The sequence below is a fragment of the Sphingobium cupriresistens LL01 genome (assembly GCF_001046645.1).
Lineage (GTDB): Bacteria > Pseudomonadota > Alphaproteobacteria > Sphingomonadales > Sphingomonadaceae > Sphingobium > Sphingobium cupriresistens.
Window position 1 is genome coordinate 2,352,882 of record NZ_KQ130434.1, and the last position, 55,896, is coordinate 2,408,777.

Here is a 55,896-nt window from a genome sequence, read left to right on the forward strand (position 1 = left end):
GCGATCAACCTGGGCGTCGACCCGCGTCACGCCGACCAGATGGTCCGTGGCGTCGTCACCCTGCCCGCCGGCACCGGCAAGGACGTTCGCGTCGCCGTGTTCGCCCGCAACGACAAGGCCCAGCAGGCGCTCGACGCCGGCGCCGACATCGTGGGCGCCGAAGACCTGCTGGAATCGATCCAGGCCGGCAACATCGATTTCCAGCGCGTCATCGCGACGCCGGACATGATGGGCCTGGTCGGTCGCCTGGGTAAGGTGCTTGGCCCCAAGGGCCTGATGCCGAACCCGAAGCTGGGCACCGTGACGCCCAACGTCGCCGAAGCCGTGAAGGCCGCCAAGGGTGGCCAGATCGAATTCCGCGTCGAAAAGGCCGGCATCATCCATGCGGGCCTGGGCAAGTCGAGCTTCACCGCCGAAGACCTTCGCAAGAATTTCGACGCTTTCGTCGATGCGATCGTCAAGGCCAAGCCGTCGGGTTCGAAGGGCAAATATGTTCGCAAGATCGCCCTGTCGTCCTCGATGGGTCCGGGCGTGAAGGTCGATGTGGCGGAAGTCGCCTCGGTCTGATTTTTACGCTATATAGTTAAGGCAAGCCTCCTTCCGCGGGAATGCGGGAAGGAGGCTTTCTTATTTGGGGAAGCCGTCAATCGGCGCTTCCCCAACGGAGGTTGGTTTCCAACCTAGAATCGGGGTGTGTGACCTTGCACCCCGGACATCCGTATTGCGGATGGAAGGCACAGGTCTTGTTGTATCCGTCGGAAGAAGGCGGGTCGCTTTTTATCCGATGGAAAAACAAGAATATGGCATTTGATACTCTCCACCCCCTGCTCGCCCAGGCGCTGACCACCAAGGGCTATGAAGCGCTGACCCCGGTTCAGGCCGAAGTCACGCAGGACGAAGCGGTCGGCCGCGACCTGATCGTGTCGGCGCAGACCGGTTCGGGCAAGACCGTCGCCTTTGGTCTGGCCATGGCGAACGAATTGCTGGGCGACGCCGATCGCCTGCCCCCGCCCGCCTGGCCGCTGGCGCTGGTGATCGCGCCGACGCGCGAACTGGCGTTGCAGGTCAGCCGCGAGCTGGAATGGCTCTATGCCGGCGCCCGCGCCCGCATTGCCACCTGCGTCGGCGGCATGGACGCCGCCAAGGAACGCCGCGCCCTGGCGCAGGGCGCGCATATCGTGGTCGGCACGCCTGGCCGCCTGCGCGACCATCTGGAGCGCGGCGCGCTCGACCTGTCGGCGCTCAAGACCGCGGTGCTGGACGAAGCCGACGAGATGCTCGACATGGGTTTCCGCGAGGATCTGGAAGGCATTCTCGACGCCACGCCCGATGGCCGCCGCACCTTGCTGTTTTCGGCGACCATGCCCAAGCCGATCGTGGCGCTGGCCCGCCGTTACCAGAAGGACGCATTCCAGATCACCTCGGCCGCCGGTGAGCGCGGCCATGGCGACATCAGCTATCAGGCGATGACCGTGGCCCCCGCCGACATCGAAAATGCGGTGGTGAACCTGCTGCGCTATCATGAGGCGGAGACGGCGATCCTGTTCTGCGCCACGCGCGACAATGTCCGCCACCTGCACGCCAGCCTGACCGAGCGCGGCTTCGCCGTGGTGGCGCTGTCGGGCGAGCATAGCCAGAATGAACGCAACCATGCATTGCAGGCGCTGCGCGACAAGCGGGCGCGGGTGTGCGTGGCGACCGACGTCGCCGCACGCGGCATCGATCTGCCCTCGCTGACCTTGGTGGTGCATGTCGAGCTGCCGCGCGACGCCGAGACGATGCAGCATCGGTCGGGCCGCACCGGCCGCGCGGGCAAGAAGGGGACGGCCGTGCTGATCGTGCCCTATCCGCGTCGCCGCCGCGTCGAATCGATGCTGAAGGGCGCGAAAATCCCGGTCGAATGGACGACCGCGCCGAGCAAGGAAGCCATCGCCCAGCAGGATGCCGAACGTCTGCGCGCGCAGTTGCTGGCCCCGGTGGAACTGGACGAGTCAGACTGGGCGCTGGGCACCGAGCTGCTGGAAGCCAAGAGCGCCAAGGAAATCGCCGCGATGCTGGTGAAGAGCGCCCGATCCGCCATGCCCGCGCCCGAAGAGCTGCTGGACGCCAGCGAAGCGCCGGCGCGCCGGGACGGACCGCGTCCGGGCTTTGAGGACACCCAGTGGTTCCGCATGAACATCGGCCGGAACCAGAATGCCGATCCGCGCTGGATCCTGCCGCTGATCTGCCGTCGTGGCCATGTGTCGCGCGGCGATATCGGCGCGATCCGCATCACCACCAGCGAAACGATGTTCGAAATCCCCAAGGCGATTTCGGCCAAATTCCTGGCGGCCGTCCGCCGTTCCGGCGAGGCGGGTGACGAAGGCGCGGACGTGATGTTCGATCCCGTCGACGGCGCCCCACGCCAAGAAGCGCGGGAAAACCGCCGCCAACTGCGCCCGTCCAACGACGCACGGCCCAACCGCAGCGGTCCGCCCCGTGGCGGTCCGGGCGCCGGTTCGCGCGGCGGCTCTGCCCCGCACAGCCCGCGCCCGTTCAAGGGTGCCGGCGCCGGTGGCCCGCGCAAGGGGCCGCCGCGTAGTCGCGGCTGACATCCTTTCGGACAGCTAGGCACTTTCGGGGCCGTCAGTCATTCACATGGGCATGACTGACGGCCCTGTTCTTATTCCCATATTGGGCGACCAGCTCGCCCCCGACATCGCCGCGCTACGGGATGCGGACAAGGCGCGCAGCGTCGTGCTGATGATGGAGGTGGCGGACGAAACCACCTATGTCCGCCATCACAAGGCCAAGATCGCCTTCATCCTGTCCGCCATGCGGCATCATGCCGATCGGTTGCGGGCGTTGGGATGGACGGTTGATTATGTAAAGCTAGACGATACCGCCAATAGCGGCAGCTTCACCGGCGAAGTCGCACGGGCCGTTGAACGCCACAAACCAGTCGCCATCCATGTCACCGAGGCCGGGGAATGGCGGGTGCAGGCGATGCTCGACGGCTGGGCGCTCCGCTTTGGCCTGCCGGTCACGGTGCATGAGGATGATCGCTTCCTCTGTTCCCATGGCGCGTTCGACACATGGGCGGCGGCGCGCACCCGGTTGCGGATGGAATATTTCTATCGCGACATGCGGCGCAAGACTGGCCTGCTGATGACGGCGGAAGGGAAGCCCGAAGGCGGCGAATGGAATTATGACGCGGACAATCGCAAGCCCCCGCCGCAGCGCGACCTGCTGATGCCGCAGCCGATCCGCTTTCGTCCCGATGCGATCACGCGCGATGTGCTGGGAATCGTCGCGGATCGCTTCGCCGATCATATCGGCAGCCTGGACCATTTCCATTTCGCGGTGACGCATGAGGACGCGATGCGGCAACAGCGGCGCTTCCTGGATGAGGCGCTGCCGCATTTTGGCGACTATCAGGACGCGATGCTGACCGATGAGCCGTTCCTGTGGCACGCGATCCTGTCGCCCTATATCAATGCCGGATTGCTCGATCCGCTGGCGCTGTGCCGCGCGGTCGAAGCGCGCTATCGGGCGGGCAAGGCGCCGCTCAATTGCGCCGAGGGATTCATCCGCCAGATCATCGGCTGGCGCGAATATGTGCGCGGCGTCTATTGGCATGAGGGACCGGACTATGCGCGGCGCAACGCGCTGGGCGCCACACGGCCCCTGCCCGGCTTCTACTGGACCGGCGAGACGGACATGCACTGCATGGCACAGGCGATCGGACAGACGATCGACCATGCCTATGCCCATCATATCCAGCGGCTGATGATCACCGGCAATTTCGCGCTGCTGGCGGGGATCGACCCGCATCAGGTGCATGTCTGGTATCTGGAAGTCTATGCCGACGCCTATGAATGGGTCGAGCTGCCCAATACGATCGGCATGAGCCAGTTTGCCGACGGCGGCCTGCTGGGATCGAAGCCCTATGCGGCGGGCGGCGCGTATATCAACAGGATGTCGGATTATTGCGGCACATGCCGCTATGACGTGAAGCAGCGGATTGGCGAAGATGCCTGTCCGTTCAATGCGCTCTACTGGGATTTCCTGGCGCGTAACGAGAGTGCGCTGGGACGCAATGTCCGGCTCGCCATGCCATACCGCAACTGGGCGCGGATGGACGAGCAGGTCCGCGCCGCCACGCGGGCGCAGGCGGCGCGGTTCCTGGCTTCACTGGATTAGGCCGCGCCGCACAGCGCCAGCATCCGGTTGGCCAGTTCACGTTCGCCCATCACGACATGGGGGACGCCCAGCCCCTGAAGATAGTCGACCTCCGCATCGCTGTGCGCGCGGGCGACGACATCCAGATCAGGATTGAGGTGGCGGGCATGTTCGTGGATCGCCCCGCCCTCAAAGCCTTCGGGCACCGCGATCAGCAGGCGGCGCGCCTTGGTCACGCCGGCGGCGTTGAGATGGCGGTCCTCCAGCGCATTGCCGCGCACAACGGACAGGCCGGCCTCCTGCGCCTCATCCGCCTTCTCCGGGTCATCCTCTATCACGATGAAGGGGATGTCGCGCCGGGTGAGGCCAAGCGCGATCAGCTTGCCCACACGGCCATAGCCGATGAGTATGATATGGCCGACCGCGGGCCGGGCCGCAGCGACCCGTGCGGCTTCATCGTCCACCTCCTCCTGCTTGCGGTCGCGCACGACCAGCGAGAAGAGGATGGGATTGAGGAAGATCGACACGATCGCGCCGGCCAGGATCAGGTCGCGCGCGTCGGCCGGGAGGACGCCAAGCCCGGTGCCGAGCGAGGCGAGGATGAAGGAAAATTCGCCGATCTGCGCCAGGCTGACCGCGATGGTGAGCGCTGTGTCGTTGGGATAGCGGAACAGGCGGACGATGGCATAGGCGGCGATCGATTTGCCCACGACGATGATCGCGACGGTGGCCAGCAGCGGCAGCGGCTGTTCCCACAGGACGGCGGGATTGAACAACATGCCCACCGACACGAAGAACAGCACGGCGAAGGCGTCGCGCAGGGGGAGCGTTTCCTCCGTCGCGCGGCGGCTCAGGGGCGTTTCGCCCAGGATCATGCCGGCGAAGAAGGCGCCCAGCGCGAACGACACGTCGAACGCATAGGCCGCGCCGAACGCCACGCCCAGCGCGATCGCCAGGACCGCGAGGCGGAACAGTTCGCGCGATCCGGTGTGGACGACCCAGTGCAGCGCCCAGGGGATGACGCGGCGGCCCACCACCAGCATCAGCGCGACGAAGCCCGCGACCTTGAGCAGGGTGCCGACCAGCGGCGCGATCAATGCCCCCGCGCCCCCGCCCGCGTCGGCGCTGTTGATGACGTTGGCGAGCGCGGGCAGCAGGACGAGCGCCAGGACCATCACCAGATCCTCCACGATCAGCCAGCCGACCGCGACGCGGCCGCGCCGCGTTTCGACCAGGTCGCCGCCCTGGAGGGCGCGCAGCAGGACGACGGTGCTGGCGACCGAGAGCGCAAGGCCAAAGACGATCCCGCCCATCAGCGGCCAGCCCATGAGGTGAGAGAGGCCCATGCCGAGCAGGGTCGCCACCGCGATCTGCACCAGCGCGCCGGGCACCGCGATATTCTTGACCGAAAGAAGATCCTTGAGCGAAAAATGCAGGCCGACGCCGAACATCAGCAGGATGACGCCGATTTCGGCCAGTTCGTTGGCGAGGCCCGCATCGGCGACGAAGCCGGGGGTGAAGGGGCCGACCATGATGCCGGCGACGAGGTAGCCGACCAGCGGCGAGAGTTTGAGGCGATGGGCGATAGCGCCCATGATGAAGGCGACGACGAGACCGGCGACGATAGTGCCGATCAGGGGCGTGTGATGGGGCATGGGTGGCTTTCGATATGCGGCTGCCGACGGCGCGCTATGGGCCGCGCCGTCGTACAGTCTAACATGATTATTCTAGGACGGTCATCATCACCGCGGACAGACCTGCGGCGGCGACGGCCAGACCGGACATGACGGCGGGCATGAACCACCAGGGCGGGCGGCGACGGGTGCGCCGTGCTTTCCTGCGAGCCATGGGATGCTCCTTCTTCCGACGAATGCCCGCAAGGTGCGGGCGAAGACGCGAATCGTCAGGAAGCGGCAGGCGGCGCACGGGCGCGACGGGTGCGCGCCGGGGCGAAGGAACGGGGATTTTGGGAAGGACGAGCGGCGGAAGCGATCCGCCTAACGTGAAGGCCGGCCAGCAGGATGATCGCGAGGGCGAGAGCGAGAATCAGGGGCGGCGCGCCGTCGCCATCGGGGCGCGGCGCAGCGACTAACTGCGCGGCGGCCTGGGCGCGCGCCTTGAGCACGACGTCAGTGGTGGCGGGATTGAAAGCCGATCCCGTGGCGCGGCTGAGCGGTGGCCCCAGCGGCGCCAGCGCGGACAATAAAGTCACCAGAATCAGCGTCCACAAGGCGATCAGGACAGGCAGGCGCAGGATCGCGACCTTCCCATTCCATCCCTGCCCCATGGCGTGCCGCATATATAGTCGCTATCCCTTGTTCGCCGCCAAGATAGGCCTGGTGACGCGGTAAAACCACCCCCATCCTGCGCCGCCATCGGTTGACAGGTGCGAGTCATTCCACTAACGGGCCACATTCCCGCGCGGGTCGGCTAAGGCGTCATGTCTTTGGTGAGCTGCGTAAAGCAGATTTGAACGAGAAGAGACAAGCCATGTTCGCTATCGTGCGCACAGGCGGCAAGCAGTATCGCGTCGCCGCCGGAGACAAGATCGTCGTTGAAAAGATGGCTGGCGAAGCCGGCGACCAGGTGACGCTGGGCGATGTCCTGCTGGCCGGCGAAGGCGGCGACCTGAAGGACGTAGCCAAGTTGACCGTTGCGGCGGAAATCATCGCGCAGGCGAAGGGCGAGAAGGTCATCGTCTTCAAGAAGCGTCGCCGTCACAATTATCGCCGCAAGAACGGCCATCGCCAGAATCACACGATCCTGCGCATCCTGTCGATCGGCGGCGAAAGCAAGAAGGCCGACAAGGCCGCCGCCAAGACCCAAGACGCAGCGCCGGCTGCTGCCGAAGCCTGATCGCTTCCGGCCAGATATTCCAGGAGTTTAGACAATGGCACATAAAAAAGCTGGCGGTTCGTCGCGCAACGGTCGCGATTCTGAGTCGAAGCGCCTTGGCGTGAAGAAGTTCGGCGGTCAGGAAGTGATCGGCGGCAACATCATCATTCGCCAGCGCGGCACGCGCGTCTATCCGGGCCGCAATGTCGGCATCGGCAAGGACCACACGCTGTTCGCGCTGAACGAAGGCCGCGTGGTATTCCACACCGGCAAGCTCGGCCGCAAATATGTGTCGGTCGATGCACTGGCCCAGGCGGCCGAATAACGGACGATCGATGACGGATCGTCCCCCGCAATAGGGGCGATCCTTCCGGTAGGGCTTTGACAGCAACTGCCGGTTTTCGAGGGAAACAAGGGGCGCTCCTTTCATGGGAGCGCCCCTTTTCCGTTGCCCGTTCCTTGCCGGAACGATGCTGACAGACAAGGGTGCATTTCTCTTCCGATTTCCCTCCAAGCCTCTGGAACTCCACGTCTTCTCGCGCGTCTTGCGGGCGGGGATTCATCCAGAACCGCGCGTCGCGAAGTCGTCATGATTGGCGGCTAAGGGCGCAGACAAGAGGAGAGACGAGAATGTTTGCCCGTACCCCCCGCCTGCTCCTGCGTCCGGGCTGGATGGAAGATGCCGCCACGCTGGCCCAGACGATCAACGACCCGGCGATCCTGCGCAACCTGTCGCGCGCGCCCAGCCCCTATGGACTGGACGATGCGCAGGCGTTTCTGGCCCTGCCGCAGCATCCGCACCTGCCCCGCCTGCTGGCCTTCACCCGCACCCAGGGCGCGCCGCGCATGGTCGGCGGCTGCGGCGTCCATCTGGACGAGGATGGCGCACCCGAACTCGGCTATTGGATCGCCCGTCCCTATTGGGGCCTGGGCTTCGCGACCGAGGCCGCGCGCGCCGTGCTGGGCATGGCGCGGGCCAATGGCGTACGCGACATCCGCGCCGGTCATTTCGCCGACAATCGCGCGTCGGGCAACGTCCTGCGCAAGTTGGGCTTCCGCTTCAGCGGACGGACCGCGCAACGCTACAGCCTGGGCCGCGACGCTCTGGTCGATTGTCTGTTGTTCGAGGAAGGCGATGCCGGACGGCAGAGCAACGACCCGGCGATAGACCTGTATCGCGATGCGGTCGTGCCGATGGCGGCCTGATTGGGCGCCTCCCTTTACAGGGGAGGCGCTTTCGGTCGATCGAACACCCGCGTCGGCTTCCCGCCCAGTTCGGTGTCGGTCAGCATCTGGAAACCCAGTTTCTCGGCGACCTTGATCGAGGCTATATTGCACGGATCGATGATGCAGCGGAGCGATGGCGCTTCGAGATAGGCGTCGCTCCAATTCAGTATCGCCTGCATCGCTTCGGTGGCGATCCCCCTGCCCCAGGCTTGCGGACCGAGCACCCAGCCGGCTTCCGGCACGCCCTCCAGTTCGGCAAGACCCCGCTGCGCGCTGAGCAGTCCGGCTTCACCCAGGAAAGCGCCGCTGTCGCGCTCCTCGATCACCCACATGCCATAGCCGAGCAGCGACCACATGCCGGCATAGCGCAGGATGCGGAACCAGACCGCCTGGCTGTCGAGCGGGACGCCGCCAATGTGGCGCACGACGGCCGGGTCGGCCCAGAGCGCGCGGCAGGCGTCATAATCCTCGACCCTGTGGGGGCGGAGGATCAGGCGGGTGGCTTCGAGTGCGGGGGCATCGGTCATGCGCCGATAAGAGCCCCCTGCCCGCATCCGGTCAAGCGGTCGAAGGCAATGCGCCGTCCGGCTGCGCATTGGCGTAGGGGCTGTCGGCGAGAGCGATGAGCGCGCGGTCGTCGATCGCCCACGGATGGAAGCCGGGCAGGAAATAGCCCAGCCACGGCCGCACGACCCGGCGCACGATACCGGGCCGCACCAGCGCATAGCGCAGCAGCCCGCCCCAAGCGCGTCGCCCGGTAATGCCGTCCTGCCGCAACAGGTCCATCATCCCGCGAGCGCGGTGGTGGAGGAAATGCCTGGTCACGACCAGCATCATCGCCGTCTTGACCCACCAGCGTTTGACGCGGCTCCAGTCGCGCGTGGCATGGACCCAGGTGTCGTGCGCCACGCCCTTATGCTCGATCTCCTCGATCGCGTGCCAGCGCCACAGCGCCGCGCTCTCCGGGTCGGCGCCGTCGAGATGGCGCGGGTCGCGAAGCAGTTCATGGGCGAGGATGGCGGTGAAATGCTCCAGCGCCATGGTCGCGGCCAGGCTGGCGATCGGCGGGCGCTGTTTGGCCAAGTCCAGCACCATCGTCACATCGGCGTCGAGGCGGGATACGTCATAGCCATGGTCGGTCACCTGCCGGTTGAAGGCGATATGTTCGCGGCTGTGGACGACTTCCTGCTTGGTGAAGGCGGCGATCTCGCCCGCCAGCCGGTCCGGCGCGCCGTCGCGGAAAGCGCGGACGCTTTCGATGAAAAAGGCTTCGCCGCGCGGGAAGGTGATCGACAGCGCATTGAAGAAAGCCGTGGCGATCGGGTCGCCGTTCAGCCAATGTCGCGCTGTTGCACGGTCTCGCCCGAAACGGCGGTCGCGCGGCGTGATGGTGAGGTCGGTCGGGGTCATGGGGATGTCTCCGGTCGTTACTTACATTGATGTAAATAAGAGTTGCTTACAATCATGTCAATAAAACGCGCGCGCCTCAGCCCGGATGAAAGCCGCCTCATCGCCGTGGAGGCGGCCCGCGACCTGCTGATCGAGGCGGGTCCGCAGGCGGTGACGCTGAAGGCCGTGGCGGGGCGGGTCGGACGGACGCACGCCAATCTGCTGCACCATTTCGGATCGGCGGCGGGATTGCAGAAGGCGCTGGCGGCGCATCTGGCCGACACGATCACCGCCAAGATCGGCGAGGCGGTGGACGCGGCGCGGCGCGGCGAGGTCAGCCCGCGCACGATCGTCGACATGACCTTCGATGCGTTCGATCGGGAAGGCGCAGGCGCGCTGGCGAGCTGGATGCTGGCGTCAGGAAATGAGGATGCGCTGGACCCGGTGGTGGAGGCGATCCACCGGCTGGTCGACAAGCTGGCGGCGAGCGCGCTGACCCCGCATCTGGCCGAACTGATCCGGGACAATACGCTGATGCTGGTGCTGCTGGCGCTGGGCGATTCGCAGCTGGGCGGCGCGATGGCCGCCGCGCTTGCCCTGCCGCGCGAAAAAGCGCGCGAAATCGCCACGCGCAGCCTGACTTTCGCGCTGATGCAGGAGGCTGCTGCCATAGCGGCGCAGGCCAAGGTTTAACTTTTCCCCTTTTGCGGTTATGGGCCGCCCATGCATTTTCTCGATCAAGCCAAAATCTATATCAAATCCGGCTGGGGCGGCCCCGGCGCGGTCAGTTTTCGCCGCGAAAAATATGAGGAATATGGCGGTCCCGACGGCGGCAATGGCGGCAAGGGCGGCGACATCATCTTCGAAGCGGTGCAGGGCCTCAATACCCTGATCGACTTCCGCTATACCCAGCATTTCAAGGCGCAGCGCGGCACGCCCGGCATGGGCAAGAACCGCTATGGCGCAGGCGGCAAGGATCTGATCATCAAGGTGCCGGTCGGCACCCAGATATTGTCCGACCCCAAGCCGATCGAAGGCAGCGAGGACGAGGACGGCAATTGCGACTATGAGGACCAGGACGTCCTGGCCGACTTCACCGAGGTCGGGCAGCGCGTCACCTTCCTGCGTGGCGGCGACGGCGGCCGGGGCAACATGTCCTACAAGACCAGCACCAATCGCGCGCCGCGCCAGCATGGCACGGGCTGGCCGGGGCAGGAAATGTGGGTGTGGCTGCGGCTGAAGCTGCTGGCCGATGTCGGGCTGGTGGGGATGCCGAATGCGGGCAAGTCTACGCTCATCAATCAGGTGACCAACACCAAGGCGAAGGTCGGCGCCTATGCTTTCACCACCACCAAGCCGCAACTGGGCGTGGTGTTGCACCGCGACCGCGAGTTCGTGCTGGCGGATATTCCCGGCCTGATCGCCGGCGCAGCCGAGGGCGTGGGCATCGGCGATCGCTTCCTGGGGCATATCGAGCGGTGCCGCGTGCTGCTGCACCTGATCGACGCGACCACCGACGATCCGATCGAGGCCTTTCATATCGTCACCGAGGAATTGGCCGCTTATGGCGAGGGGCTGGACGAGAAGCCGCAGATCGTCGTGCTCAACAAGGGCGACCTGCTGGGGCAGGAGCTGATGGAGGATATTGCCGGCCAACTGCGTGACGAGGCGGGCGTCGAGGACGTGTTCATCATCTCCGGCGCGACCGGCGAGGGCGTGGGCGCGCTGCTCGACGCGGTGCTGCTGGTAATGGACGAGGATGCGCGCGACGCGGAAAGCGAGGGCGCGGACGAGGGCGACGGGACATGGTCGCCGATCTGACGGCGCCATAGCCCTACCTCCCTTTGGTTCGAGCCTGTCGAGAACCATGCGCGAGGGTTCTCGACAAGCTCGAACCGAACGGATGTTGTTTTAGACCGCCATGAACGCCTTCTCCGGTTTCCCCCCTGCCCTCGTCCGCCGCCTGGTCGTCAAGATCGGCTCCGCGCTACTCGTCGATCCGGCGGGCGCGGTGCGGGTGGACTGGCTGCGCACGCTGGTCGCCGATGTCGCGGTGCGTCGCGCGGCGGGGCAGCAGGTCATCATCGTGTCGTCGGGCGCGATCGCGCTGGGCGCGCGGCGGCTGAAGCTGCCCAAGGGCGGGCGCGGGTCGTTGGAGGATGCGCAGGCCGCGGCGGCGACGGGGCAGATCGCCCTCTCGCAATGCTGGGCCAGCCTGCTCGACGAAAAGGGCATCACCGCAGCCCAAATGCTGGTGACGCTGGACGACCTGGAAAATCGCCGCCGATACCTGAATGCATCAGCCACGCTGGAACGGCTGATGGCGCTCAATGTCGTGCCGGTGGTCAATGAGAATGACAGCGTGGCGACGGCCGAAATCCGCTTCGGCGACAATGACCGGCTGGCGGCGCGCATCGGACAGGCGGCACGGGCTGACGCGGTTGTGCTGCTTTCCGATGTTGATGGGCTTTACACCGCCAACCCGCACGCCGATGCCAGCGCCATGCTGATAGAGACGATAGAGACGATCGACGCGCGGATCGCTGCGATGGCCGACGACGGGTCGGCGTCCGGCATGGGGTCGGGCGGCATGGTGTCGAAAATCCAGGCGGCGCGGATCGCGACCGGCGCGGGCGCGCATCTGGCGATCATTTCGGGCAAGGTCGACGCGCCGCTGTCGCATTGGGCAGGTGGCGGCAAAGGGTCGATCTTCCTGGCCGCCCAAGGAAAAGGCGCGCGCAAGGGCTGGCTGGCCGGTCGTTTGACCACGCGCGGGCGGATCATCGTCGATGCAGGCGCGGAAAAGGCGTTGGACAAGGGCAACAGCCTGCTGCCCGCTGGCGTCGCCAGTGTCGAAGGCGTATTCGATCGCGGCGACGTGGTCGACATCGTCGCGCAGGACGGCCGGGTGATCGCGCGCGGGCTGATCGAATATGACAGCGAGGCCGCCGTGAAGATCGCGGGCAAGCGCAGCGAGGATATCGCTGCGCTGCTGGGTGAAATGCCGCGATCGGTGCTGGTCCATCGCGACCATATGGCGATGGTCTGAGAGACATGCAGCAGATGCGGATCGCCATGACGGGCGCGACGGGGTTCGTCGGCGCCGAGACTTTGGAGCAGGCGTTGGCGGACGGACTGCGCGTCAATGCGCTGACCCGCCGGGCGCAGCCGCCGCGCGCGAAGCTGAAATGGGTGCATGGGTCGCTGGACGATGCCGCCGCGCTCGATGCGCTGGTGCGCGACGCCGATGCGGTGATCCATATCGCAGGCGTGGTGAACGCGCCCGACCGCGAGGGTTTTGAGGCGGGCAATGCGCGCGGCACGATGGCGGTGGTCGATGCGATGCGGAAACGCGGGATCAAGAGGCTGATCCATGTGTCATCGCTGGCGGCGCGCGAGCCGGGCCTGTCCGACTATGGATGGTCCAAGGAACTGGCCGAGAAGCATGTGAAGGCGAGCGGGCTGGATTGGACGATCGTCCGCCCGCCAGCGATTTACGGGCCGGGCGACAAGGAAATGCTGGAGCTTTTCCGCATGGCCAAGCGCGGCATCATGCTGCTGCCGCCGGGCGGGCGCTTGTCGGTGATCCATGTGCGCGATCTGGCGGCGCTGTTGCTGGCGTTGACGCAGGAGCGCGAGAACAGCCTGACGCGCACTTATGAGGTGGATGACGGCACGCCGGGCGGCTGGGATCATCAGGATTTCGGGGCCGCGATCGGCCAGGCTGTAGGGCGGACGGTGCGGACCTTCGCCACGCCGGGATGGCTGCTGAACATCGCGGCGCGGACCGACCGGATGGTGCGCGGTAAAAAGGCCAAGCTGACGCCGGATCGGGTCGATTATTTCTGCCATCCCGACTGGGTCGTCGCCAAGCGCAAGCAGCCGCCCAAGCGGCTATGGTTGCCGCAAGTGAAGACGCAGGATGGGTTACAGGCGACGGCTGCCGCCTATCGAGAGAAGGGGTGGCTATAACCGAACGGAGGTTACTGGTTTTCCGCCGCCGGCTTTTTCGCGCGCTGTTCCGCCAGAAACTCGCTGATCGCCTGACCGCTGGCGTTGAGCAGCGGATAGGTGCGGGCGTCCGATAGCCAGTCGGGGCGGCGCGCGCCGCTGCCGTAGAATGTGTCGTAGACCAGACTGAAGGCGAGGAAGAGCAGGGTTGCGCCGATCAGGCCCTTCACCGCGCCGAAGCCCGCGCCGAGCACCCGGTCGACCGGCCCCAGCACCGATTGTCGGGTGCGGCGGCCGATGGCGTGGGCGATCAGCTTGCCCGCGCCGAAGGTCACGCCAAACACCAGCACCAGCGCCAGGATCGCCGCGCCGCTGGCGGTGCCGACGAAAGGGGTCAGCACTTCGGCGACCGAGGCATGGAACAGGCGGATGCAGAAGATCGCCAGCACCCAGGCGATGAGCGAGAGGGTTTCGAGCACGAAACCACGCATGAGGCCGAGCACGGCGCAACCGCCGATGGCGAGCAGGACGGATATGTCGATGGCGTTCATTGCGCCTGTGGCTATCCGCGTCCCAGCATCTGGTCAACAAGCTGCGCGAGGGTGCGAAAACCGCTGACCGCGATTCCCTTCACTCCGTCCGCCGCGGCGGCGGGGATGAAGGCGCGGTTGAAGCCGAGCTTGGCGGCTTCGCGCAGGCGCAGCGGGGCATGGGCAACGGCACGAATCTCGCTCGACAGCGCGATTTCACCGAACAGGACCACGTCGGAGGGCAACGGCTTTTCTGACAAAGCCGACACCAGAGCGGCGGCGACGGCCAAGTCCGCGGCGGGATCGGACAGGCGATAGCCGCCCGCGACGTTCAGATAGACTTCGCAGGTCGAGAAGCTGAGGCCGCAGCGCGCCTCCAGCACGGCCAGCACCATGGCCAGCCGCCCGCTGTCCCAGCCGACCACCGCACGCCGGGGCGTGGCGCCGCTCGACAGGCGCACGACCAGCGCCTGGATTTCGACCAGCACCGGCCGCGTCCCTTCCAGCGCGGGAAAGACGGTCGCGCCCGTCACCGTCTCGTCGCGCTGGGTCAGGAACAGGGCCGAGGGGTTGGCGACTTCCTCCAGCCCCTCGGCCACCATGGCGAAGACGCCAATCTCGTCCGTGCCGCCGAAGCGGTTCTTGATCGCGCGCAGGATGCGATATTGGTGACTGCGCTCCCCTTCGAACGCCAGCACGGTGTCGACCATATGTTCCAGTACGCGCGGGCCGGCGATGCTGCCATCCTTGGTCACATGGCCAACCAGGATCAGCGCGGTGCCGCGTTGCTTGGCGAATTTGATCAGTTCCTGCGACGAGGCGCGGACCTGGCTGACGGTGCCCGGCGCGCCCTCGATCAGGTCGCTATGCATGGTCTGGATCGAATCGATCACCAGCAGGGCGGGCGGCGGCCCTTCGCTCAGGGTCGTCAGGATGTCGCGCACCGATGTCGCGCTGGCGAGCATGACCGGCGCATTGCCCAGGCCCAGTCGCTGCGCGCGCAAGCGGACCTGGTCGGTCGCTTCCTCGCCGCTGATATAGGCCACCGATAGACCGCGCGCGGCGACCCGCGCCGCTGCCTGCAACAGCAGGGTCGATTTGCCGATGCCCGGATCACCGCCGATCAGCGTCGCGGAGCCCGTGACGATACCGCCGCCCAGCGCCCGGTCGAACTCCGCGATGCCGGTGCTGGTGCGCGGCGGCAGTTCGACCTTGCTGTCGAGGCCGATCAGCGCGATCGCGCGGCCGCCATTTTGCAGATCGTGGCGCGAGGAGAAGACGGTTTCGGCCGCTTCCTCGACGATGCTGTTCCACTCGCCGCAATCCTCGCACTGGCCCTGCCAGCGGGCCGCGACGGCGCCGCATTGCTGACAGACGAATTTGCGCTTTGCCTTAGCCATGGTCACGATATGGCGGGCAAGTGCGAACAATGCAAGAACATCGATCGCGCCGCTGGAAACATCCGGCGCGCTGGCGCATTGTTACGGCCATGAAAACTATTCGCGTCGCGAGCTATAATATCCGCAAGGCCATCGGCACCGACCGGCGGCGGATGCCCGAACGGGTGCTGGAGGTGCTGGCGGAAGTCGACGCCGATATTATCGCTTTGCAGGAGGCCGACCGGCGTTTCGGCGTGCGGTCGGCGGCGATCCCGCCACGGCTGATGGACAGCCAGAGCGACTATAAAGCGGTGCCGCTGGACGTGCAGGCCGATTCGATGGGCTGGCACGGCAATGCGCTGTTGGTGCGCAAGAGCGCCGAACTGGGCGCGCATGACGTGCTGCACCTGCCCTATCTGGAGCCGCGCGGCGCGACCATGGCGGAGGTGACGACGGGCGGCGCGAGCGTGCGCGTGTTCGGGATGCATCTCGACCTGTCGGGACTGTGGCGACGCAAGCAGGCCGCCGCGGTGATCCATGCCGCGGCTCAGGGCGCGGCGATGCCCACGGTGCTGATGGGCGACTTGAATGAATGGAGCGCGGGGCGTGGCTGCCTGGCCGACTTTGCGCGGCACTATAGTTTCGCGCCCTGCGGCCGGAGCTTCCATGCGCGGCGGCCGGTGGCGCGGCTCGACCGGATCATGCATTGCGGCAAGCTGACGCTCAAGGATTGCGGCGTCCATGAAAGCGGTGCGGCGAGGAAGGCGTCGGACCATCTGCCGATCTGGGCGGAGTTTTCGGTTGGGTAGCCGCTGCCTCCGTTGTTTTGACTTGTCAGTCTCGACAAGTCCCCCGCCCTCTGCGACGTTCCCCCCATGAAGGAGCGGGAATTGCGCCTGGCGCTGGTCTGCTATGGCGGCATCAGCCTGGCGATCTACATGCATGGCATCACCAAGGAGGTGTGGCATCTGGCGCGCGCCAGCCGCGCCTTTCATGAGGGCGCGCCGGGCGACGGCGGCGGCAGCGAGGCGGTCTATGCCCAGGCGCTGGCGGCGATGGAGGCGGCCAGCGGCGTGCGGCTGCGCGTGATGCCGGACATCATCGCGGGCGCCAGCGCAGGCGGGATCAACGGCATCTTCCTGGCGCAGGCGATCGAGACGGGCCAGTCGCTGGAGCCGCTGACACGCATGTGGCTGGACAATGCCGATGTCGACCGGCTGCTGGACCCCGACGCGCGCCCGGCCCGCGCCATGACCAAATTCTGGGCGACGCCCCTGGTCTGGATGGCGGCGCGGCGGCCAGGCGATGCGGTGGAGCGCACCGTGGCCCCGGACACGCGCGAAGAAGTGCGGATGAAACTCTCCCGCTTCATCCGGTCGCGCTGGTTCGAGCCACCCTTTGGCGGGGAGATATTCTCCACCATGTTGGTCGACGCCTTTGACGCGATGGCGGCGACCGGCAATGGTCCGCCGCTGCTACCCGACGGGCATCCGCTGGACCTGTTCGTCACCGTCACCGATTTCGAGGGGCATCCGCAAAGCCTGAACCTCAACAGCCCGCCGCAGGTGATCGAGACCGAGCATCGGCTGTCGATCGGCTTCAAGGCGCGCGGACGCGGGGAGCGACCGTTCGCCGATCCGGCCGAACTGGTGTTCGCGGCGCGCGCGACCGCCAGCTTCCCCGGCGCCTTCCCGCCCTTCACCGTGCGCGAGCTGGACCGGGTGCTCAAGCGCCGCCATCGCGCCTGGCCGACGCGCGACGCCTTTCTGGGGCGCGCCCTGCCCCGCCATGCGGCGCGCGGGACAGCCGAGGACGCGGTGCTGATCGACGGATCGGTGCTGGCCAATGCCCCCTTCGCGCAGGCGATCGGCGCGCTGAAGAACCGGCCGTCGCGGCGGGAGGTGGACCGGCGCTTCGTCTATATCGATCCCAAGCCGGGGCACCGTTCCATCCGCCTGAACAAGGAGGGCGAGCAGCAGGATGCGCCAACTGGGGCGGACACGCCGCTGCCTGGCTTCTTCCGCACGATTTTCGGCGCGCTGTCCGACATTCCGCGCGAACAGCCGATCCGCGACAATCTGGAGGCGATCGACCGGCACAGCACGCGCATCCGGCGGATGCGGCGGATATTGGACGCGCTGCGTCCCGGCATCGAGGTGGAGGTGGAGAGCGCGATCGGCAAGATGCTGTTCCTGGACCGGCCGACGCCCACGCGCCTGTCCGCCTGGCGCGCCAAGGCGCAGCAGCGGGCGGCGAGCGCGGCGGGCTTCGCCTATCCGGCCTATGGGCACCTGAAATTGTCGGGCATTGTCGAATCGCTCTGCGCGCTGCTGTTCCGCCTGAGCGGCGAAGACAGCGCCATGATGCGCGAAAGCTATCGCCAGGCGATCTGGGCCGATATCCGCAAGGATGGCGCCGACCAGTTGAGCGCTGAGAGCGGTTCGGCCTCCGCCCCGGTCGCCTTCTTCCGCGCCCACGACCTGGCCTTTCGCATCCGCCGCCTGCGCTATCTGGCGCGGCGACTGGCCGACACGCTGGAACTGGACGCGCAGGCCGACGATCCTGCGGTGCAGGGGATGCATGACGCCATCTATGGCGCGCTGGCGCTCTATGCCGAATGCGAGGATAGCGACTTTCATGGCGCCGACGTCGCCGCGGCGGCCAAGGCGGTGTCGACCGATGCCGCCGCCGCGCTGGCGGCGGTGGCACAGGCGTGGGGGTTGAAGGCGCGGGACGAGGCGGCCGACGAGATGCTGGCGGACGCCTTCGCGGCCCTACCCAAGACGGGGCGGCGGACGATGCTGCTCGCCTATCTGGGCTTTCCCTTCACCGATATCGCCACCCTACCGTTGCTCCAGGGTGACACTCTGGATGAATATGATCCGGTGAAAGTCGACCGGATTTCGCCGGAAGATTGTGGCGCGATACGCGGCGGTGGCGCGGCCGCCACACTCAAGGGCATTGAATTCAACAACTTCGGCGCGTTCTTTAGCAGGGTCTATCGCGAGAATGACTATCTGTGGGGCCGATTGCACGGCGCCGAGCGGCTTCTGGACATCGTGATTTCGGCAATGCCCGCAGCAAGCCGCCTTTCGCCCGACGCTCTGGCCGACTATAGGCGGGCCGCGTTTCTGGCGATCCTGGACGAAGAAGAGTCGCGGCTGCCCCATGTAGCCGATTTGATCGCCAGCTTGCGGGAGGAGATCGGGTGAGCGGGCGTTTGGGTCTGGTTCCTGTGGTGCTGATGCTGGCCTTGGTCGCCGGTTGTCGCGGCTCGTCCGCCGACAATGCCCAGGCCGACAATCGCCCGTCGCAGCCAGTCGCCACCGTCGCCTCGATCGAACCAGAAGCCGCCCCCCTGCAGCCCCCCGTCGAACCCGTCATCGCGCCGGTGAAGGCGTTACCGGTCGTAACCGTGCGCGCGCAACCGGCGCCGCGCAACGCGCTGGACCTGCCGCCGTCGGACGATGACGGGTCGGCCCTGCCCTTCCCGCAGGAAGTCACCACATTCATGGTGGACCGCGACGGATGCGACCATTTTCGTGGCGAAGAACCCCATGACGCCGAACGGCGCGCCTATATCGCCGAAAATATCGCCGAATTGTGCAGCGGCACCGACGCGAAGCTGGCGATGCTGCGGCGGCGCTATGCGGGCGATCGGTCTGTGACGGCGGCCTTGCGGGGTTATGAGGACCGGATCGAGGGCGTCTCCAACTACTGAATGCTCAATCCGCCAGCGCGTCGATCGCATGGGCGAGGTCGATGTCGCGTTGTGACAGGCCGCCCGCGTCATGGGTGGTGAGAAGAATGTCCACCCTGTTATAGACATTCGACCATTCGGGATGATGATCCGCCTTTTCGGCCAGGATCGCGACCCGCGTCATGAAGCCGAAGGCGCCGACGAAATCGGTGAAGGTGAAGCGGCGCGATATGCCTTCCGGCTCCGCCACGCTGGTCCATTGCGGCAGGTCGGCCAGCGCGACGGCGCGATCCTCTTCGCTCAGTTTGCCAATCATGTCCCTATCCTCATGAAATGCCTTGGGGCCTGAAATGCCTTGGGTTATGTGGCAGGCATGTCGCACCCCGGTCAACCGCTCCGCTTCGCCCCGACCCCCCAGGAGATCGAGACGCTCGCGCTGGAGGCGCTCAGTCGCCTGCCCGACCCGTTCAACGCGCATCTGTCCGATGTCGTGCTGTTCGTGGAAGAGTTCGCGCCAGCCGACATCTTGAAGGAAATGGAGATTGACGATCCGTTCGGCCTGACCGGCCTGTATAGCGGCCGTCCGGTGGGCCAGGAGGCGCAGACCGGGGACGTGCCCCCGACCGTCCATCTGTTCCGCCGCCCGCTGCTCGACGAATGGGTCGAAACCGGCGTGCCGCTCGACGCGCTCATCACCCATGTGGTGGTGCATGAGATCGGCCATCATTTCGGCCTGTCCGACATCGATATGCATGTGCTGGAGGATATGGTCGCCTCATGAGCGGGGCGGCGCTGCGCCTGCACGGGCTGGCCTGTTTGCGCGGGGGGCGGATGCTGTTCCGGGACGTTGATTTGTCGCTGACGGCGGGGGGCGGCGCGTTGCTGACCGGTCCCAATGGCGTGGGCAAGTCCAGCCTGTTGCGAGTCATCGCCGGGCTGCTGCCGGCCTTTGCAGGCACGGTGGAGCGAACCGGCGGGATCGCGCTGACCGACGAGCGTCTGGCGCTGGACGCCGACCTGCCGCTGCGCCCAGCGCTCGATTTCTGGGCTAGGCTGGATCGGGCCGACGGCCAGGCGGTGGCGGCGGCGCTGGACGCGATGGCGCTGACAGCGCTGGCCGAGGTGCCGGTGCGGATGCTGTCGACCGGGCAGCGCAAGCGTGCGATGCTGGCGCGGGTGATCGCCAGCGGGGCGGCGATCTGGCTGCTGGACGAGCCGGGGAACGGGCTGGACACGGCGTCCACGGCGTTGCTGGGCGCGGCGGTGGCGACGCATCTGGCGGCGGGCGGGATCGTGGTCGCAGCCTCCCACCAGCCGCTGCCGATCGACGCGCCGGTGCTGATCGTGCTCGGCGACTATCAGGCGGAGCCGGCATGAGGCTGCTCTGGCTGCTCGCCGCGCGGGATTTGCGCCAGGCCTGGGCGTCGGCGGGGCTGTGGCTGCCGGTCGCGTTCCTGCTGCTGGTCGCCAGCCTCTACCCCTTTGCGGTCGGGCCGGATGCCGCGCTGCTGGGGCGCACCGGCGGCGGAATGCTGTGGATCGCCGCGCTGCTCGCCAGCCTGTTGCCGGTCGACCGGCTGGTCGTGCCGGACCGGGACAGCGGCGTGCTGGACCAGATCGCGCTGCGCGGCATCGGCGAGGAAATGGTGGTGATCGCCCGGCTGGCGGCGCATTGGCTGGGCTTCGGCCCGCCGCTGATGCTCGCTACCCTGCCCGCCGCGACGCTGCTGAAGCTGGACGGGGCGACGATCATGCAACTGGAGATCGGGCTGTTGATCGGCACGCCCGCGCTGGCGGCGCTGGGGCTGCTGGTGGCGACGCTGACCGCCGGGCTGCGATCGAGCGGCGCGCTCGCGGGATTGCTGGCGCTGCCGCTGGCGGTGCCGCTGCTGATTTTTGGCGCGGGGACGCTGGGCGATGGCAGCGGCGCAGCGCTGAAGTTCCTGGGCGCGGCGTCGCTGCTGCTGGTGGCAATCACGCCCTTCGCTGGCGGGGCGGCGATCCGGGCGGGGCGGGAATAGGCATTTCGCGACGTGACTCCCGTTCATTGACGAAAGGCGGCGAATCTGGCAGTTTCCCTTACGGCAGCCGAGAAAACATCGGCGCCAGGAGAGGATGCCCATGAACCGAATTCAGACGAATTCCGGCAATATCTTTCATGCGCTGCTGATGCGATGCCTGGCTGACCGGCATCAGCCGACTGACGAGGAGATCGACCTTGTCGCGGGCAAGATATGGCATGAGAGCCGCGGATCGGCGACCGGCCAGCCCTGGCTGGACGTAGCGCGCGGCAGCGATGCGCACCGGCAGATGATCCAGGCGGCGACGATGGCGCTTACCCCCTAAGCGCGAGAGACGGCGCCGCTGCGATAGCCAAGGCGGGTCATCTGCCCAATCGCCATTTGCAGGGATGAGAGGGCGAGCCTCCGTCCCCTCCTCCTTTGCGCCTGCTCGACATCGCCCTGCCCTTGCGCCAAAGGCGGCGGATGTTCGGTATCGTCGCATCCATCCTGTTCGTCCTAATCTGGTCAACCGGCTTCATCGTCGCGCGGGCGGTGGTGCCGCATGGCGCGCCGGAACTGATCCTGGCGGTGCGCCTGACCGCAACGACGCTATTGCTGGGCGGGGCGGCTATTTACGCGCGGCAGGCGTGGCCAAGGGGCAAGCGGCTGGGACTGCATCTGGCGGCGGGGGCGATGCTGCACGGCCTCTACCTGACCGTCAGTTGGTGGGCGGTCGGCCGCGGGATGCCGGCCGGGATCATGTCGCTGCTGGGCGCGACCCAGCCTTTGATGGTCGCGGTAGCCAGCGTCGCGCTGCTGGGCGAGCGGTTGCCGGGGCGCAACTGGGTCGGGCTGGCGATCGCAATCGGCGGGGTTGTGTGCGTGCTGCTGCCTGCGCTGGAGCGCAGCAGCGCGGGGGCGACCGGGCTGGTCCCGGTGGTGGCGGGGGTGATCGCGGTGATCGCCATGACCGGCGGGACGCTGATCCAGCGCGGCCAGATTGCGGGCGACCCGATCCTGATGTCCGGCGCGGTGCAGAATTTGGGCGGGGCGATGGTGGCGATCGCCGCGACGCTGATCGTGGGCGAATGGCGCTGGGACAATGATCCTATGTTGTGGATCGGCCTTGGCTGGTCGGTGCTGGGGCTGTCGGCGGCGGGGCTGTCGCTGCTGGTGTGGCTGGTGCGGCATCAGGGGCCGACGCGCATGTCGATGCTGTTGCTGCTGGTGCCGCCGCTGGCCGCGATCGAAGCGTGGCTGCTGTTTGGCGAGCGGCTGGGGCCGGTGCAGATCGTGGGTTTCGCGCTGGCGCTGGGCGGCGTATTGCTGGGCCGGTCGCAGGGCAGGAAGGCCGAGTTGGTCGAGCCGGCCTGAACGGCGCGGTCTTGGAATAGCCCGTCACGCAACCGTCATTTTCTGCAACATCGCTGTCATGAGCGCGCGATAAGGGGTGGCATGAGCAAGCGCCCGCCTTCCCTTCCCGCCCAGGCCCATGACATGCGGATGCAGATGGCGCTGCGACAGATTGATTTCGGCGCAGCGCCGCGCCTGGCTGCACCAGCGCCCGCCCTCAAGCCGCAGGCTGCCGAAGATAGGCTGGCGCTGAAGCGGCGCGACTGGCTGCTGTCGGTGCAGGAGCGGCAGCGGGCGCTGTCCCCCTATGCTTCGGGCCTGTTGACCGCCGAAAATCTGTCGGGCGAGGATTTCCTGCACAGCTTCTACGCGCCGGGACGGCCAGTGCTGATCAAGGGCGCCATGGCGGATTGGCCGGCGCTGGAGCGGTGGACGCCTGATTATCTGGCCGAAACGATCGGCGACGCGCAGATCGAATATCAGGGCGGGCGATCAGGCGCGCAGGATTATGAGCTGAAGAAGGATCGGCACCGCAAGCGCGCGCCGTTCCGCCAGTTCATTGCCCTGGCGCGGGCGGGTGGCAACGACGCCTATCTGACCGCGTCGAACAGCGCCGCCAATGCGCCGGCGCTGGCGCCGCTGGCGGCGGACCTGGGGCATCTCGACGCCTATCTGACGCGCGCGCCGGGGATGGTCTGGATCGGCGGCGAAGGCACCTTCACCCCGCTGCATTTCGACCTGACCAACAATCTGCTGGCGCAGGTGACGGGAACCAAGCGCGTGATCCTGATCCCGCCGTCGCAGACGCAGCGGCTGGCGCACACGTCGCATGTGTTCAGCGATATACGCGACGTCACCGACCCTGCCCGGCTGGCGCTCTACCCGCAGGCGCAGGACGTGCTGCGCTATGAGGTGCTGCTGACGCCGGGCGACCTGCTGTTCGTGCCCATAGGCTGGTGGCATCAGGTGCGGTCGGAGAGTTTCGCGACCATGCTGACCTATACCGGCTTCCATTGGGACAATGGCGGGCATGAGAGCTATCCGGCTGGGTAGTCGCCCAATGGCCCGACCTCATTCTTCCCACCGAAACGGACCGGGTTGCGTCTTCGCCCAAAGGCTCCATCACCTATGCTTCCGCTGTCGAAACGACAGGGGGAACGATGATGTTCGCGATTCGCTTGATGGCTATTGCTTGTTGCGTAACGCTGCCTGGATGTGCCGGTCTTGTGACGGCGTGGAAAAGTGATCCGTTACAGGTCTATGCTATGGAGAATCCGGCCGTTTACACAATGACCGGCGATCGCCGGACGGCCGTGTTGATGGACACGAATACGGCAAGGCGCTTCTGCGCGGAATCTCTGCCGGATGCCGCGGTCGCTTATGGCGCGACATCCACTGCCGGACTCACAGCGAAGGGAATAGACGCAAAATTCTCCGACGCCGTGACCGCCACTTTGCTCCAGACGTTTCAGCGAACGCAGGATGCTGAAATCTATCGTCAGATGGGTTGGAATAGCTGCCTGGCCTGGGCGCAGGGCGCGATCACATCCGAGCAATATCATGCGCTTTTGCAGCTGATGGTCACAGGCGGTCTGGATACCATGAAAAAACGCGCGGAACCTGCCCCAATAGCGGCGCCAGCGCCATCTCCGGCGGCCGCAGGCACCGGGCCAGTCAAAACCCCGGTCGGCAGAGACTGACCGCCAGTAAAGCCCTACCCCTCGCGCAATTGTTCGTGGTGGCGGATCACCTCGTCGATGATGAAGCGCAGGAATTTTTCGGTGAAGTCGGGATCGAGCTTCGCATCCTGCGCCAACTGGCGCAGGCGGGCGATCTGGCGCTCTTCTCGGCCAGGATCAGCGGGGGGCAGATCGTGAGTCGCCTTATGCTCGCCGACCGCCTGGGTGACCTTGAACCGTTCGGCCAGCATGAACACCAGCGCCGCGTCGATATTGTCGATGCTTTCGCGATAGCGGTTCAAAGTCTCGTCCACGTGGGGCCTCCGGTTCCAGATGGCGCGCTTTTTGCCGCATCCGGCGCGTCGCGCAAGCTATTCCCGCTTGCCTTTCACATTTTGCATCGCCACATGGGCGCGGTCATGACAGCACCCGCCCCCGGTAACGTCCACCCGATCGGCCGCGCCAACAGCGCCCCCTCGCTCGCCCCCATCATGGCGCTCGTCGCCGACGGCATGAACCAGGTCAATGCCGTGATCCTGGACCGGATGCAGTCGCGCATCCCGCTGATCCCGGAATTGGCCGGCCACCTGATCGCGGGCGGCGGCAAGCGATTGCGGCCGATGCTGACCTTGGCCTGCGCCGACCTGGTCGGCTATGCCGGGTCGCGCCATTACAAATTGTCCGCCGCGGTCGAGTTCATCCACACCGCCACGCTGCTGCACGACGATGTCGTCGACGGATCGGGGCTTCGGCGGGGGCGCAAGACCGCGAACATCATCTGGGGCAACAGCGCCAGCGTGCTGGTGGGCGACTTCCTCTTCTCCCGTTCCTTCGAGTTGATGGTGGAAGCCGAGTCGCTCAAGGTGCTCAAGATCCTGGCCAATGCGTCGGCGGTGATCGCGGAGGGCGAGGTCAACCAGTTGACCGCGCAGCGCAAGATCGACACCAGCGAAGAACAATATCTGGACATTATCGGCGCCAAGACCGCCGCCCTGTTCGCCGCCGCCTGTCGCATTTCCGCCGTTGTCGCCGACCGCGACGAGGCGGAGGAGCAGGCGCTGGACGTTTATGGCCGCAATCTGGGCATCGCATTCCAGTTGATCGACGATGCGATCGATTATGAATCGGACGGCGCGACCATGGGCAAGGATGCGGGCGACGATTTCCGCGACGGCAAGGTGACGTTGCCGGTGATCCTGGCATATGCGCGTGGGGATGAGGCGGATCGCGCTTTCTGGAAGGCGGCGATCGCGGGCCACAAGATCAGCGACGAAGACCTGGCCCATGCAACCGGCCTGCTCCGCCAGACCGGGGCGATCGCCGACACGCTGGCGCGCGCGCGCCATTATGGCCAGCGGGCGATTGACGCGCTGGGGCGCTTCGAGGCCGGCAAGGCCAAAGCGGCCCTTACCGAAGCGGTGGAGTTCGCTATAGCGCGCGCCTATTGAGGGAATAAGCGGGTTTGCTCGTTTCCTGTCGCGATACTGACTTTAATGGTCCGTTCGTCCTGAGTAGCCACTGAGCGAAGTCGAAGTGGCGTATCGAAGGATTGAGCTTGGCGCGGATGCTTCGATATGGGGCTTCGACTTCGCTCAGCCCCTACTCAGCACGAACGGGAGCATAATAAGGCTTCCTGGTCTTGATCCTGTCCCCCGAAACCATCGCCTTCCTCATGGCCGCAGCAACGATGGCCGGGTGCATCGACGCGATGGCGGGCGGCGGCGGGCTGATTACTCTGCCCGCGCTGATGGCCGCTGGCATACCGCCGGTGCAGGCGGTGGCGACCAACAAGCTGCAAAGCTGTTTCGGCACCTTTGGCGCGTGCGTCGCCTATGCGCGGCGCGGGCATATGGACCTTAAAACCTACAAGGGGCCGATCATCGCCGCCTTTGTCGGGTCGGTGGCCGGAGCATGGCTGTTGCAGCGGGTCGATCCGTCGATCCTGGCCGGGCTGATGCCCGCGCTGCTGGTCGCGATGGCCGCCTATTTCACCTTCTCGCCCAAGCTGGGCGACGCCGATCGCCATGCGCGGGTCGGCATGGCGGGCCTGACGGGCCTTGTCGGCGTAGTGGGCTTCTATGACGGCTTTTTCGGGCCGGGCGCGGGCGCCTTCTACACCACCATCTTGCTGGCGCTCGGCGGCCTGTCGATCCTACGCGCGACGGCCCAGACTAAGGCCGCCAATTTCGCGAGCAATGTCGCGGGCCTGCTGACCATGGTCGCGGGTGGCCATGTGATCTGGGTCGCGGGCCTGTGTATGGCGGTGGGCAGCCTGTTCGGCGGGCAGATCGGGTCGCATCTGGCGATGCGGTTCGGGTCGCGGCTGATCAAGCCGCTGCTGATCATCATGTCGCTGGCGCTGACCGCCAAGATGCTGCTGGACCCGCAGAACCCGATCCATATCTATCTGTTCGGATGATGCTCCGGCCGTATCTTTTGCCTATTCCGCCTGCAACAGCGTCGCGACGCGGCGGTGCAGTTCATCCATAGCGAAGGGCTTGGTCAGCACTTCCATGCCATGTTCGATGTGACCATGGTTCAGCACGGCGTTTTCGGCATAGCCGGTGACGAACAATATCCGAAGATCAGGACGCAGCGTGCGGGCGGCGTCGGCGACCTGGCGACCGTTCAGCCCACCGGGCAGGCCGACATCGGTGATGAGCAGGTCGATCCGGCCGCGTGATTCCAGGATGCGCAGGCCCGATGGTCCGTCCGCCGCCTCCAGGCAGGCATAGCCCAGATCCTGCAGCGCATCGACGATTAGCATCCGCACCGACGGTTCGTCGTCGATCACCAGCACCGTCTCGCCCGCCTCCGCCTCGACAACCGGCTCGGCGATGTCGGGCGAATCCACATCCTCCTCGCCGCGATGGCGGGGCAGGTAGATGCAGACCATCGTGCCATCGCCGGGTTCGGAATAGATGCGGACATGGCCGTTGCTCTGCCGCGCGAAGCCATACACCATGGAGAGGCCAAGACCCGTCCCCTGGCCGATCGGCTTGGTGGTGAAAAAGGGGTCGAACACCCGGTCCAGGATCGCCTTGTCGATGCCGGTCCCGGTATCGCTGGTGCAAATGGTGACATATTGGCCCTGCGTCAGGCCATGATCGCGTGCGGTGCGATCGTCCAGCCAGCGATTGCCCGTCTCGATCGTGATCTTGCCCCCGGCGGGCATCGCGTCGCGCGCGTTGATGCAGAGGTTGAGCAGCGCATTTTCCAGCTGGTTGGCGTCAACCAGGGCGGGCCACAGGCCAGAGGCGGCGATCGTCTGCACCTCTATCTGCGGGCCGACGGTGCGGCGGACCAGTTCGGAAAAATCGCCCAGCAGCCGATTGACGACGGTGGGCTTGGGGCTGAGCGTCTGGCGGCGGGAGAAAGCGAGCAGGCGATGGGTGAGCGCGGCGGCGCGGCGGGTCGCGCCCTGCCCGGCGGTCAGATATTTGTCGATATCGCCCGTCCGCCCCTGCGCCAGCCGGACGCCGATCATTTCGAATGCGCCGGAAATGCCGGCCAGCAGATTGTTGAAATCATGGGCCAGACCGCCGGTCAACTGGCCGACCGCCTCCATCTTCTGCGCCTGGCGCAGCGCGCCTTCCGCTTCCTCCTGCTCCGCCAGCGCTTGCGCGATGCGGGCTTCGAGCGTGTCGTTAAGGTCGCGCAGCGCTTTTTGCGCCTTCACTTGCGCGCTGATATCCTTGAACAGCACCGCGACCTGCCGGTTTTCAAACGGGCCTACGCGGAAGGAGGAGACGTCGAGATAATGGCCTGTCTTTTCCAGTTCGCGCTGGAAACGGATCGGCTTGCCCGTGCGAAGCACGCTACCGTATAATTCGACCCAGCCGTCCGCTTCGTCCGGCACCATTTCGCGCAGCTTTTGCCCCACGACATCGGGAATGCCGGCATTACGTTCATAGGCGGCGTTCGCCTCGACATGGATATAGTCGCTCAAGGGACCATGGGGACCATCGAAAAATTCGATGATGCAGAAGCCGTCCTCCATCGTTTCGAACAGGATGCGATAGCGTTCCGCGTCCCCGATCAAGCTGTCCATTCCCTTTATCGTCCCTTCGTATGCGCGGCATTCCTGTTCGCGACCGACGAACATGGATCAACAGCTTTGGCCGCGGAACGTGTCGCAAGGCAACTGTTTCCACGATGGCTCGCATTTTGCGCGACTTGCGGTTTGTGGCAATCAGCGCGAGAGGAGGCGCGATGAGCGACCTGCCGATCCACGATGTGCTGCCCGACCTGCTCGCCGCGTTGCGGACGGGCGTCAATGCCGTGCTGGTGGCGCCGCCGGGCGCGGGCAAGACGACGGCGGTCGCGCCGGCGTTGCTGGACGAGCCATGGTGCACCGGACAGGTGTTGCTGCTGTCGCCGCGCAGGCTGGCGGCGCGGGCGGCCGCCGAGCGGATCGCCGAGATGCTAGGCGAGCAGCCAGGCGACACGGTCGGCTATGCGACGAGGATGGACAGCAAGGTGTCGGCGCGCACGCGGCTGCTGGTGCTGACCGAGGGTATTTTCGTGCGGCGGATACAGGATGATCCGGAACTGGCGGGCGTGTCTGCGGTGCTGTTCGACGAAGTGCATGAGCGAAGCCTGGACAGCGATTTCGGCCTGGCTTTGGCGCTGGACGCGCAGGGGGCTTTGCGGCCGGATTTGCGGATCGTGCCGATGTCGGCGACATTGGATGGGGCGCGCTTTGCGGCGCTGCTGGATGGCGCGCCGGTGATCGAGAGCAAGGGGCGTATCCAGCCGCTGGAACTGCGCCATATCGGGCGCGCGGCGGAAAAGAAGATCGAGGATGAGATGGCGGTTGCGATCCGCCGGGCTTTGGCGGAGGAGGCCGAGGGCGACCTGCTGGCCTTCCTGCCTGGCGTGCGGGAGATCGAGCGGACGGCGGAACGGATCGAGGGCATCGCCGAGGTGCATATGCTGCATGGGTCGCTCGATCCCGGCGCGCAGCGGGCGGCGATCCGGCCGTCCCGCTCCGGCGCGCGAAAGGTCATTCTTGCAACCAGCATCGCCGAAACCAGCCTGACCATCGACGGGGTGCGGATCGTGGTGGACAGCGGGCTGGCGCGGCGGCCGCGTTACGACCGGGCGGCGGGCGTGACGCGGCTGGTGACCGAACGGGCGAGCCAGGCGTCAGCGACCCAGCGCGCGGGTCGCGCGGCGCGGCAGCGGCCCGGCGTCGCCTATCGCCTGTGGGAGGGGGCGGCGAGCGCGGGGATGCCGCCTTTCGACCCGCCGGAGATTTTGGAAAGCGACCTGTCGAGCCTGTTGCTCGATTGCGCGCTATGGGGCGTGAGCGATCCGGGCGCGCTGCGCTGGCTAGATCCGCCGCCGGCCGCAGCGGTAGAGGAAGCGCGCAGGCGGCTGACCGTGCTGGAGGCGCTGGACGAGGACGGACGCATCACGCCGCATGGCAAAGCGCTGGCGAGGCTGCCTCTGTCCCCGCGCATCGCGCACATGCTGATGCGCGCGGGCGAGATGGGGCTGGCGGAGGTAGCGGCCGACGTCGCCGTGCTGCTGGGCGAGCGCGGCGTTGGCGGGCAAGACACGGACCTGACGTTGCGGCGGCAGCGCTGGCGGCGCGAGAGCGGCAAGCGGGCCGACGCGGCGCGGGGGTTGGCGCGGCGCTGGGCGAAGCTGGTGAAGCGTGGGCCGGGCGATGGCGGCGGCGATCATGCGATCGGCCTGTGCCTCGCCCTTGCCTTCCCCGATCGCGTCGCCAAGCGCCGCTCCGCCGATGGCGCGAACTGGGCGAGCGTGGGTGGGCGCGGCTTCCGGCTCGATCCGCTGTCGCCGCTGGCGCGCGAGGACTGGCTGGCGGTCGGCGAAGTGCAGGGCAGCGCGGCGGGCGCGCGGATATTGTCCGCTGCGCCGATCGGCGAGGCGGACGTGATCGCTCTGTTCGGCGCGCATATCACCGAGTACCGCACCGTGAAATTCCGCCCGGCCAATGGCGGGATCGAAGCGTTGCGCGAGCGGCGGCTGGGCGCGGTGCGGCTGTCGTCAGGGTCCGATGACCGCCCCGACCCCGATGCCGTGGTCGCGGCGCTGGTCGATGGCGTGCGGCAGAGCGGGATAGACCTGCTCCCCTGGTCGGAGGCGGCCCAGTCATTGCGGATGCGGGGCGGCTTTGCCGGGATCGAAGCGCTGTCCGATACGGCCTTGATCGCGACGCTGGATGATTGGTTGCCGCCACTCCTGATGGGCAAGCGGCGATTGTCGGACATCGACCGGTCCCTATTGTCAGGCGTGCTGGAGGGTTTGATCGGCTGGGATGGCAAGAGCGAGCTCGACCGGCTTGCGCCGGCCGACTTCCGCTCACCAGCAGGTAGCCATCATGCGATCGACTATGCGGCCGAGGGTGGGCCACGAGTGGAATTGCGCGTGCAGGCGCTGTTTGGCCTTGGAGAACATCCCACTGTGGGCAGCCAGCGCATTCCGCTCGTCCTGTCGCTGACTTCGCCGGCCGGACGACCGATCCAGACGACGCGCGACCTGCCCGGCTTCTGGGCGGGCAATTGGCGCGACGTGGCCAAGGAAATGCGCGGCCGATATCCGCGCCATCCCTGGCCCGACGATCCGGCCGGAGCCAGCGCTACATTGCGCACCAAAAACGCCGATGTCAGAGGACATGGCGCCCGGAAGTCTTGACTTCGCGGCAACCACTGGTGCAACGCAGCATGACGAATTACCGGAGTCTTTCGCGATGAGCGCGCGCATTTACCAGATCCAGAAGAACGCCCTCCAGTCCGGCAAGGCGCTGACCCATAAATGGGTGCTGGAATATGCGCCCGCCGAAGCCAAGCAGGCCGATCCGCTGACTGGCTGGGCCGGTTCGGGCGACACCAGGCAGCAGTTGAAGCTGAGCTTTCCGTCGCAGGAGGCCGCGATCGCCTATGCGGACAAGGAAGGCGTCGCCTACACCGTGATCGCGACGCCGCCCAAGACGCTGAAATTACAGGCCTACGCCGACAATTTCCGGTAAATAGCCGTTTTAGCCCATTCATATTCGGGCGTGATGCTGCCCGATTGACGCCTTATTCGCTTGCCATAGGGCTGGACGGAGCGGCAAATGCCGCGCTTTGACGGAAAGATTTTCACGATAATGACGGATCGCAACGCAATTTTCGACAGCATCGCGACGCAGGTCGCGCCCTTCAACAAGAAGGGTGTCGAACTGACCGAAGCCACCACCTTTGCCGGCGACCTGGAATGGGACAGCCTGACGGTGATGGATTTCGTCGCGGCGATCGAGGATGCGTTCGACATCATCATCACCATGAACATGCAGGCCGAAATCGAAACCGTCGGCCAGTTGGTGGACGCAGTCGCCAAGCTGAAGGGCTAAGCCCCCTCCCTGTCCCCGTTCGGTTCGAGCCTGTCGAGAACGATGCGCTTGGTTCTCGACAGGCTCGAACCGAACGGAGGTTTAGAACCGAACGGATTTTATATATGACCGACGCCGCCGCCACCGCGAACGATGCGCACACCCCGGCCGAAACGCCTGCCGCGCGCGACCTGTTTTCCAAGTTCGATCCCTTGATCGCCGAGCGCGAGGCGCTGCTGGCGACGGGCGTGCGTGATCCTTTCGCGATCGTGATGGACGAGGTGAAGTCGCCGACCCAGGCCGTCATCAAGGGCAAGGACACGATCCTGCTCGGCACCTATAATTATATGGGCATGACGTTCGACCCCGATGTGGTCGCAGCTGGCAAAAAGGCGCTGGACGAGTTCGGCGCCGGCACCACCGGCAGCCGCGTGCTGAACGGCACCTATCAGGGCCATGCCGAAGTCGAAACCGCGCTGCGCGAATTTTACGGGACCAGCGGCGCGATGGTCTTTTCGACCGGCTATCAGGCCAATCTGGGCGTCATTTCGACGCTGGCGGGCAAGGGCGACTATGTCATTCTGGACGCCGACAGCCATGCGTCCATCTATGACGGTTGTTTCCTGGGCGACGCGGAAATCGTCCGTTTCCGCCACAACAGCGTCGAGGATCTGGCCAAGCGCCTGGCTCGCCTGCCCGCCGACGCGCTGAAACTGGTGGTGCTGGAAGGCGTCTATTCGATGCTGGGCGATGTCGCCCCCCTGCCCGAAATGGTCGCGGCCGTGCGACAGCATTCCAATTGCATGATTCTGGTGGACGAGGCCCATGGCATGGGCTTTTTTGGGCAGAACGGCCGGGGCGTCTATGAGGAGCAGGGCGTCGAGGCCGATGTTGATTTCGTGGTCGGCACCTTCTCCAAGTCGGTCGGCACCGTCGGTGGCTTCTGCGTCTCCAACCATCCCAAGTTCGAGATTTTGCGGCTCGTCTGCCGCCCCTATGTCTTTACCGCGTCGCTGCCGCCCAGCGTCGTCGCCACTGCGGCGACCAGCATCCGCAAGCTCATGCACGCGGGCGAAAAGCGCGCCCATCTGTGGAAGAACAGCCAGCGCCTGCACAAGGGGCTGACCGACCTCGGCTTTACCCTCGGCACGAAGACGCCGCAGTCGGCGATCATCGCCGTGATCCTGACCGACCAGACTCAGGCGGTAGCGATGTGGCAGACGCTGCTGGAACTGGGCCTTTACGTCAACATGGCGCGCCCGCCCGCGACCCCGGCCGGCACCTTCCTGCTGCGCTGTTCGCTGTGCGCCGAACATAGCGACGAACAGGTCGAGCAGATCATCGGCATGTTCGAAGCCGCAGGCAGGGCGACCGGCGCGATCACTTAATCGCGCGCTGTACGAAACGCCCAACCGATCGCTTCGTGCGACCGAATGAGAATATGCCGTGGAACTTTTGATTGATGATGTTTCGCGGTTAAGCTTGTTGGTCTAGTGTAACGGTCCATGGCCGATAGCGACCATCAGTTTGAACAGGACCAGGACGGGTGGGCCAGAGGCTGGCGCGCGCTGACGCGGCGCGTCCTACCGCTGATACTCGCCGCTCTGTTGATCGGATCGCTGGGCGCGCTGCTCTATAGCGCCAGCAATGCGTCGCGCGAGCATGCGCAGGCGCTGGCCGAACAGCAGAGCAGTTTCGAGGTGATCGCGCTGGCGCGCGGCTTTGAGGCGCGCATGGCCCGCGCCGAAGTCACGCTGGCGCGCTATGTCATCAGCCTGGAGCCCGATACCGGGCGGCTGTTCCAGGACCAGTGGCGCGGCGCGGCCAGCCAGTTGAAGGCGCTCAGCTACGCCACGCGCCGGTCGGGCTGGCAGCATGGCAATGTCGAAGCGCTGCATTATGCCTTCATCCAGCGCGGCAAGACGCTGAGCGAAATCGGCCTGCGCACCACATACGACCAGAAGATGGCGGCGCTGGGCCGTTTTCATCAGGCGGGCAAGACCCAGGATCTGCGGCGCATCACCGCGCTGCTGGACCTGGTCATCAAGGCGGAGAATGACCGGCTGCGCGAACGCAGCCTGGCGGTGACGCTGGCGGGCGACCGCAGCGAATGGGTGGGCAAGACGTCGCGGCTCGTGGGGCTGGCGATGCTGGTGTGCATATTGTTCGGCGTCTGGTTCGCCAACACGGCCTTTCGCGAACGGCGCACGGCGCGGCGGCTGGCGGAGGCGGAAACCGAGCGAGCGGACCGGCTGGAGGCGGCGGTCGCGGCGCGCACGGCCGAACTATCCTATGCCTATGAGCAATTGAAGCTGGAAGCGGCGGAGCGGGCGGCGGCCGAACATGATCTGCGCCAGATGCAGAAGATGGACGCGGTCGGCCAGTTGACCGGCGGCATCGCCCATGATTTCAACAATATGCTGGCCGTCGTGGTCGGCGGGCTGGAACTGGCCAAGCGCAAATTCCGGTTGAAGCCCGAAGAAGCCAGCCGGCATCTGGACAATGCGATGGAAGGCGCCAATCGCGCGTCTGCGCTGACGCGCCGGTTGCTGGCCTTCGCCCGGTCCGAACCGCTGCTGCCCAGCGCGGTCGATCCCGATGCGCTGCTGTCGGGCATGGCCGACCTGATCGACCGCACGATCGGCGACCAGATCACCGTCCGCTTCGCCCAGGGCGCGAGCGGCTGGTGCATCTTCGTCGATCAGCATCAGATGGAAAATGCGATCCTGAACCTGTGCGTCAATGCGCGCGACGCGATGGACGGACGTGGCCAGTTGACGCTGGCGACCGGCCAGACGGCGTTGGCGGCGCGCGAGATTGGCGAATGCGCAGCAGGCGACTATGTCACCGTGACCGTCACCGACGATGGCTGCGGCATGACGCCGGACGTGCTGGCGCGTGTGTTCGAACCCTTTTTCACCACCAAGCCGGTCGGCAAGGGCACGGGCCTGGGCCTCAGCCAGATTTTCGGCTTCGTGCGTCAGTGCCGGGGCGAGGTTCGCATCGAATCGGAGCCAAGCCAGGGCAGCAGCGTGCATCTCTACCTGCCGCGGTCCATCGTCGCCGGAGAAGTCGCCAATGGGGAGGTCAGCTTGGCGCGGGCGCCGGTGGAACAGCCCCCGACCCGCATTTTGGTGGTGGAGGACGATCCCCGCGTGTTGAACCAGACGATGGCGGCGCTCAGCGAACTGGGCCATCTGCCGATCGCCTGCGACCATCCGGCCAAGGCGGCCAAATTGCTGGCCAATAATAGTGATGTCGGCCTGATCATCAGCGACGTGTTGATGCCCGACATGACCGGGCCGGAAATGGTGAAGGCGCTGCCGGCCCGCTTCCGCCATCTGCCGGTGCTGTTCGTCACCGGCTATGCCGGCGACGCCAATGACAGCGCCGATTTCGAGGGGCATGAGGTGCTGCGCAAACCCTATACGCTGATGGCGCTGGGGCAGGCGTTGACCCATACGCTCAGCAGTCAGGCCCTCAGCGAATCGCGCCACCCCGGAACAGCCGCGGCAGCAGAATGACAGCGCCGAGCAGCGGCCAGCGCCGCTGCCAGGGCTTGATCGCGATCTGCGTGCCCGCGTGGCGATTGATCTTCCAAGCCAGATAATCGATGCCGCCGGCATAGGTGAAGCTGGCCTTGGCCAGACGGATTACCGACAGGCGCTTGCCGCGCCGCTGGAGGCTGCGCCAGTGCGCGGGCGTATCAGCTGGCGAGGATGGAAGGCCATCGGCGAGCGCGGCGTCGCCAACGCGGCGATAGCGATCGGGATCGGCATCGACGATCGAGAGGGAGCGGCCCGTCTTTTCGGCGCGCAGTTCGGCGTTATAGGTCAGGGTGAAGCCGGTGCGCCATAAGGCGAGCGCATCGCCCTGCCCCTCCGCCATCGGCCGCGCCAGCGACAGCAATGTCGGCGCGGCCTGCGCGACGGCGGCGATCGCGCGCTGGCGGGCGAGGTCGTCGGCGGCCCAGAGCAGGCGCGAGGGCTGGGCGAAGCGCGCCCAGACCGAGACATTGTCGGCCTCCATGCTGTTCAACCGAGCGAAGTCGGCTTCGGACAGCACGGCATATTTGGCGATCAGCCCCTGATGTTCGAACGGGAAGACATTGGGCGGGATCATGCGGTTGGCGCGCGCCAGCCAGCTTTTGCCATAGGCGGCGGGATAGTCCGACACGATCAGGTAGAAATCGAGCATCAACCCGTCGAGATTCTTCTCCCGCAGGCAGGAGCCGTAGAAGAGAACCGCGCGGGCCGCCTGCGGATATTTGGCTGCCAGTGCGCCCGCCATGGCGGCGGCGCGGGGATCGGCCGGAGCGCTGAGTTCGGCGGTGACGAGGGGGAGGAGTTGGCTGGGCATTGGAGCGTGCAAAAGAGGCTGAACCTATCGTCCGTTCGGGCTGAGCCTGTCGAAGCCTTACCCTGCTTGAAAGGAGTACGGCCCTTCGACAAGCTCAGGGCGAACGGATATTTAGAGCCATCCCTTACGAAAGAGCAATGACAGGTTATTCGCGGGCATGTCGATCAAGCGATCGAAGCGCAAACCCTGTACGTCCGCTGCCGTAACCACCTCCTCCAGCCGGCGCAGTCCCCAGCGCGGATCGCGTGCCTTGAGCGAAGCGTCGAAGGCGAGGTTGGATGGCGCAGTATCTACGCCATCGCAAATATAGGGGCCGTAGAGATAAAGCAGGCCGCCGGGCGGCAGCGCCTGCCCTGCGCCCTTTAGCAGCCCTAATGTCGCGGCCCACGGGCTGATATGCGTCATGTTGATGCAGAGGATGGCGTCGGCCTGTGCGATCGGCCAGTCGCCCGCAGCGTCCAGCAGGATCGGCGGGTGGAGATTAAGCAGGTCCGCTTCGGCGCGCCAGGCCGCGATCGACGCCAGCGCAGCGGGATCGGGATCGCTCGGCTGCCAGTCGAGCGAGGGGAAAGCGACAGCGAAGTGGACAGCATGTTCGCCGCTCCCGCTCGCCACCTCCAGCACCAGGCCGGAAGACGGGAGCTGGTCGCGCAAGACCGCGACGATGGCGTCGCGGTTGCGCTCGGTCGCGGGCGCGTAGCGTTTATCCGCGACGGCGGGGCCGGAACCGGGTTCCCACGGCTCCGGCCTGTCGATCATTCGGCAGCGACCGCCAGCGCAGGGTCGGTCCAGGTGAGGACCGGCTTGCGCGCCGCGAGGGTTTCGTCGAGGCGCCGGCGCGGCGCGTGATAGGGGGCGCCCTTGAGCGCTTCGTCCCCCGCCTTGGCGCGTTCGGCCAGACTGCGCAGCGCCAAGATGAACTGGTCCAGCGCCGCCTTGCTTTCGGTTTCGGTCGGTTCGACCAGCATCGCGCCATGGACGACCAGCGGGAAATACATGGTCATCGGGTGGAAGCCTTCGTCGATCAGCCCCTTGGCGATGTCGAGCGTGGTGAAGCCCTCGGCCAGCCCCTTGTCGCTGAACAGCGCCTCATGCATACACGGGCCGCTGTCGCCGAAGGGGGCGTCCAGCACATCGTCCAGGCTGCGCAATATATAGTTGGCGTTGAGGACCGCGTCCTCCGCCACCTGGCGCAGTCCGTCCGCGCCGTGGGACAGGATATAAGCCAGCGCGCGGGTGAACATGCCCATCTGGCCATGGAAGGCGCTCATGCGACCAAAGCTCTGCGGCATCTCCTCGCCGACATTCTCCTCCTCGATCAGGTGGATGCTGCCGTCCGCCATGCGCGCGGTATAGGGGAGCGGGCCGAAGGGCGAGAGCGCTTCGGACAGCACCACCGGGCCGGAGCCGGGGCCGCCGCCGCCATGGGGGGTGGAGAAGGTCTTGTGCAGGTTGATGTGCATCGCATCGACGCCCAGGTCGCCGGGGCGGACCCGGCCGACGATGGCGTTGAAGTTCGCGCCGTCGCAATAGACGAAGGCTCCGGCGGCATGGACCGCATCGGAGATAGTCTTCATGTCGCGCTCAAACAGCCCGCAGGTGTTCGGGTTGGTGATCATCACCGCCGCCACATCCGGACCGAGGCGCGCCTTGAGCGCTTCAAGGTCCACGCGGCCTTCGGGGGTGGCGGGAATATCCTCCACCTTGTAGCCGCAGAAGGCGGCGGTGGCGGGGTTGGTGCCATGGGCGCTTTCGGGGACCAGAACAACCTGACGCGCATCACCGCGCGCTTCCAGTGCGGCGCGGATGCACAGCAAGCCGCACAATTCGCCATGGGCGCCCGCCTTGGGCGTCATGGCGACGCCATGCATGCCGGTCAGTTTGATGAGCCAGACCGCCAGTTCATTGATGACGCCCAGCGCGCCCTGCACCGTCGATTGGGGCGCGAGCGGATGGAGGTCGGCGAAACCGGGCATCCGCGCGACCTTTTCATTGAGGCGCGGATTATGCTTCATCGTGCAGCTGCCGAGCGGGAACAGGCCCAGGTCGATGGCGTAATTCTGGCGGCTGAGGCGCGTATAATGGCGCACCGTTTCCTGCTCCGACAGGCCCGGCAAGCCGATGGCGTCGGTGCGGGCGAGTTTGCCGAGGCGGCTGGCGACGCTGGGTGCTGGCGCGAAATCGACGCCGGTCGTAGCGGTCGAGCCGATCTCGAAGATCAGCGCCTCTTCCAGCATCAGCGCGCGATTGCCGGTGGCGGTTGCGGGGGCCATATGGGCGTCCTTGACGGGGGTGGGCGCGGTGGGGCGACCTTCCTTGAGCATCGTCATGCCAGTTCCTCCTCCAGCGCTGCGGCAAGGCTTTCGATATCCTCCGCCGTGACGGTCTCCGTGACGGCGACGACAAGGCCGTTGCCGATCGCAGGCGTCTGCGGGAAGAGGCGGCCGAGCGAGACCCCGGCCAGCACGCCCTTGTCGGCCAGGGTGCGCACGACGTCGCGTGCGTCTTTCGACAAGATCAGGGTAAATTCGTTGAAGAAGCTGTCGTTCAGCAGCGTGACGCCCGGCACCTTGGCCAGGCGATCGGCGGCTTGGCAAGCAAGGCCATGGTTCAGCGCCGCGAGTTCGCGCAGGCCGCGTTCGCCCAGCAAGGTCATATGGATACTGAAGGCCAGCGCACAAAGCCCTGAATTGGTGCAGATGTTCGACGTCGCCTTCTCCCGCCGGATATGCTGTTCGCGGGTCGAGAGGGTCAGCACGAAACCGCGCTTGCCCGCCGCGTCCACCGTCTCGCCGCACAGGCGGCCCGGCATCTGCCGGACATATTTCTGCTTACAGGCGAACAGGCCCAGATAGGGGCCGCCAAATTGCAGGCCGACGCCGATCGACTGGCCTTCGCCCACGACGATGTCCGCGCCCATGGCGCCCGGCGCCCGACAAGCGCCCAGCGCGACCGGCTCCGTCACCACAGCAACCAGCAGCGCGCCCGCCGCATGGGCGGCGTCGGCGAGCGGGGTCAGGTCGGCGATGCGGCCGAGAATGTCGGGATATTGGACGACGACGCAGGATGTATCCTTGTCGATGCCCGCGATCAGCGCGTCGATGTCAGTCGCGGCGTCCAGCGTGGGCGCTTCATGGGCCAGCGCGTCGCCGGTGAATTTCGCCATCGTTTTGGCGACCGAAACATAATGGGGGTGCAGGCCCGACGACAGGATCGCCTTGCCCCGCTTGGTGATGCGCCGCGCCATGCCGATCGCTTCCCAGCAGGCGGTGGAGCCGTCATACATGGAGGCGTTCGCCACGTCGCAGCCCAGCAGGCGCGCCACTTGCGTCTGGAATTCGAAGAGCACCTGCAACGTGCCCTGCGCGATTTCGGGCTGATAGGGGGTGTAGGCGGTCAGAAACTCGCCGCGCTGAATCAGATGATCGACGCTGGCGGGGACATGATGCTTGTAGGCTCCTGCCCCCAGGAAGAAGGGCGCCTCCCCCGCCGACAGATTCTGCCGCGCGAGCGCCGCCATATGGCGCTCGACCGCCAGTTCGCTGGCATGATCGGGCAGGCCGGCGATGGCGCCGGTCAGCCGGGCTTCGGCGGGCACATCCACGAACAGATCGTCGATGGACGCCGCGCCGATGACGGACAGCATGTCCGCGCGGTCAGTGTCGGTTAGGGGTAGGTAACGCATATCATACAACTCCCCCCTCGCCCCATCATCTCCCTTCCCGCTTGCGGGAGGGGCCGGGGGAGGGTCTGTTACGGAGATGACGCCACACGCCCTCCCCTAACCCCTCCCACAAGCGGGAGGGGAGCTATCAGGTCAAAGTGCCGCCACGAACTTCTTGTAGACGGCCTCGGTCATCAGGCCTTCCAGTTCGCTGGCGTCGGTGATGCGCAGCTTGAAGAACCAGCCATCCTCTTCGGCATCGCTGTTCACCAACGCGGGTTCATCCTCCAGCGCGGCGTTGGATTCGACCACTTCGCCCGAAATCGGCGCATAGACGTCGGACGCGGCCTTGACCGATTCCACGACGGCGGCGTCGTCGCCCTTGTCGAAGGTCGCGCCTTCAACAGGCAGTTCGACGAACACGATGTCGCCCAACTGCTCCTGCGCATAATCGGTGATGCCGACGGTGGCGATTTCGCCCTCGACATCGATCCATTCATGCTCTTCGGTGAAATAACGGCTCATTATGCTTCTCCCCTCGGAAAAGGATTAAACTTTGCGGCGGTAACGATGCGGAACGAACGGCATCGGCGCAACCGCCGCGGCGATGCGCTTGCCGCGCACTTCGATCTCCAGTTTTTCGCCGATCACGGCATGGGGCAGGCTGACCCAGCCCATGGCGATCGGCGCGGCGACGGACGGCGCGAAGCCGCCGGAGGTGACTTCGCCCACCAGCACGTCGCCAGCGTAGATTTGCGCGCCTTCGCGGGCCGGCAGGCGGCCTTCGATGGTCAGGCCCACCCGCTTGGCGCCAGGGCCGTCGGCCAGTTCCTTCAGCACGCGGGCATGGCCGATAAAGCCCCCCTCCTCGCGGCGGCGCTTCTGAATCGCGAAGCCCAGGTCCGCGCCGATGGTGCTGACCGCGGGCGACAGGTCATGGCCGTAGAGCGGCAGGCCGGCTTCCAGCCGCAGCGAATCGCGCGCGCCCAGGCCGATCGGCTTGACCTGCGGCAGCGCGCACAGCGCATCGGCCAGAAGGGTGACGTCATCGGCGGGGATGCTGATTTCGAACCCGTCCTCGCCGGTATAGCCCGAACGGCTGATCCACAGCGGGATGCCGCGCCAGGTGAAAGGTCCGGACTGCATGAACAACAGATCGGCGGTTTCGGGGATGAGCGTGGCGAGCGCCTCGCCCGCTTCCGGCCCCTGGAGCGCCAGCAGCGCCTGGTCGGCCATGTGGTTCATGACGACCGCGTCGGGCAAATGTTCGATCATCCAGCCGATATCGTCATATTTGGTCGCGCCGTTGACAACCATATAGATGGCCGCGCCGTCGAACGCCTCATCCCCCAGGCGCGACACCATGAGATCGTCCAGGATGCCGCCCTCCTGATCGAGCAGCATCGAATAGCGCTGGCGAAAGGGCTTCAGCCCCTTGATATCGCTGGGCAACAGATATTCCAGCGCGTCATCGACGCCGTCGCCGGAAAAGCTGAGCTGGCCCATATGGCTGACGTCGAACAGGCCGGCATGTTCGCGAGTCCAGGCATGTTCCGCCATGATGCCTTCATATTGGATCGGCATGTGATAGCCAGCGAAGCCGACCATCCGCGCGCCACGGGCACGGTGCCAGGCATCGAGCGGCAGGGCCTCCAGCGGCAGTTCCTCTGCGATTGTGGCGATATCGTCATTGCCGGACATGAAGCGTCCTTTCCGTGCGGGGTTGATGGCGACCGATGCAAAGGCCCGGAGTCGGACCTGTCCTATCTGCCACCCCCTCTGTCACGGAACCTGAGAGCTTTGACCAGCGGCCTTGCGGCCACATGGCTTACCCCTTCGGTGGGACAGTCATGCGACTGTCCGCTTTCCAGAGTGCCTTGCGCGCGATGCGGTCCTTTGACCTGAGAGATTCCGGGGCGGTTGCTCCTTCGGTGACGGGGTGGCCTCCAAGGCTTCCCATACTCTCCCGCATCATGCCCAACGGACGAATCCGCCGGAGACGCTCTTGCATTGCGGCAAACGCATGGGCGCGTCAATCGGCCAGCGCCATCGCCCCATAGATTTCCGCATGGCGCTTTTCGGCATAGCGATCGGTCATGCCGGCGATGAAGTCTGCGATATGGCGGCTGCGGGTGGGCTCCTCATCGACGCAATCGTCGCGCCATTCGGGCGGCATCAGCGCGGGGTCTTGCCTGTAGGCGCGGAACAGGTCGGTGACGATGATGCGCGCCCGGTCGGCGGCGGCGAGCTGTTCGGGATGGTGATAGAGAGTCGCGTACATGAAACGCTTGAGGTCGCGCTCCTGCGCCGCAAGGTCCGGCGAGAAAGCGACCAGGGTGCGGCCGAGCGCGCGGACATCCTCGACCGTCTCCACGCCCGATGCGGCGATGTTGGCGCGGGTCGATTCGATCAGGTCGGTGGCCATCACGCCGATCTGCTCGCGCACCAGCTCGCGCAGCAGCCGGTCCTCCGCCACGTCGGGATAGCGTGCGCGCACCCGGTCCCAGCAGCCGCGCACGAACGGCACTTCCATCAACTGGTCAAGCGTCAGCAACCCGGCGCGCAAACCATCGTCGATATCATGATTATCATAGGCGATGTCGTCGGAAATCGCCGCCAGCTGCGCCTCCAGCGAGGCGTGGCTGGTCAGGTCGAGCGGGAAGAGCGCGTCCAGTTCGCGCATCGCCCAGCCGGGCTTAGCGATCGGGCCATTATGCTTGGCCAGCCCTTCCAGCATTTCCCAGCTGAGGTTGAGGCCGGCAAAGCGCGGATATGGGCTTTCCAGCAGCATCAGCGTGCGCAGCGTATGGGCGTTGTGGTCGAAGCCGCCATGATCGTCGAGCGCGACCTCCAGCGCATCCTCACCGGCATGACCGAAGGGCGGATGACCGATGTCGTGGGCGAGGCACAGCGCTTCGGTCAGATCCTCGTTCAGCCCCAAAGTGCGCGCGGTGGTGCGGCCGATCTGGGCAACCTCCAGACTGTGGGTCAGGCGGACGCGAAAATGATCGCCGTCAGGCGAGACGAACACCTGCGTTTTGTGGCGCAGGCGACGGAAGGCGATCGAATGGATGATGCGATCGCGGTCGCGCTGGAAGACGTCGCGCGGTCCGCGCATCTCGCCGCCCGCTTCGGGATGGAGGCGGCCGCGGCTGGCGGCGGGATGGCAGGCATAGGGGGCGAGGATCGTCATGACGGCCCTCTTAGAGCCTTCTCCAGTTAGCCGAAACAGCCGACTGCAAAATGCTTATTCGCCCCCAAGCTTCTCCACGACCTCCCCTGCTTCGCTTTTCCAGGCGAAGGCGTCGGCGCCGTCGGCCTTCAGACTGGCCTCCAGTTCCTTGGCGCGGGCGAAGCTGGCGAAGGGGCCGACCAGCAGACGATTCGTCCGCCCCCATCCGGCGCTCCAGCCGTCCTGTCGGGACAGAATCGTATATTTTTTGCGCAGATTGTTCATGGTGAAGCCCAGCGCCGACTTGCTCTGCCCCACTCCGACCTGCAGCCAGTTACGCGAGGGATTGTCGGCCAGGCGCTTCTTCTCCTCGGCGTCCTTCTTGGCCTTGGCGTCGACGTCCGCCTTGGCCTTTGCGGCCGCCTCCTTCTTCGCCTTGTCGGCGGCGGCCTTGGCCGTGGCCTGTCGCTCGGCGCGGCGAGCAGCCTGGATCGCGGCGATTTCGCTGAGGTCGACAGCGGCGACGCTCGACTGACGCTCGGCTTCGGGCACATCGATCGCGCGGATGATGTCCGCCAGCGTGCGGGTGGCTTCCGGGTCTGGTTGAGGCGCCGAGGGCGGCGGCGCGGCGGGGAGCGCCTGCACCATAGCGGCAGGAGGCGCGGCGGCAGGCGCACTCGACACGGCAGTTGCGGACGGAACCGATGCCTGGGCCAGCGCGATCGCGTTGAGTTGCGACCCGGCGTTGGCGGGCGGCGGCGCGCGATCGATCGAATCGAAGCCCGGTGCGGGTGGTCCCTGAACGGTGGCGTTGGGCGTAGCGGGCGATGCGGATGCCTGACGAACAGGCGCCGGTTCGGGTGGGGCGGCTACGGACGAAGGGGGCAAAGGCTGCACGACCGGGGACGGTGGCGGCGCGCTGGGTTGCTGCCGCGCAGGTGGCGGGGTCGGCGTGGGTTCCGGCGCGGACTGGATCACCTTGGGCGGCGTCGTCTGGGCCTGGGCCAACCGCGGCTGGGCAGGACGACGGGACGCCGCAAGCCCTTCGGCGCGGGCAAGGCGGGCGGCTTCGCGCTGCTGGCGGCGCTGTTCGGACCGGCTGAGCGGCTTGGTCTTGGCCGGAGTGGCGGAGGCGACGGCGACCGGCGCTGCGGCGACGGCGATGCCGGGCGCAGGCGGGGTCGGCGTGATCGCGGCGATGCTGGCGCCGATCTGCGCCGGGAAATGGCCGAAATGCACCGCCGCGGCCTTTTGCGCGGCGGTCAGATAGGGCATTTTCTGCATATAAGGCGTGATGGCGGCGGCGAGTTGCGCGGGCATGGTCTGTTCCGCCACCTTCTTCGCATCGGCCTGCTTGTTGTTCATCGCAAGGATGAACGCGCGGTAACGCCAGGCGGCGCGGTCGCTCTTGTAGAGCAGCGGTTCGAGGATCTTGTCGGACGCGGCCACCTGCCCCGCGATGCCGAGCGAGGCGGCGTAGCGGCGCACCGTTTCGTCATCATTGGGGGTGCGTGCAAGCGCGGCCTGATAGTCGCGCTGAGCGCCGGCCTGATCGCCGGTCATATCACGCGCCAAGCCGCGGTCGGACAGGATCGTGGCGTCGGGATAGCCCAGCCGCCCGGCCTGGTCGAACAGGCGCAGCGCTTCGGCCGGGTTTTGCAGCTTGAGCATCACCCGCCCCAGTCCGGCCTTGATCCGGCCATTGCCGCTTTCGATCGCGTCGGCACGGGCGAAGAAGCCGGTGGCCGCGCGCGGATCGTCCAGCGCCAGCGCCGCCTCCCCCGCGCCGATCAGCGCGACCACGTCGCGCGGGTTGGACGCGAGGCGCGCCAGATTGCTGTTGAGGTCGGCGGCGCCAAGCGGGCGGACCAGTTGCGATTGGTCCTGCTGCGCGTGCGCAGGGGCCGCGAGCAGCAGCGCGCCCGGCAGCCAAAGACCGAGAATCCATGGAGAAGTGCGTGTCACATCCGCGCCTTAGCCCATCCCAGGATGAATGGGAAATTAGCCCAACGAAAAAGCGCGCCGGGTCGCCCCAGACGACCGACAGCGCGCTTTTATCCTAGCCGCGACACAAGTCGCGCGCCCATTCCGCCTTACTGGTTGTTCTGGCGATTGAGGAAGCGGGGGATGTCCACGCCCGGCGCGCCGTCGTCCGCAGCGCCCGGCGCCTTGTCCGTGCCGCGGGTCAGGCCCGCCATCCGCTCGAACAAGGTGCCGCCGGTGGCGACGCGCGGTGCGGGCGCGGCGGGGGCAGCCGGTTCGGCGCTGTCTGCGCCCAGGATCAGTTCGTCTTCCGCCGGATCTTCATCGGAAAAGACCGCCGCCGGTTTAGGGGGGGCGAAGGCTGCGGGTGCGGCAACCGGCTGTGCCGGCGCCGGCGCGGCTGGCACGTCCAGTTCCAGCGTTTCGGGCTGCGGCGCAGGCGCCGGGGCGGGCGTCGGCGCAGGAGCTGCGACAGGCGCGGGTTGTTGCGCGACGGGCGCGGGCTTGGGCGCTGCGGCTTGCGGCACGGACACGGCGGGACGGTTGGCGAAGCTGAAGGGCTGAGTCAGCGGCGCGGCATGGTTGCCGATGTCATTGTCGATGCCGGTAGCGACCACCGACACGCGGATCTTGCCGTTGAGATTGTCGTTGAAGGCGCTGCCCCAGATGATGTTCGCGTCCGGGTCCACCAGTTCGCGGATATGGTTGGCGGCTTCGTCCACTTCCATCAGGCGCATGTCCTCGCCACCGACGATCGAGACGATCACACCCTTCGCGCCGCGCATCGACACGCCGTCGAGCAGCGGGTTGGCGATCGCCTTTTCCGCGGCCTGGAGCGCCCGGCCGTCGCCTTCGGCTTCGCCGGTGCCCATCATCGCCTTGCCCATTTCACCCATGACCGAACGGACGTCGGCAAAATCCAAGTTGATGAGGCCGGGCATGACCATCAGGTCGGTGATGCCGCGCACGCCCTGCTGCAGCACTTCGTCCGCCATCTGGAACGCTTCCTTGAAGGTCGTGTTCGGATTGGCGATCAGAAAGAGATTCTGGTTGGGAATGACAATCAGCGTGTCGACATGCTTTTGCAGCTCGTCGATGCCGCTTTCCGCAGACTTCATGCGGCGATTGCCTTCGAAGGTGAAGGGCTTGGTCACGACGCCAACGGTCAGGATCCCGCGTTCGCGGGCCGCCTTGGCGATGACCGGCGCTGCACCTGTGCCGGTGCCGCCGCCCATGCCGGCGGCGATGAAGCACATATGCGCGCCTTCCAGCGCCTGTTCGACCGACGCGATGGTTTCCTCCGCCGCCGCCTTGCCGATTTCAGGGCGCGAACCAGCGCCCAGTCCTTCGGTGATTTGCGGGCCTAGCTGGATGCGGCGTTCGGCCGGCGATGCATTGAGCGCCTGCGCATCGGTGTTGGCCACGATGAAGTCCACACCCTCGACATGGGCGGCGATCATGTTCGCGATGGCATTGCCGCCCGCGCCGCCGACGCCGATCACCGCGATCCGCGGCTTCAGTTCGTCCACATGCGGTGGGCTGATTTCAATGCTCATAAATAGTGCTCCCTCAGCTTCCTCGTCAGGAAGCAACGCCGTCATTAAATGTTAACACCAGAAAATAGGGGATTTCACCACCTAATTTCGTCTTCGTCCAATTTCGTTCAATAGTTTGTCTTCATCGCACGCATCATGCGTTGCCACCAGAGCGGGGCGCCCAGACGATGCACGGTTTGTGGCGCAGGCGCCATCGCGCGGAGATCAACCGGGTTGGAAGCGCCGTAAAGCGCCAGGCCCGCCAAGGTGGCGAAGGCCGGGCCACTATGCGCTTCGGGCATGGCGGACAAGCCCCTGGGTCGTCCGATCCGCACGGCGCGGCCCAAAGCGCCCTGCGCATAATCGGCAATGCCCTTCATTTCCGCACCGCCGCCGGTCAGCACGACCTGCCGCCCGGTCGAGTTGAAGCCCATGCCAGCGAGCGCGGCGTTCACTTCGGTCATGATCTGGTTCAGTCGTTCGCAGATGACGCCGACCAGCGCGGCGCGGGTGATCTTGCCCCCTTCCGCGTTCGGCCCTGCGGCCTGTCCCGGCACCGCCATTTCGCCATGGGGCGGAGCGATCTCGATCATCTCGCGAAAGTCGCGGGGATTTTGCATGGCCGAGCCATAGAAGCATTTGATCCGCTCCGCCTGGCTGCGGCGGATGCCGAAGGAGGAGGCGATATCGTCGGTGATGTCCGACGCGCCCAGCGGGATCGAGTGCAGGCCGACCAGCATCCCGCCCGCATAGAGCGAGACGTTGGTGACCCCCGCCCCAATCTCCACCAGCGCGACGCCAAGGTCGCGTTCCTCTTCCGACAGACAGGCAAGGCCCGTCGCGATCGGCGCGGCGACGATCGAATTGACGTTGAGATAAGCGCCACGCACGCACAGGTCGAGATTGGCGAGCGGCGCGCCGTCGGCCAGCACAACATGAATATCCACGCCCAGAAGGTCGGCGTGCATCCCCAGCGGCTTCTTCACCGGCACCTTGCCATTGATGGTGAAGCAGGTGGGCTGGGCATGGAGGACGATGCGGCCGTCGGGGTCGATGCCCTGCTGGCCCGTGGTCAGGAGATCGTCGATATCGGGCTGCTCGATGCGGTATCCGCCCATATCGCGCTCGACTGTGACGACGTCGCTGACCAGGCTGCCGCCCGAAAAGCTGACCCAGACATCCTCGATATTGGTGCCCGCGACCCGCTCCGCCTGCTCGATCGTTTCGCGCACGGCCAGTTCGGTGCGCTCCATGTCGGCGATGAACCCGCGCCGCACCCCCCGGCTTTCGCGCTGGCCGGTGCCCAGTATCGCCAGTTCGCCCGTGTCGGTCCGCCCCGCGATCAAGGCGGACACCTTCCACGATCCGATGTCGATCGCGGTGATGAGCTTTTCGACCTTGGGCTGCGCCATGGGACTTAGCCTTCCTCGCCCGGCGTCGCGGCGGCGACATCCTTGGCCGCGCCATCCTTCGTGGCGTCATCCATCGGCTTTTCCTCCACCTGGCCCTGCGGCAGGCGCAGGACGAAGCGATCGGGATCGCGCATGTCGAATTTGACGATGCCGCGACCCAGCAGGCGATTGACGCCATCCATCCGTGCGAAATTCACCAATGCGCCCGCCGAATCCTTGTCGCCCTCCGGCAGGGAGAGCGTCTCACCCGACTGAAAGCGCAGATCCCAGCGCCGGTTCCCGACCCAGGTCGCGCCGGCCAGCATCGGCTTCAAGGCCGGGGCGTTTTCCATCAGCCGGTTGAGGCCCGCCGTCTGGCGATTGGCGTTGGGGCCGACGACCAGCGGCAGGTCGGGCATCGCGCTGGCGGACACCGACTGCAACACCACGCCCGACACGTCGATCAGGTGCAACTGGCCGCCATGCTGCCACACCGCGACAGGATCACGCTCGACGATGTCGACCACCAGCGTATCGGGCAGGCGGCGGGAAATGCGCGCATCCTTGACCCAGCCGAGCTTGAGCATCTCGCTGCGCACCCTGGGCAGGTCGAGCGAGAGCATGGAGCGATCCACCTGCCCCAGCGCGATATTATAGACGGACAGTTCGTCCATCCGTTCAACGCCGCGCACTTCGACCTTGTCGACTTCGAAGCCCGCGCGCGCCGCGATGTCCGCCGCCTGCTGCCGCGCCATGCCGGGCAGGCCCATGAAGATGGCGATAGCGATGACAATCGCGCCGAAGATGCAGACGATCGCCCAACTGGCCATGCGTTGCAGCGTGGCTTCGCTGACCGGGAGCATCTCGACCAGCCGGTCCAGGCCGCTCTGGCGCTTCAAGGTCCGGCCGCGACCGCCATTCGTGGCCCTGCCCTTTGCGCTGCTCAGTCGCGCGGTGCCGCCGCGCCTGATCCGTGCTTCAGCCATCTGTGCTTCCCCCGGCGCGGTTCAGCGCCTCCTCGACAATAGTCTCTACCAGCGTGGCATAGTCAATGCCCAGCTTCGCGGCCTGTTCGGGGACCAGACTCAAGGGCGTCATGCCCGGCTGGGTATTGACTTCCAGCAGGAACAGCCCTTCGATCCCCTGCGTGTCGTCCCAGCGGAAATCGGCGCGCGACGCGCCCTGGCAGCCCAGCAGCTGGTGGGCGCGCAGCGCGATCGCCTTGCAGGCTTCGGTGATTTCGGGCGGCAGGTCGGCGGGGCAGACATGTTCGGTCATGCCGTCGGTATATTTGGCGTCGAAATCGTAGAAGCCGCTCTTGGGGCGCAGTTCGGTGACGAGCAAAGCCTCGTCGCCCAGCACGGCGGTCGTCAGTTCGCGGCCGCGAATATAGGGTTCAGCCAGCAGTTCGGGAAAATCCTGCCACGGGCCGACGCTGTCGCGGGCGATGGGGTTGCCATAATTGCCCTCCGCCGTGACGATCGCGACGCCGACCGAGCTGCCTTCATTGACAGGTTTCAGCACATAGGGGCGCGGCAACGGATCGGCGGCGAAGAGGCTTTCGCTTTCCACGATCTGGCCGCCGGGCATGGGGATGCCGTGGGGCACGAGCGCCTGCTTGGTCAGTTGCTTATCGATCGCGATGACCGATGTGGCGAGGCCGCTATGGGTGTAGGTGAGGCCCATCAGGTCCATCATGCCCTGCACCGTGCCGTCTTCGCCCGGAACGCCATGCAGCGCGTTGAAGATCACGTCCGCCCTGGTCTCCGCCAGGCGGGCGGCGACATTGCGGTCCATGTCGATGCGGGTGACTTTGTGGCCGCGCGATTCCAGCGCCTTGGCGACGCCCTCGCCCGACGACAGCGAGACGGGGCGTTCCGCCGACCAGCCGCCCATGAGGACGGCGACATGCCAGGGGCCACGGGTCACTTCACGATCCCGACGCGCTGAATTTCCCATTCCAATTCTATTCCACTTTTGTCTTTGACCCGGCGGCGGACTTCTTCGCCCAGCGCTTCGATGTCAGCGCTGCTGGCGTCGCCGCTGTTGAGCAGGAAATTGGTGTGCTTCTCGCTGACCTGCGCGCCGCCCAAAGCCAAACCGCGACAGCCTGCTTCGTCCACTAACTGCCAGGCCTTGTGCCCGTCGGGGTTCTTGAAGGTCGAGCCGCCCGTCTTGCTGCGCAGCGGCTGGCTGTCCTCGCGCGCGGCGGCGATGCGGTCCATTTCCGCCTGGATCGCAGCGGGTTCGCCGGGTTCGCCACGGAAGGTCGCGGACACCACGATCGCGCCATCGGTCAGGTTGGAATGACGGTAGGTATAGGCAAGGTCACGGTTCAGGAGCGTCACCTGTTCGCCCGACCGCAGCACGACCTCGCACGACAGCAATATGTCGCGCGTCTCGCGGCCATAGGCACCGCCGTTCATGCGCACGAATCCGCCGACCGTGCCGGGGATGGAACGCAGAAACTCCAGGCCCGCTATGCCCGCGTCGCGCGCGGTCGAGGAGACGAGGATGCCTGACGCGCCGCCGCCGCAGGTCAGCGTGGTTTCATCCAGCGCCATGACCTTGGCGAAGGGCTTGCCCAGCCGCACGACCACACCCGGCACGCCGCCATCGCGCACGATGAGGTTGGAGCCGAGGCCCAGCGCCATCACTGGCACGTCCGGGCCGAGCATGGCGAGGAAGTCGGACAGGTCGTCCGCATCCTTCGGTTCGAACAGCCATTGCGCCGCGCCGCCCGCCTTGAACCAGACGAGCGGGGCCAGCGGGGCGTCGGCCTTCAGCGTGCCACGAACAGGCGGCAGGGCGATAGTCGCGCTCAACCGCGCATACCCCACAGGTTCATCCAGTTCTTCATGGCCTTGAGGCCCGCTTCATTGGCCTGGGTCGCGGCCATGCCGGATTCGACTTGGCGTTGCGCGGCCTCCACCATGTCGCGCGCGGCCTCCACACCCTGCATCTGGGCGTCGATCATGCGCTTCTGCATTTCCAGGCCGACGGCGAACAGTTCGAACATCAGGCGGTTTCCTTGACCTTCGCGGAGACGGCGGCGGCCAATCCCGCCGCCCATTTGGTGATGTCGCCTGCGCCCAGGCAGATGACCATGTCGTCGGGCTGGATATCGGCCGCGACCAGCGACGCCAGTTCATCCGCATCGGCGACGGTCGTGGCATGGCGATGGCCGCGGCGCTTGAGGCCCGCGACCAGCGCGGCGCTGTCCACATCGTCGATCGGCTGCTCGCCCGCGGTATAGACGGGGGCGGCATAGACGATGTCGGCGTCGTTGAAGGCCTGCTGAAATTCATCCATCAGGTCGCGCAGGCGGGTGAAGCGGTGCGGCTGGACCACGGCGATGACGCGACCTTTCGCGCCTTCTCGCGCGGCGGCGAGGACCGCCTTGATCTCGACCGGGTGGTGGCCATAATCGTCGATCACGGTGGCGGTGCCGCCTGCGATGGCGATCTGCCCGACATTGGTGAAGCGACGCTTGACCCCGCCGAACTTGGAAAAGCCGGTCTGGATCGTCGCGTCGTCAATGCCCATGTGCAGCGCGACGCCGATCGCCGCCATGGCGTTCAGCACATTATGGCGGCCGGGCATCGGCATTTCGATACCCTCGATCTTGCGCGTCGATCCGTCGCGCTCGCGCACCTGAATGTCGAAGCGGTTGCCGCCGGGGAAGCTGACGACATTGTCGCCGCGAATGTCGGCCTGGGCGGAAAAGCCATAGGTCACGATCCGCCGGTCCTGCACGCGCGGCAGGATCGCCTGCACTTCGGGATGATCCAGGCACAGCAGGGCCGCGCCATAGAAGGGGACGTTGCCGACGAACTCGACAAAGGCGTCCTTCACCCGGTCGAAGCTGCCATAATGGTCGAGATGTTCGGGATCGATATTGGTGACGACCGCGATCGTGCCGTCAAGGCGCAGGAAGCTGCCGTCGCTTTCGTCGGCCTCGACCACCATCCAGTCGCTATTGCCGAGGCGCGCGTTGGAGCCATAGCTGTTGATGATGCCGCCGTTGATGACGGTCGGGTCCACCCCGCCCGCGTCCAGCAGCGCGGCGACCATCGACGTCGTCGTGGTCTTGCCATGGGTGCCAGCCACCGCGACGGTGGATTTGAGGCGCATCAGTTCGGCCAGCATTTCAGCGCGGCGGATGACCGGCACGCGGTTTTCCAGCGCCAGCTCGACCTCCGGGTTGCCGCGCTTGATCGCGGTAGAGGTGACGACCACAGCGGCGTCGCCCAGATTTTCCGCCTTGTGGCCGATCATCACGCGGATGCCCTTGGCCCGCAATCCTTCGACCACATAGCCTTCGGCCACGTCCGACCCCTGAACGTCATAACCCAGATTATGCATCACTTCGGCGATGCCGGACATGCCGATGCCGCCAATGCCGATGAAATGGATCGTACCGATGTCCGTGCCGACACCCTTCATTTATTCTCTTCCTCGTAAAAAGATCCGTTCGGGCTGAGCCTGTCGAAGCCCAGTCCTTTCTTCAAAGGAGAAGTGCAGCCCTTCGACAAGCTCAGGGCGAACGGAGGTAGGGCGACTACAATATTCACGCCGGGACACCCTGCAAATTGAGCGTAGTGGGCGTCGGCCCGACCCGCACCGGATCGTTCATGATCGGCGCATGGCCGATGCTTTCGAGCAGGTCGGCCATGTCGCGCGCGGCATTGGGGCGACCGCAGCCGCGCGCGCGCTTCGCTGCGTTCTGGAGCGCGCCCGGCTCCAGCGCCATTTTCTGCATCTGCTTGGCCAGTTCGACCGCGGTGAAGCGGGCCTGCGGTATCGTGCGCGCGCCGCCCGCCTCTGTCATCTCCCTGGCATTGGCGGTCTGGTGATCGTCCATCGCGCTGGGCAGCGGGATCAGGATCGCCGGACGCCCGGCGCAGGTGAGTTCGGCCAGCGTCGAGGCGCCCGCCCGCGCGATCACCAGATGCGACCAGCCCAGCTTTTCGGGCACGTCGTTGAAATAGGTGGCGAGGTCGGCGGGAATTTCCATCTCCGCATAGGTCTTGCGCACGCGATCGATATCCTCGGCGCGGCATTGCTGCGTGACTTGCAGGCGGCGGCGCAATGCTACCGGCAGCATCGACAGGCCTTCTGGCACGACGCTGGAGAGGATCGATGCCCCTTGGCTGCCGCCGATCACCAACACGCGAAACACGCTTTCGTCGGTCAGCGCGGGGAAATCCTCTTCGCGCAGTTGCTTGACCTCTTCGCGCACCGGATTGCCGATCAGGTGGACCTTGGCCGCATAGCCGTCCTTGAGCCGTTCGACATCGGGATAGGCGGTGGCGATGGCGTCGACCCGGCCGGCCAGCAGGCGGTTGACCCGGCCCAGAACCGCATTTTGCTCATGGATGGCGGTCGGGATGCCATCGGCCAATGCGCCCAGCAAAGCGGGCATGGCGGGATAGCCGCCAAAGCCGACGACGGCGGTGGGGCGGAAGGTTTCGTTGAGGCGCCGGGCCATGGCGCGGCCTGCCAGGATCGCATTCAGGGCGCCCGGCCAGCTTGTCGGATTCTTGGTCATGCGGCCGGCGGGCATGATGTGGACCTGCGCCCGATTATCCGGCGCCTTGTCAAAGATGCCGGGGATTTTCGCGCCGCGTTCATCGGTGACGAGTGCGACATGATGCCCACGCGCCATCAGCTCTTCGGCGACGGCATGGGCTGGAATCATATGGCCCCCCGTCCCGCCGGCGGCGAGGACGAAGTGACGGGAAATGCTCATCGACCACTCCATTTGACGACGGTATGCCGGCCCATGAAGGGATTGCGCCGGGTAAAGGCGAGCAACAGGCCGACCCCGATGCAGAGCGCCAGCATAGAGGAGCCGCCATAGCTGATAAAGGGCAGCGTCATACCCTTTGACGGAAATATCTGCGCATTGACGCCCATATTGATGATCGCCTGCAAACCGAACTGGGTGGTGAGGCCTGCGGCGGCCAGGATGGTGAAGACATCCTCCTCATCCAGCAGGCGCAGCAGCACACGCACCACAATGGCGAGGTAGACGCAGGCGATGGCGATGCAGGCGAGCAGGCCAAACTCCTCCCCGATCACGGAAAAAATATAGTCGGTATGCGCTTCGGGCAGGCGGAACTTGTTCTGGCCGCCGCCCGGCCCTACGCCCGTGAAGCCGCCATGGGAAATGGTGCGGAAGGCAAGATCGGTCTGGTCCGGGCCGGTGTCGAGCTGGACGCCGATGCCCAGGAAGTCGTTCACGCGCTGGCGGCCATTTTCATAGAACATATAGACCGCGATCAATCCGACCAGCGCCACCCCGCCCATTGCGCCGATGAAGCGCATCGACACGCCGGACAGCAGCAGCAACACGCCAAGGCAGGCGGCGAAGATGACGGTCTGGCCAAAGTCGGGCTGGCGCATCAGGATGATGGCGATGAGGCCAGTGACGCAGAAGCTCAAGGGCACGACCGGCAGGCTCATATCCTTGGCCCGCAGCGACAGCAGCCAGGCCAGCGCCACGACGAAGACCGGTTTCAGAAACTCCGACGGCTGGAAGCGGAAGCCGGGCAGGTCGATCCAGCGCTTGGCGCCGTTCACGGTCGATCCCAGGAGCGGCACGAACAGCAGCATGATGAAGAAGAAGGCGCAGCCGAATATCGCCAGCCGCCGCGCCTGCGGCCGGGGCAGCATGGAGATGACCAGCATGATCGGCAGGCCGATGAAGACCCACATCAATTGACGGTAGAAATAGATCAGCGGATTGACCGCCACCGACGCCGTCGACCGGTCGATCGCAGCGACGGGGGAGGCTGCGGCGACCGCGACCAGACCGATCGCCATCAAGGTGACGATCAGCGACAGGAGAACACGGTCGATCTCCCAGAACCAGATGGCGAGCGCCGTCCGTTCGCGCGGCACGGTGCGGGTGCGGAAACCCTTCACCAGTTCGCCAGCCTTGAACATCCGTGTCGTCCCTTCCCTGCCCATTGCGTCGCCCCCCGGCTTAGTGATTATTCCAGCGCCGCGACAGCGGCGGCGAAGGCATCGCCGCGCGCTTCGAAATCGCGAAACTGGTCGAAACTGGCGCAGGCGGGCGACAACAGCACGACGTCACCCGGCTGCGCGATGCGCGCGGCGCGGCGGACGGCGGCGCTTAACATTTCACTGTCGTCCACCGCCATAGCGGGGCGCAGCAGATCGGCGAACATATGCCCCGCTTCGCCGATGGTGTAGGCGTGGGCGACATTGGCGAAATGGGGGACGCATTCGTCCAGATTGTCGGACTTGGCGACGCCGCCCAATATCCAGTGGATGCGCGGCTTGCCATCCTTTGCGGGCCATGCCGCGAGCGCGGGCGCGGTGGACGCGGCATTGGTCGCCTTACTGTCGTTGACGTAGAGCACACCGTTGCGGGTGCCGACCGCCTGCATCCGGTGGGGGAGGCTGGCGTAGCTGGCGAGGGCGTTGGCGATGGTAGGTTCGTCGATGCCCAGCGCTTTTGCGACAGCGATCGCGACAGCAGCATTTTGAGCGTTGTGCGGCCCTTGCAGGGCGGGCCAGGTCAGTTGGGTGGCAGGGTCGATATCGGCCGCATGGACGATATGCCATTTGGGCTTATCACCTCGACGACGCCATTCCTTCTCAGCGATTTCACGCGTCGATGCATCGTCTGCGGCAAAAACAGCGTCGTATTCTGCCGACTGCATCGCAAACAGCCGTGCCTTCGATGCGACATAGCCTTCGAAGCCATCGTACCGATCAAGATGGTCGGGCGTGATGTTGAGTAGCACCGCGACGTCGCAGTCCAGACTGTGGGTCAGGTCGATCTGGTAGCTGGACAGTTCCAGCACATAGATTCCGACGCCGTGCAGGTTCGGCTCCAGCGGCGGCTGGCTCAGGATCGGCAGGCCGATATTGCCGCCCATGACGGTCGGATAGCCCGCCTGTTCGATAATATGGTGGATCAGCGCGGTGGTGGTGGACTTGCCGTTGGTGCCGGTGATGCCGACGACCTTGTGCGGCGGCAGCGTCGGGCGGGCGAGCGCGAACAGTTCGATGTCGCCGATGACCGGCACACCGGCGATCTTCGCGCGCATGGCAATGGGATGGCGGTTCAACGGCACGCCCGGCGACACGACGATGCCGTCAAAACCGCTGAGGTCGATCTCCATCGGGTCGCCCAGTTCCGCCTTGCCCTCGACTTGGCCGCGCGCTTCCTCGCGGCTGTCCCAAGCGACGACGCGCGCGCCGCTGGC

The 55,896-nt window shown here is 66.1% G+C and carries 55 protein-coding genes and 1 riboswitch (2 of these 56 running past the window's edge); of the genes, 27 read left to right on the forward strand and 28 right to left on the reverse strand.

The window, feature by feature from the left end; translation table 11 throughout:
• From rplA to V473_RS11360, 3 genes are all read left to right on the forward strand, one after another.
• A protein-coding gene (rplA, locus tag V473_RS11350) for a 50S ribosomal protein L1 (RefSeq protein WP_066604003.1) crosses the window boundary here: on the forward strand, positions 1-567 show its 3' portion. Its footprint begins 132 nt before the window's first position; 567 of the gene's 699 nt are visible here — the last part of the coding sequence; its start codon lies beyond the left edge, outside the window; it ends in the stop codon at positions 565-567.
• Positions 568-800: 233 nt separating this feature from the next.
• The gene (locus tag V473_RS11355) at positions 801-2,591 is read left to right on the forward strand and encodes a DEAD/DEAH box helicase (RefSeq protein ID WP_066605547.1); all 1,791 of its coding nucleotides are present in this window, start codon (positions 801-803) and stop codon (positions 2,589-2,591) included.
• 52 nt (positions 2,592-2,643) lie between these two features.
• Entirely contained in the window at positions 2,644-4,182 is a 1,539-nt protein-coding gene (locus tag V473_RS11360) for a cryptochrome/photolyase family protein (RefSeq protein WP_066605549.1), read from the forward strand.
• On the opposite strand, the gene ybaL is transcribed toward V473_RS11360, so the two are convergent.
• The 3 genes from ybaL to V473_RS11370 all read right to left on the reverse strand — a co-directional run bounded on the left by ybaL (position 4,179) and on the right by V473_RS11370 (position 6,460).
• Positions 4,179-5,816, reverse strand: coding sequence for a YbaL family putative K(+) efflux transporter (ybaL, locus tag V473_RS11365; RefSeq protein ID WP_066604006.1), 1,638 nt, complete (start codon positions 5,814-5,816; stop codon positions 4,179-4,181). The two genes, V473_RS11360 and ybaL, sit on opposite strands and share 4 nt — an antisense overlap.
• Before the next feature lie 67 nt (positions 5,817-5,883).
• Entirely contained in the window at positions 5,884-6,009 is a 126-nt protein-coding gene (locus V473_RS24555; RefSeq protein ID WP_269076436.1) for a hypothetical protein, read from the reverse strand.
• A gap of 55 nt (positions 6,010-6,064) precedes the next feature.
• Positions 6,065-6,460: a hypothetical protein gene (locus V473_RS11370; protein WP_066604008.1), complete on the reverse strand. Its 396-nt coding sequence runs from the start codon at positions 6,458-6,460 to the stop codon at positions 6,065-6,067.
• A 191-nt stretch (positions 6,461-6,651) separates the two neighbouring features.
• On the opposite strand from V473_RS11370, the gene rplU reads away from it, so the two are divergent.
• The 3 genes from rplU to V473_RS11385 all read left to right on the forward strand — a co-directional run bounded on the left by rplU (position 6,652) and on the right by V473_RS11385 (position 8,202).
• Positions 6,652-7,017: a 50S ribosomal protein L21 gene (rplU, locus tag V473_RS11375; protein ID WP_066604011.1), complete on the forward strand. Its 366-nt coding sequence runs from the start codon at positions 6,652-6,654 to the stop codon at positions 7,015-7,017.
• Positions 7,018-7,051: 34 nt separating this feature from the next.
• Positions 7,052-7,321: a 50S ribosomal protein L27 gene (gene rpmA, locus V473_RS11380; RefSeq protein ID WP_066604014.1), complete on the forward strand. Its 270-nt coding sequence runs from the start codon at positions 7,052-7,054 to the stop codon at positions 7,319-7,321.
• Positions 7,322-7,626: 305 nt separating this feature from the next.
• Complete coding sequence (locus tag V473_RS11385) at positions 7,627-8,202, forward strand: GNAT family N-acetyltransferase (RefSeq protein ID WP_066604016.1); 576 nt, start codon at positions 7,627-7,629, stop codon at positions 8,200-8,202.
• Positions 8,203-8,216: 14 nt separating this feature from the next.
• Here the strand turns inward: V473_RS11385 and V473_RS11390 are convergent, their stop codons facing one another.
• Positions 8,217-8,750 (reverse strand): GNAT family N-acetyltransferase, encoded by a 534-nt coding sequence (locus tag V473_RS11390; protein WP_066604029.1) that lies wholly within the window; start codon positions 8,748-8,750, stop codon positions 8,217-8,219.
• Positions 8,751-8,781: 31 nt separating this feature from the next.
• Positions 8,782-9,633, reverse strand: coding sequence for a metal-dependent hydrolase (locus V473_RS11395; RefSeq protein WP_066604032.1), 852 nt, complete (start codon positions 9,631-9,633; stop codon positions 8,782-8,784).
• A 54-nt stretch (positions 9,634-9,687) separates the two neighbouring features.
• On the opposite strand from V473_RS11395, the gene V473_RS11400 reads away from it, so the two are divergent.
• The 4 genes from V473_RS11400 to V473_RS11415 all read left to right on the forward strand — a co-directional run bounded on the left by V473_RS11400 (position 9,688) and on the right by V473_RS11415 (position 13,584).
• A complete protein-coding gene (locus V473_RS11400) occupies positions 9,688-10,305 on the forward strand; it encodes a TetR/AcrR family transcriptional regulator (protein ID WP_066604035.1) in 618 nt (205 codons plus the stop codon).
• Positions 10,306-10,335: 30 nt separating this feature from the next.
• A complete protein-coding gene (obgE, locus tag V473_RS11405) occupies positions 10,336-11,433 on the forward strand; it encodes a GTPase ObgE (RefSeq protein WP_066604038.1) in 1,098 nt (365 codons plus the stop codon).
• A gap of 100 nt (positions 11,434-11,533) precedes the next feature.
• Complete coding sequence (proB, locus tag V473_RS11410) at positions 11,534-12,661, forward strand: glutamate 5-kinase (protein WP_066604040.1); 1,128 nt, start codon at positions 11,534-11,536, stop codon at positions 12,659-12,661.
• 26 nt (positions 12,662-12,687) lie between these two features.
• Positions 12,688-13,584 (forward strand): NAD-dependent epimerase/dehydratase family protein, encoded by an 897-nt coding sequence (locus V473_RS11415; protein ID WP_066605551.1) that lies wholly within the window; start codon positions 12,688-12,690, stop codon positions 13,582-13,584.
• Positions 13,585-13,595: 11 nt separating this feature from the next.
• Here V473_RS11415 and V473_RS11420 read toward each other — a convergent pair whose 3' ends face one another.
• On the reverse strand, positions 13,596-14,114 hold the full coding sequence (locus tag V473_RS11420; RefSeq protein WP_066604042.1) for a CvpA family protein: 519 nt from the start codon (positions 14,112-14,114) through the stop codon (positions 13,596-13,598).
• An 11-nt stretch (positions 14,115-14,125) separates the two neighbouring features.
• Positions 14,126-15,493 carry a DNA repair protein RadA gene (gene radA / locus V473_RS11425; protein ID WP_066605553.1) on the reverse strand — a complete coding sequence of 456 codons (1,368 nt, stop codon included), beginning with the start codon at positions 15,491-15,493 and terminating at the stop codon, positions 14,126-14,128.
• An 89-nt stretch (positions 15,494-15,582) separates the two neighbouring features.
• Here radA and V473_RS11430 point away from each other — a divergent pair, with 89 nt between their 5' ends.
• The 3 genes from V473_RS11430 (at position 15,583) to V473_RS11440 (ending at position 19,193) form a co-directional block, all read left to right on the forward strand.
• Entirely contained in the window at positions 15,583-16,281 is a 699-nt protein-coding gene (locus V473_RS11430; RefSeq protein ID WP_066605555.1) for an endonuclease/exonuclease/phosphatase family protein, read from the forward strand.
• A 66-nt stretch (positions 16,282-16,347) separates the two neighbouring features.
• Entirely contained in the window at positions 16,348-18,684 is a 2,337-nt protein-coding gene (locus V473_RS11435) for a patatin-like protein (protein ID WP_066604043.1), read from the forward strand.
• Positions 18,685-18,713: 29 nt separating this feature from the next.
• The gene (locus V473_RS11440; RefSeq protein WP_066605560.1) at positions 18,714-19,193 is read left to right on the forward strand and encodes a hypothetical protein; all 480 of its coding nucleotides are present in this window, start codon (positions 18,714-18,716) and stop codon (positions 19,191-19,193) included.
• A gap of 4 nt (positions 19,194-19,197) precedes the next feature.
• Here V473_RS11440 and V473_RS24560 read toward each other — a convergent pair whose 3' ends face one another.
• Positions 19,198-19,650, reverse strand: a complete 453-nt coding sequence (locus V473_RS24560) for a 4a-hydroxytetrahydrobiopterin dehydratase (protein WP_269076437.1) — start codon at positions 19,648-19,650, stop codon at positions 19,198-19,200.
• Between V473_RS24560 and V473_RS11450 the strand changes: the two genes are divergently transcribed.
• The 7 genes from V473_RS11450 to V473_RS11480 all read left to right on the forward strand — a co-directional run bounded on the left by V473_RS11450 (position 19,546) and on the right by V473_RS11480 (position 24,228).
• On the forward strand, positions 19,546-19,953 hold the full coding sequence (locus tag V473_RS11450) for a metallopeptidase family protein (protein WP_066604047.1): 408 nt from the start codon (positions 19,546-19,548) through the stop codon (positions 19,951-19,953). The genes V473_RS24560 and V473_RS11450 overlap by 105 nt on opposite strands.
• The gene (ccmA, locus tag V473_RS11455) at positions 19,950-20,549 is read left to right on the forward strand and encodes a heme ABC exporter ATP-binding protein CcmA (protein ID WP_066604050.1); all 600 of its coding nucleotides are present in this window, start codon (positions 19,950-19,952) and stop codon (positions 20,547-20,549) included. The genes V473_RS11450 and ccmA overlap by 4 nt, the downstream gene beginning before the upstream one ends.
• Complete coding sequence (locus tag V473_RS11460) at positions 20,546-21,193, forward strand: heme exporter protein CcmB (RefSeq protein WP_066604053.1); 648 nt, start codon at positions 20,546-20,548, stop codon at positions 21,191-21,193. The genes ccmA and V473_RS11460 overlap by 4 nt, the downstream gene beginning before the upstream one ends.
• 100 nt (positions 21,194-21,293) lie before the next feature.
• Complete coding sequence (locus V473_RS11465; protein WP_066604055.1) at positions 21,294-21,518, forward strand: hypothetical protein; 225 nt, start codon at positions 21,294-21,296, stop codon at positions 21,516-21,518.
• Positions 21,519-21,658: 140 nt separating this feature from the next.
• Positions 21,659-22,549, forward strand: a complete 891-nt coding sequence (locus V473_RS11470; RefSeq protein ID WP_066605563.1) for a DMT family transporter — start codon at positions 21,659-21,661, stop codon at positions 22,547-22,549.
• Between the two features lie 81 nt (positions 22,550-22,630).
• On the forward strand, positions 22,631-23,581 hold the full coding sequence (locus tag V473_RS11475) for a cupin-like domain-containing protein (protein ID WP_066604057.1): 951 nt from the start codon (positions 22,631-22,633) through the stop codon (positions 23,579-23,581).
• Between the two features lie 107 nt (positions 23,582-23,688).
• Positions 23,689-24,228 carry a hypothetical protein gene (locus V473_RS11480; protein WP_148648366.1) on the forward strand — a complete coding sequence of 180 codons (540 nt, stop codon included), beginning with the start codon at positions 23,689-23,691 and terminating at the stop codon, positions 24,226-24,228.
• Positions 24,229-24,242: 14 nt separating this feature from the next.
• Here V473_RS11480 and V473_RS11485 read toward each other — a convergent pair whose 3' ends face one another.
• The gene (locus tag V473_RS11485; RefSeq protein WP_066604061.1) at positions 24,243-24,521 is read right to left on the reverse strand and encodes a chorismate mutase; all 279 of its coding nucleotides are present in this window, start codon (positions 24,519-24,521) and stop codon (positions 24,243-24,245) included.
• A gap of 105 nt (positions 24,522-24,626) precedes the next feature.
• Between V473_RS11485 and V473_RS11490 the strand changes: the two genes are divergently transcribed.
• Together V473_RS11490 and V473_RS11495 are read left to right on the forward strand one after the other, a co-directional pair.
• Complete coding sequence (locus tag V473_RS11490; protein ID WP_066605565.1) at positions 24,627-25,655, forward strand: polyprenyl synthetase family protein; 1,029 nt, start codon at positions 24,627-24,629, stop codon at positions 25,653-25,655.
• A gap of 191 nt (positions 25,656-25,846) precedes the next feature.
• The gene (locus tag V473_RS11495) at positions 25,847-26,626 is read left to right on the forward strand and encodes a TSUP family transporter (RefSeq protein WP_066604064.1); all 780 of its coding nucleotides are present in this window, start codon (positions 25,847-25,849) and stop codon (positions 26,624-26,626) included.
• 21 nt (positions 26,627-26,647) lie between these two features.
• On the opposite strand, the gene V473_RS11500 is transcribed toward V473_RS11495, so the two are convergent.
• Entirely contained in the window at positions 26,648-28,258 is a 1,611-nt protein-coding gene (locus V473_RS11500; protein WP_066605572.1) for an ATP-binding protein, read from the reverse strand.
• Positions 28,259-28,419: 161 nt separating this feature from the next.
• On the opposite strand from V473_RS11500, the gene hrpB reads away from it, so the two are divergent.
• From hrpB to V473_RS11525, 5 genes are all read left to right on the forward strand, one after another.
• A complete protein-coding gene (hrpB, locus tag V473_RS11505; RefSeq protein ID WP_066604067.1) occupies positions 28,420-30,873 on the forward strand; it encodes an ATP-dependent helicase HrpB in 2,454 nt (817 codons plus the stop codon).
• Positions 30,874-30,928: 55 nt separating this feature from the next.
• The gene (locus tag V473_RS11510; RefSeq protein ID WP_066604070.1) at positions 30,929-31,207 is read left to right on the forward strand and encodes an ETC complex I subunit; all 279 of its coding nucleotides are present in this window, start codon (positions 30,929-30,931) and stop codon (positions 31,205-31,207) included.
• Between the two features lie 120 nt (positions 31,208-31,327).
• Positions 31,328-31,570 carry an acyl carrier protein gene (locus tag V473_RS11515; RefSeq protein ID WP_066605577.1) on the forward strand — a complete coding sequence of 81 codons (243 nt, stop codon included), beginning with the start codon at positions 31,328-31,330 and terminating at the stop codon, positions 31,568-31,570.
• Positions 31,571-31,674: 104 nt separating this feature from the next.
• Positions 31,675-32,937, forward strand: coding sequence for a serine palmitoyltransferase (gene spt / locus V473_RS11520; RefSeq protein ID WP_066604072.1), 1,263 nt, complete (start codon positions 31,675-31,677; stop codon positions 32,935-32,937).
• Between the two features lie 117 nt (positions 32,938-33,054).
• The gene (locus V473_RS11525) at positions 33,055-35,073 is read left to right on the forward strand and encodes an ATP-binding protein (RefSeq protein WP_066604075.1); all 2,019 of its coding nucleotides are present in this window, start codon (positions 33,055-33,057) and stop codon (positions 35,071-35,073) included.
• Here V473_RS11525 and V473_RS11530 read toward each other — a convergent pair.
• The 18 genes from V473_RS11530 to murD all read right to left on the reverse strand — a co-directional run.
• Positions 35,030-35,908: a hypothetical protein gene (locus V473_RS11530; RefSeq protein WP_066604078.1), complete on the reverse strand. Its 879-nt coding sequence runs from the start codon at positions 35,906-35,908 to the stop codon at positions 35,030-35,032. The two genes, V473_RS11525 and V473_RS11530, sit on opposite strands and share 44 nt — an antisense overlap.
• Positions 35,909-36,019: 111 nt before the next feature.
• Complete coding sequence (locus V473_RS11535) at positions 36,020-36,667, reverse strand: DUF938 domain-containing protein (RefSeq protein ID WP_066604081.1); 648 nt, start codon at positions 36,665-36,667, stop codon at positions 36,020-36,022.
• Positions 36,664-38,238: an aminomethyl-transferring glycine dehydrogenase subunit GcvPB gene (gcvPB, locus tag V473_RS11540; RefSeq protein WP_066604084.1), complete on the reverse strand. Its 1,575-nt coding sequence runs from the start codon at positions 38,236-38,238 to the stop codon at positions 36,664-36,666. Before gcvPB ends, V473_RS11535 begins: the two co-directional genes overlap by 4 nt.
• Positions 38,235-39,593 (reverse strand): aminomethyl-transferring glycine dehydrogenase subunit GcvPA, encoded by a 1,359-nt coding sequence (gene gcvPA / locus V473_RS11545; protein WP_066605582.1) that lies wholly within the window; start codon positions 39,591-39,593, stop codon positions 38,235-38,237. Before gcvPA ends, gcvPB begins: the two co-directional genes overlap by 4 nt.
• A gap of 132 nt (positions 39,594-39,725) precedes the next feature.
• Positions 39,726-40,097 carry a glycine cleavage system protein GcvH gene (gene gcvH, locus V473_RS11550; protein WP_066604088.1) on the reverse strand — a complete coding sequence of 124 codons (372 nt, stop codon included), beginning with the start codon at positions 40,095-40,097 and terminating at the stop codon, positions 39,726-39,728.
• 24 nt (positions 40,098-40,121) lie between these two features.
• The gene (gene gcvT / locus V473_RS11555) at positions 40,122-41,273 is read right to left on the reverse strand and encodes a glycine cleavage system aminomethyltransferase GcvT (protein WP_066604091.1); all 1,152 of its coding nucleotides are present in this window, start codon (positions 41,271-41,273) and stop codon (positions 40,122-40,124) included.
• Between the two features lie 178 nt (positions 41,274-41,451).
• Positions 41,452-41,551, reverse strand: a riboswitch (glycine riboswitch).
• 53 nt (positions 41,552-41,604) lie between these two features.
• Complete coding sequence (locus V473_RS11560) at positions 41,605-42,765, reverse strand: deoxyguanosinetriphosphate triphosphohydrolase (protein WP_066604094.1); 1,161 nt, start codon at positions 42,763-42,765, stop codon at positions 41,605-41,607.
• Between the two features lie 54 nt (positions 42,766-42,819).
• The gene (locus V473_RS11565; RefSeq protein WP_066604097.1) at positions 42,820-44,709 is read right to left on the reverse strand and encodes a tetratricopeptide repeat protein; all 1,890 of its coding nucleotides are present in this window, start codon (positions 44,707-44,709) and stop codon (positions 42,820-42,822) included.
• A 128-nt stretch (positions 44,710-44,837) separates the two neighbouring features.
• Positions 44,838-46,283 carry a cell division protein FtsZ gene (ftsZ, locus tag V473_RS11570; RefSeq protein WP_066604101.1) on the reverse strand — a complete coding sequence of 482 codons (1,446 nt, stop codon included), beginning with the start codon at positions 46,281-46,283 and terminating at the stop codon, positions 44,838-44,840.
• Positions 46,284-46,390: 107 nt separating this feature from the next.
• Positions 46,391-47,674 carry a cell division protein FtsA gene (gene ftsA, locus V473_RS11575; protein ID WP_066604104.1) on the reverse strand — a complete coding sequence of 428 codons (1,284 nt, stop codon included), beginning with the start codon at positions 47,672-47,674 and terminating at the stop codon, positions 46,391-46,393.
• A 5-nt stretch (positions 47,675-47,679) separates the two neighbouring features.
• Positions 47,680-48,639, reverse strand: coding sequence for a cell division protein FtsQ/DivIB (locus tag V473_RS11580; RefSeq protein ID WP_066604107.1), 960 nt, complete (start codon positions 48,637-48,639; stop codon positions 47,680-47,682).
• Positions 48,632-49,582, reverse strand: coding sequence for a D-alanine--D-alanine ligase (locus V473_RS11585; RefSeq protein WP_066604109.1), 951 nt, complete (start codon positions 49,580-49,582; stop codon positions 48,632-48,634). Before V473_RS11585 ends, V473_RS11580 begins: the two co-directional genes overlap by 8 nt.
• Positions 49,579-50,493 (reverse strand): UDP-N-acetylmuramate dehydrogenase, encoded by a 915-nt coding sequence (gene murB / locus V473_RS11590; RefSeq protein WP_066604111.1) that lies wholly within the window; start codon positions 50,491-50,493, stop codon positions 49,579-49,581. The genes V473_RS11585 and murB overlap by 4 nt, the downstream gene beginning before the upstream one ends.
• Positions 50,475-50,672, reverse strand: coding sequence for a hypothetical protein (locus V473_RS11595; RefSeq protein WP_066605587.1), 198 nt, complete (start codon positions 50,670-50,672; stop codon positions 50,475-50,477). The genes murB and V473_RS11595 overlap by 19 nt, the downstream gene beginning before the upstream one ends.
• Positions 50,672-52,099 carry a UDP-N-acetylmuramate--L-alanine ligase gene (gene murC, locus V473_RS11600; RefSeq protein WP_066604113.1) on the reverse strand — a complete coding sequence of 476 codons (1,428 nt, stop codon included), beginning with the start codon at positions 52,097-52,099 and terminating at the stop codon, positions 50,672-50,674. The genes V473_RS11595 and murC overlap by 1 nt, the downstream gene beginning before the upstream one ends.
• Before the next feature lie 124 nt (positions 52,100-52,223).
• Entirely contained in the window at positions 52,224-53,405 is a 1,182-nt protein-coding gene (gene murG, locus V473_RS11605) for an undecaprenyldiphospho-muramoylpentapeptide beta-N-acetylglucosaminyltransferase (protein ID WP_066604115.1), read from the reverse strand.
• Entirely contained in the window at positions 53,402-54,604 is a 1,203-nt protein-coding gene (locus V473_RS11610; RefSeq protein ID WP_066604117.1) for an FtsW/RodA/SpoVE family cell cycle protein, read from the reverse strand. The genes murG and V473_RS11610 overlap by 4 nt, the downstream gene beginning before the upstream one ends.
• A gap of 47 nt (positions 54,605-54,651) precedes the next feature.
• Positions 54,652-55,896 carry the 3' portion of a UDP-N-acetylmuramoyl-L-alanine--D-glutamate ligase gene (murD, locus tag V473_RS11615; RefSeq protein WP_066604119.1) on the reverse strand. Its footprint extends 87 nt past the window's final position, so 1,245 of the gene's 1,332 nt are visible here — the last part of the coding sequence; its start codon lies beyond the right edge, outside the window; its stop codon occupies positions 54,652-54,654.

What these genes read in the sequence shown, in the direction of transcription:
- gcvT (WP_066604091.1), bottom strand. Translation starts at nt 41,273, where the DNA reads ATGTCCGGCAATGACGATATCGCCACAATCGCAGAGGAACTGCCGCTG.
- V473_RS11460 (WP_066604053.1), top strand. Translation starts at nt 20,546, where the DNA reads ATGAGGCTGCTCTGGCTGCTCGCCGCGCGGGATTTGCGCCAGGCCTGG.
- V473_RS11430 (WP_066605555.1), top strand. Translation starts at nt 15,583, where the DNA reads ATGAAAACTATTCGCGTCGCGAGCTATAATATCCGCAAGGCCATCGGC.
- V473_RS24560 (WP_269076437.1), bottom strand. Translation starts at nt 19,650, where the DNA reads ATGCGCGTTGAACGGGTCGGGCAGGCGACTGAGCGCCTCCAGCGCGAG.
- V473_RS11395 (WP_066604032.1), bottom strand. Translation starts at nt 9,633, where the DNA reads ATGACCCCGACCGACCTCACCATCACGCCGCGCGACCGCCGTTTCGGG.
- murC (WP_066604113.1), bottom strand. Translation starts at nt 52,099, where the DNA reads ATGAAGGGTGTCGGCACGGACATCGGTACGATCCATTTCATCGGCATT.
- V473_RS24555 (WP_269076436.1), bottom strand. Translation starts at nt 6,009, where the DNA reads ATGGCTCGCAGGAAAGCACGGCGCACCCGTCGCCGCCCGCCCTGGTGG.
- V473_RS11500 (WP_066605572.1), bottom strand. Translation starts at nt 28,258, where the DNA reads ATGGACAGCTTGATCGGGGACGCGGAACGCTATCGCATCCTGTTCGAA.
- V473_RS11475 (WP_066604057.1), top strand. Translation starts at nt 22,631, where the DNA reads ATGAGCAAGCGCCCGCCTTCCCTTCCCGCCCAGGCCCATGACATGCGG.
- obgE (WP_066604038.1), top strand. Translation starts at nt 10,336, where the DNA reads ATGCATTTTCTCGATCAAGCCAAAATCTATATCAAATCCGGCTGGGGC.
- V473_RS11360 (WP_066605549.1), top strand. Translation starts at nt 2,644, where the DNA reads ATGACTGACGGCCCTGTTCTTATTCCCATATTGGGCGACCAGCTCGCC.
- V473_RS11580 (WP_066604107.1), bottom strand. Translation starts at nt 48,639, where the DNA reads ATGGCTGAAGCACGGATCAGGCGCGGCGGCACCGCGCGACTGAGCAGC.
- ccmA (WP_066604050.1), top strand. Translation starts at nt 19,950, where the DNA reads ATGAGCGGGGCGGCGCTGCGCCTGCACGGGCTGGCCTGTTTGCGCGGG.
- V473_RS11390 (WP_066604029.1), bottom strand. Translation starts at nt 8,750, where the DNA reads ATGACCGATGCCCCCGCACTCGAAGCCACCCGCCTGATCCTCCGCCCC.
- V473_RS11370 (WP_066604008.1), bottom strand. Translation starts at nt 6,460, where the DNA reads ATGCGGCACGCCATGGGGCAGGGATGGAATGGGAAGGTCGCGATCCTG.
- V473_RS11535 (WP_066604081.1), bottom strand. Translation starts at nt 36,667, where the DNA reads ATGATCGACAGGCCGGAGCCGTGGGAACCCGGTTCCGGCCCCGCCGTC.
- gcvPB (WP_066604084.1), bottom strand. Translation starts at nt 38,238, where the DNA reads ATGACGATGCTCAAGGAAGGTCGCCCCACCGCGCCCACCCCCGTCAAG.
- V473_RS11420 (WP_066604042.1), bottom strand. Translation starts at nt 14,114, where the DNA reads ATGAACGCCATCGACATATCCGTCCTGCTCGCCATCGGCGGTTGCGCC.
- ybaL (WP_066604006.1), bottom strand. Translation starts at nt 5,816, where the DNA reads ATGCCCCATCACACGCCCCTGATCGGCACTATCGTCGCCGGTCTCGTC.
- V473_RS11415 (WP_066605551.1), top strand. Translation starts at nt 12,688, where the DNA reads ATGACGGGCGCGACGGGGTTCGTCGGCGCCGAGACTTTGGAGCAGGCG.
- ftsA (WP_066604104.1), bottom strand. Translation starts at nt 47,674, where the DNA reads ATGGCGCAGCCCAAGGTCGAAAAGCTCATCACCGCGATCGACATCGGA.
- V473_RS11470 (WP_066605563.1), top strand. Translation starts at nt 21,659, where the DNA reads ATGTTCGGTATCGTCGCATCCATCCTGTTCGTCCTAATCTGGTCAACC.
- V473_RS11595 (WP_066605587.1), bottom strand. Translation starts at nt 50,672, where the DNA reads ATGTTCGAACTGTTCGCCGTCGGCCTGGAAATGCAGAAGCGCATGATC.
- V473_RS11525 (WP_066604075.1), top strand. Translation starts at nt 33,055, where the DNA reads ATGGCCGATAGCGACCATCAGTTTGAACAGGACCAGGACGGGTGGGCC.
- spt (WP_066604072.1), top strand. Translation starts at nt 31,675, where the DNA reads ATGACCGACGCCGCCGCCACCGCGAACGATGCGCACACCCCGGCCGAA.
- V473_RS11530 (WP_066604078.1), bottom strand. Translation starts at nt 35,908, where the DNA reads ATGCCCAGCCAACTCCTCCCCCTCGTCACCGCCGAACTCAGCGCTCCG.
- gcvPA (WP_066605582.1), bottom strand. Translation starts at nt 39,593, where the DNA reads ATGCGTTACCTACCCCTAACCGACACTGACCGCGCGGACATGCTGTCC.
- rplU (WP_066604011.1), top strand. Translation starts at nt 6,652, where the DNA reads ATGTTCGCTATCGTGCGCACAGGCGGCAAGCAGTATCGCGTCGCCGCC.
- rpmA (WP_066604014.1), top strand. Translation starts at nt 7,052, where the DNA reads ATGGCACATAAAAAAGCTGGCGGTTCGTCGCGCAACGGTCGCGATTCT.
- V473_RS11465 (WP_066604055.1), top strand. Translation starts at nt 21,294, where the DNA reads ATGAACCGAATTCAGACGAATTCCGGCAATATCTTTCATGCGCTGCTG.
- ftsZ (WP_066604101.1), bottom strand. Translation starts at nt 46,283, where the DNA reads ATGAGCATTGAAATCAGCCCACCGCATGTGGACGAACTGAAGCCGCGG.
- V473_RS11610 (WP_066604117.1), bottom strand. Translation starts at nt 54,604, where the DNA reads ATGTTCAAGGCTGGCGAACTGGTGAAGGGTTTCCGCACCCGCACCGTG.
- proB (WP_066604040.1), top strand. Translation starts at nt 11,534, where the DNA reads ATGAACGCCTTCTCCGGTTTCCCCCCTGCCCTCGTCCGCCGCCTGGTC.
- V473_RS11560 (WP_066604094.1), bottom strand. Translation starts at nt 42,765, where the DNA reads ATGACGATCCTCGCCCCCTATGCCTGCCATCCCGCCGCCAGCCGCGGC.
- V473_RS11400 (WP_066604035.1), top strand. Translation starts at nt 9,688, where the DNA reads ATGTCAATAAAACGCGCGCGCCTCAGCCCGGATGAAAGCCGCCTCATC.
- V473_RS11435 (WP_066604043.1), top strand. Translation starts at nt 16,348, where the DNA reads ATGAAGGAGCGGGAATTGCGCCTGGCGCTGGTCTGCTATGGCGGCATC.
- radA (WP_066605553.1), bottom strand. Translation starts at nt 15,493, where the DNA reads ATGGCTAAGGCAAAGCGCAAATTCGTCTGTCAGCAATGCGGCGCCGTC.
- V473_RS11355 (WP_066605547.1), top strand. Translation starts at nt 801, where the DNA reads ATGGCATTTGATACTCTCCACCCCCTGCTCGCCCAGGCGCTGACCACC.
- gcvH (WP_066604088.1), bottom strand. Translation starts at nt 40,097, where the DNA reads ATGAGCCGTTATTTCACCGAAGAGCATGAATGGATCGATGTCGAGGGC.
- hrpB (WP_066604067.1), top strand. Translation starts at nt 28,420, where the DNA reads ATGAGCGACCTGCCGATCCACGATGTGCTGCCCGACCTGCTCGCCGCG.
- V473_RS11450 (WP_066604047.1), top strand. Translation starts at nt 19,546, where the DNA reads ATGTCGCACCCCGGTCAACCGCTCCGCTTCGCCCCGACCCCCCAGGAG.
- V473_RS11480 (WP_148648366.1), top strand. Translation starts at nt 23,689, where the DNA reads ATGATGTTCGCGATTCGCTTGATGGCTATTGCTTGTTGCGTAACGCTG.
- V473_RS11510 (WP_066604070.1), top strand. Translation starts at nt 30,929, where the DNA reads ATGAGCGCGCGCATTTACCAGATCCAGAAGAACGCCCTCCAGTCCGGC.
- V473_RS11515 (WP_066605577.1), top strand. Translation starts at nt 31,328, where the DNA reads ATGACGGATCGCAACGCAATTTTCGACAGCATCGCGACGCAGGTCGCG.
- murG (WP_066604115.1), bottom strand. Translation starts at nt 53,405, where the DNA reads ATGAGCATTTCCCGTCACTTCGTCCTCGCCGCCGGCGGGACGGGGGGC.
- V473_RS11385 (WP_066604016.1), top strand. Translation starts at nt 7,627, where the DNA reads ATGTTTGCCCGTACCCCCCGCCTGCTCCTGCGTCCGGGCTGGATGGAA.
- V473_RS11490 (WP_066605565.1), top strand. Translation starts at nt 24,627, where the DNA reads ATGACAGCACCCGCCCCCGGTAACGTCCACCCGATCGGCCGCGCCAAC.